Origin of the sequence: Moritella sp. F3 (assembly GCF_015082335.1) — a bacterium.
In the GTDB taxonomy this organism is placed as follows: Bacteria; Pseudomonadota; Gammaproteobacteria; order Enterobacterales; family Moritellaceae; genus Moritella.
This window is the reverse complement of record NZ_BLRL01000002.1, coordinates 634,386-692,056: the sequence shown is the minus strand read 5'-3', so window position 1 is coordinate 692,056 and position 57,671 is coordinate 634,386. Positions and strand designations below refer to the sequence as shown.

General features: G+C 41.0%; 53 protein-coding genes and 1 pseudogene (2 of these 54 cut by a window edge). 39 read left to right on the top strand and 15 right to left on the bottom strand.

The window, feature by feature from the left end; genetic code table 11:
• Both JFU56_RS06205 and JFU56_RS06200 read right to left on the bottom strand, forming a co-directional pair.
• On the bottom strand, positions 1-792 hold the 5' portion of the coding sequence (locus JFU56_RS06205; protein ID WP_198436388.1) for an FMN-binding glutamate synthase family protein. The gene continues 708 nt to the left of window position 1, outside the view; the window shows 792 of its 1,500 coding nt (coding positions 1-792); it begins with the start codon at positions 790-792; its stop codon lies off the left edge, out of view.
• A 122-nt stretch (positions 793-914) separates the two neighbouring features.
• Complete coding sequence (locus JFU56_RS06200) at positions 915-1,445, bottom strand: NUDIX domain-containing protein (RefSeq protein ID WP_242065883.1); 531 nt, start codon at positions 1,443-1,445, stop codon at positions 915-917.
• Positions 1,446-1,864: 419 nt separating this feature from the next.
• Here JFU56_RS06200 and JFU56_RS06195 point away from each other — a divergent pair, with 419 nt between their 5' ends.
• Positions 1,865-3,151: an OmpP1/FadL family transporter gene (locus JFU56_RS06195; RefSeq protein WP_198436387.1), complete on the top strand. Its 1,287-nt coding sequence runs from the start codon at positions 1,865-1,867 to the stop codon at positions 3,149-3,151.
• Between the two features lie 108 nt (positions 3,152-3,259).
• Here JFU56_RS06195 and JFU56_RS06190 read toward each other — a convergent pair whose 3' ends face one another.
• A complete protein-coding gene (locus JFU56_RS06190) occupies positions 3,260-4,018 on the bottom strand; it encodes a helix-turn-helix transcriptional regulator (RefSeq protein ID WP_198436386.1) in 759 nt (252 codons plus the stop codon).
• A gap of 331 nt (positions 4,019-4,349) precedes the next feature.
• Between JFU56_RS06190 and JFU56_RS06185 the strand changes: the two genes are divergently transcribed.
• From JFU56_RS06185 to JFU56_RS06170, 4 genes are all read left to right on the top strand, one after another.
• Positions 4,350-4,616 (top strand): Trp family transcriptional regulator, encoded by a 267-nt coding sequence (locus tag JFU56_RS06185; RefSeq protein ID WP_242065882.1) that lies wholly within the window; start codon positions 4,350-4,352, stop codon positions 4,614-4,616.
• Positions 4,617-4,620: 4 nt separating this feature from the next.
• The gene (locus tag JFU56_RS06180) at positions 4,621-5,862 is read left to right on the top strand and encodes an aromatic amino acid transport family protein (protein ID WP_198436385.1); all 1,242 of its coding nucleotides are present in this window, start codon (positions 4,621-4,623) and stop codon (positions 5,860-5,862) included.
• Between the two features lie 169 nt (positions 5,863-6,031).
• On the top strand, positions 6,032-6,919 hold the full coding sequence (locus tag JFU56_RS06175) for an endonuclease/exonuclease/phosphatase family protein (RefSeq protein ID WP_198436384.1): 888 nt from the start codon (positions 6,032-6,034) through the stop codon (positions 6,917-6,919).
• A gap of 49 nt (positions 6,920-6,968) precedes the next feature.
• Positions 6,969-7,412 carry a thioesterase family protein gene (locus tag JFU56_RS06170; RefSeq protein ID WP_198436383.1) on the top strand — a complete coding sequence of 148 codons (444 nt, stop codon included), beginning with the start codon at positions 6,969-6,971 and terminating at the stop codon, positions 7,410-7,412.
• 126 nt (positions 7,413-7,538) lie between these two features.
• Here the strand turns inward: JFU56_RS06170 and JFU56_RS06165 are convergent, their stop codons facing one another.
• Positions 7,539-7,982, bottom strand: coding sequence for a DUF3010 family protein (locus JFU56_RS06165; protein ID WP_242065881.1), 444 nt, complete (start codon positions 7,980-7,982; stop codon positions 7,539-7,541).
• Between the two features lie 136 nt (positions 7,983-8,118).
• On the opposite strand from JFU56_RS06165, the gene JFU56_RS06160 reads away from it, so the two are divergent.
• Complete coding sequence (locus tag JFU56_RS06160) at positions 8,119-8,793, top strand: alpha/beta hydrolase (RefSeq protein ID WP_198436381.1); 675 nt, start codon at positions 8,119-8,121, stop codon at positions 8,791-8,793.
• Positions 8,794-8,965: 172 nt separating this feature from the next.
• Complete coding sequence (locus tag JFU56_RS06155; RefSeq protein WP_198436380.1) at positions 8,966-9,430, top strand: phasin family protein; 465 nt, start codon at positions 8,966-8,968, stop codon at positions 9,428-9,430.
• Positions 9,431-9,480: 50 nt separating this feature from the next.
• Here JFU56_RS06155 and JFU56_RS06150 read toward each other — a convergent pair whose 3' ends face one another.
• Together JFU56_RS06150 and nfo are read right to left on the bottom strand one after the other, a co-directional pair.
• Positions 9,481-10,224, bottom strand: coding sequence for a methylenetetrahydrofolate reductase (locus tag JFU56_RS06150; protein ID WP_198436379.1), 744 nt, complete (start codon positions 10,222-10,224; stop codon positions 9,481-9,483).
• A 110-nt stretch (positions 10,225-10,334) separates the two neighbouring features.
• Complete coding sequence (gene nfo, locus JFU56_RS06145) at positions 10,335-11,186, bottom strand: deoxyribonuclease IV (protein WP_198436378.1); 852 nt, start codon at positions 11,184-11,186, stop codon at positions 10,335-10,337.
• A 115-nt stretch (positions 11,187-11,301) separates the two neighbouring features.
• Between nfo and ung the strand changes: the two are divergent.
• A pseudogene (gene ung / locus JFU56_RS06140) lies at positions 11,302-11,988 on the top strand (uracil-DNA glycosylase); the annotation flags it as partial.
• A 103-nt stretch (positions 11,989-12,091) separates the two neighbouring features.
• Positions 12,092-12,673 (top strand): hemerythrin domain-containing protein, encoded by a 582-nt coding sequence (locus JFU56_RS06135; RefSeq protein WP_198436376.1) that lies wholly within the window; start codon positions 12,092-12,094, stop codon positions 12,671-12,673.
• Between the two features lie 81 nt (positions 12,674-12,754).
• On the opposite strand, the gene JFU56_RS06130 is transcribed toward JFU56_RS06135, so the two are convergent.
• A complete protein-coding gene (locus JFU56_RS06130) occupies positions 12,755-12,922 on the bottom strand; it encodes a DUF3545 family protein (RefSeq protein WP_198436375.1) in 168 nt (55 codons plus the stop codon).
• Positions 12,923-13,240: 318 nt separating this feature from the next.
• Here JFU56_RS06130 and JFU56_RS06125 point away from each other — a divergent pair, with 318 nt between their 5' ends.
• Positions 13,241-14,656: a sodium:alanine symporter family protein gene (locus JFU56_RS06125; RefSeq protein WP_198436374.1), complete on the top strand. Its 1,416-nt coding sequence runs from the start codon at positions 13,241-13,243 to the stop codon at positions 14,654-14,656.
• Between the two features lie 229 nt (positions 14,657-14,885).
• The gene (locus tag JFU56_RS06120; RefSeq protein WP_198436373.1) at positions 14,886-15,437 is read left to right on the top strand and encodes a chalcone isomerase family protein; all 552 of its coding nucleotides are present in this window, start codon (positions 14,886-14,888) and stop codon (positions 15,435-15,437) included.
• Between the two features lie 197 nt (positions 15,438-15,634).
• Here JFU56_RS06120 and JFU56_RS06115 read toward each other — a convergent pair whose 3' ends face one another.
• Both JFU56_RS06115 and gloB read right to left on the bottom strand, forming a co-directional pair.
• The gene (locus JFU56_RS06115; protein WP_198436372.1) at positions 15,635-17,239 is read right to left on the bottom strand and encodes a LysM peptidoglycan-binding domain-containing protein; all 1,605 of its coding nucleotides are present in this window, start codon (positions 17,237-17,239) and stop codon (positions 15,635-15,637) included.
• A 94-nt stretch (positions 17,240-17,333) separates the two neighbouring features.
• The gene (gene gloB / locus JFU56_RS06110; RefSeq protein WP_198436371.1) at positions 17,334-18,110 is read right to left on the bottom strand and encodes a hydroxyacylglutathione hydrolase; all 777 of its coding nucleotides are present in this window, start codon (positions 18,108-18,110) and stop codon (positions 17,334-17,336) included.
• Between the two features lie 65 nt (positions 18,111-18,175).
• Between gloB and JFU56_RS06105 the strand changes: the two genes are divergently transcribed.
• The 13 genes from JFU56_RS06105 to JFU56_RS06045 all read left to right on the top strand — a co-directional run bounded on the left by JFU56_RS06105 (position 18,176) and on the right by JFU56_RS06045 (position 31,838).
• Entirely contained in the window at positions 18,176-18,925 is a 750-nt protein-coding gene (locus tag JFU56_RS06105; RefSeq protein WP_242065880.1) for a class I SAM-dependent methyltransferase, read from the top strand.
• A gap of 123 nt (positions 18,926-19,048) precedes the next feature.
• The gene (dnaQ, locus tag JFU56_RS06100; protein WP_198436370.1) at positions 19,049-19,786 is read left to right on the top strand and encodes a DNA polymerase III subunit epsilon; all 738 of its coding nucleotides are present in this window, start codon (positions 19,049-19,051) and stop codon (positions 19,784-19,786) included.
• Between the two features lie 13 nt (positions 19,787-19,799).
• Positions 19,800-21,137, top strand: coding sequence for a TIGR03503 family protein (locus JFU56_RS06095; RefSeq protein ID WP_198436369.1), 1,338 nt, complete (start codon positions 19,800-19,802; stop codon positions 21,135-21,137).
• Between the two features lie 223 nt (positions 21,138-21,360).
• Entirely contained in the window at positions 21,361-21,786 is a 426-nt protein-coding gene (gene ndk / locus JFU56_RS06090) for a nucleoside-diphosphate kinase (protein ID WP_198436368.1), read from the top strand.
• A gap of 377 nt (positions 21,787-22,163) precedes the next feature.
• A complete protein-coding gene (locus tag JFU56_RS06085) occupies positions 22,164-23,279 on the top strand; it encodes a bifunctional tRNA (adenosine(37)-C2)-methyltransferase TrmG/ribosomal RNA large subunit methyltransferase RlmN (RefSeq protein WP_198436367.1) in 1,116 nt (371 codons plus the stop codon).
• A gap of 25 nt (positions 23,280-23,304) precedes the next feature.
• On the top strand, positions 23,305-24,075 hold the full coding sequence (gene pilW / locus JFU56_RS06080) for a type IV pilus biogenesis/stability protein PilW (RefSeq protein WP_198436366.1): 771 nt from the start codon (positions 23,305-23,307) through the stop codon (positions 24,073-24,075).
• Positions 24,065-25,033, top strand: coding sequence for a RodZ domain-containing protein (locus tag JFU56_RS06075; protein ID WP_198436365.1), 969 nt, complete (start codon positions 24,065-24,067; stop codon positions 25,031-25,033). Before pilW ends, JFU56_RS06075 begins: the two co-directional genes overlap by 11 nt.
• A gap of 16 nt (positions 25,034-25,049) precedes the next feature.
• Complete coding sequence (gene ispG / locus JFU56_RS06070; RefSeq protein WP_198436364.1) at positions 25,050-26,162, top strand: flavodoxin-dependent (E)-4-hydroxy-3-methylbut-2-enyl-diphosphate synthase; 1,113 nt, start codon at positions 25,050-25,052, stop codon at positions 26,160-26,162.
• A 129-nt stretch (positions 26,163-26,291) separates the two neighbouring features.
• On the top strand, positions 26,292-27,572 hold the full coding sequence (hisS, locus tag JFU56_RS06065) for a histidine--tRNA ligase (RefSeq protein ID WP_198436363.1): 1,281 nt from the start codon (positions 26,292-26,294) through the stop codon (positions 27,570-27,572).
• 54 nt (positions 27,573-27,626) lie between these two features.
• On the top strand, positions 27,627-28,298 hold the full coding sequence (locus JFU56_RS06060; RefSeq protein ID WP_198436362.1) for a tetratricopeptide repeat protein: 672 nt from the start codon (positions 27,627-27,629) through the stop codon (positions 28,296-28,298).
• Positions 28,288-29,478, top strand: a complete 1,191-nt coding sequence (gene bamB, locus JFU56_RS06055; protein ID WP_198436361.1) for an outer membrane protein assembly factor BamB — start codon at positions 28,288-28,290, stop codon at positions 29,476-29,478. Before JFU56_RS06060 ends, bamB begins: the two co-directional genes overlap by 11 nt.
• 110 nt (positions 29,479-29,588) lie before the next feature.
• The gene (gene der, locus JFU56_RS06050) at positions 29,589-31,058 is read left to right on the top strand and encodes a ribosome biogenesis GTPase Der (protein WP_198436360.1); all 1,470 of its coding nucleotides are present in this window, start codon (positions 29,589-29,591) and stop codon (positions 31,056-31,058) included.
• Between the two features lie 201 nt (positions 31,059-31,259).
• Complete coding sequence (locus JFU56_RS06045) at positions 31,260-31,838, top strand: flavodoxin family protein (RefSeq protein WP_198436359.1); 579 nt, start codon at positions 31,260-31,262, stop codon at positions 31,836-31,838.
• A gap of 42 nt (positions 31,839-31,880) precedes the next feature.
• Here JFU56_RS06045 and JFU56_RS06040 read toward each other — a convergent pair whose 3' ends face one another.
• Positions 31,881-32,342: a GAF domain-containing protein gene (locus JFU56_RS06040; RefSeq protein ID WP_198436358.1), complete on the bottom strand. Its 462-nt coding sequence runs from the start codon at positions 32,340-32,342 to the stop codon at positions 31,881-31,883.
• 305 nt (positions 32,343-32,647) lie between these two features.
• Between JFU56_RS06040 and JFU56_RS06035 the strand changes: the two genes are divergently transcribed.
• Positions 32,648-33,109 (top strand): tRNA-uridine aminocarboxypropyltransferase, encoded by a 462-nt coding sequence (locus tag JFU56_RS06035; protein ID WP_198436357.1) that lies wholly within the window; start codon positions 32,648-32,650, stop codon positions 33,107-33,109.
• On the opposite strand, the gene JFU56_RS06030 is transcribed toward JFU56_RS06035, so the two are convergent.
• Entirely contained in the window at positions 33,090-34,169 is a 1,080-nt protein-coding gene (locus JFU56_RS06030; RefSeq protein ID WP_198436356.1) for an AraC family transcriptional regulator, read from the bottom strand. The two genes, JFU56_RS06035 and JFU56_RS06030, sit on opposite strands and share 20 nt — an antisense overlap.
• A 177-nt stretch (positions 34,170-34,346) precedes the next feature.
• Here JFU56_RS06030 and JFU56_RS06025 point away from each other — a divergent pair, with 177 nt between their 5' ends.
• The 3 genes from JFU56_RS06025 to JFU56_RS06015 all read left to right on the top strand — a co-directional run bounded on the left by JFU56_RS06025 (position 34,347) and on the right by JFU56_RS06015 (position 37,293).
• Positions 34,347-36,383 (top strand): NADPH-dependent 2,4-dienoyl-CoA reductase, encoded by a 2,037-nt coding sequence (locus tag JFU56_RS06025; protein WP_198436355.1) that lies wholly within the window; start codon positions 34,347-34,349, stop codon positions 36,381-36,383.
• Between the two features lie 211 nt (positions 36,384-36,594).
• Entirely contained in the window at positions 36,595-36,936 is a 342-nt protein-coding gene (locus JFU56_RS06020) for a hypothetical protein (RefSeq protein ID WP_198436354.1), read from the top strand.
• A gap of 90 nt (positions 36,937-37,026) precedes the next feature.
• Entirely contained in the window at positions 37,027-37,293 is a 267-nt protein-coding gene (locus JFU56_RS06015; protein ID WP_374221037.1) for a DUF5062 family protein, read from the top strand.
• Between the two features lie 115 nt (positions 37,294-37,408).
• Here the strand turns inward: JFU56_RS06015 and JFU56_RS06010 are convergent, their stop codons facing one another.
• The 3 genes from JFU56_RS06010 to JFU56_RS06000 all read right to left on the bottom strand — a co-directional run bounded on the left by JFU56_RS06010 (position 37,409) and on the right by JFU56_RS06000 (position 41,477).
• Positions 37,409-38,245, bottom strand: a complete 837-nt coding sequence (locus JFU56_RS06010) for a patatin family protein (protein WP_198436353.1) — start codon at positions 38,243-38,245, stop codon at positions 37,409-37,411.
• A 334-nt stretch (positions 38,246-38,579) separates the two neighbouring features.
• Positions 38,580-39,584, bottom strand: a complete 1,005-nt coding sequence (locus JFU56_RS06005) for an alpha/beta fold hydrolase (RefSeq protein ID WP_198436444.1) — start codon at positions 39,582-39,584, stop codon at positions 38,580-38,582.
• A gap of 93 nt (positions 39,585-39,677) precedes the next feature.
• On the bottom strand, positions 39,678-41,477 hold the full coding sequence (locus JFU56_RS06000) for an IucA/IucC family siderophore biosynthesis protein (RefSeq protein ID WP_198436352.1): 1,800 nt from the start codon (positions 41,475-41,477) through the stop codon (positions 39,678-39,680).
• Between the two features lie 118 nt (positions 41,478-41,595).
• On the opposite strand from JFU56_RS06000, the gene JFU56_RS05995 reads away from it, so the two are divergent.
• From JFU56_RS05995 to JFU56_RS05960, 8 genes are read left to right on the top strand one after another with little or no spacing between them, the layout of a single operon-like run.
• Complete coding sequence (locus JFU56_RS05995) at positions 41,596-42,888, top strand: MFS transporter (protein ID WP_198436351.1); 1,293 nt, start codon at positions 41,596-41,598, stop codon at positions 42,886-42,888.
• Positions 42,889-42,927: 39 nt separating this feature from the next.
• Positions 42,928-45,168, top strand: coding sequence for a TonB-dependent receptor (locus JFU56_RS05990; RefSeq protein WP_198436350.1), 2,241 nt, complete (start codon positions 42,928-42,930; stop codon positions 45,166-45,168).
• A gap of 20 nt (positions 45,169-45,188) precedes the next feature.
• Entirely contained in the window at positions 45,189-45,986 is a 798-nt protein-coding gene (locus tag JFU56_RS05985) for an ABC transporter ATP-binding protein (protein ID WP_242065879.1), read from the top strand.
• A complete protein-coding gene (locus tag JFU56_RS05980) occupies positions 45,986-46,984 on the top strand; it encodes an iron-siderophore ABC transporter substrate-binding protein (RefSeq protein WP_198436349.1) in 999 nt (332 codons plus the stop codon). The genes JFU56_RS05985 and JFU56_RS05980 overlap by 1 nt, the downstream gene beginning before the upstream one ends.
• Positions 46,974-48,995 (top strand): iron ABC transporter permease, encoded by a 2,022-nt coding sequence (locus JFU56_RS05975; protein WP_198436348.1) that lies wholly within the window; start codon positions 46,974-46,976, stop codon positions 48,993-48,995. Before JFU56_RS05980 ends, JFU56_RS05975 begins: the two co-directional genes overlap by 11 nt.
• 4 nt (positions 48,996-48,999) lie before the next feature.
• Positions 49,000-49,614 carry a nitroreductase gene (locus JFU56_RS05970; RefSeq protein WP_198436347.1) on the top strand — a complete coding sequence of 205 codons (615 nt, stop codon included), beginning with the start codon at positions 49,000-49,002 and terminating at the stop codon, positions 49,612-49,614.
• Entirely contained in the window at positions 49,604-52,405 is a 2,802-nt protein-coding gene (locus JFU56_RS05965; protein ID WP_198436346.1) for a GNAT family N-acetyltransferase, read from the top strand. The genes JFU56_RS05970 and JFU56_RS05965 overlap by 11 nt, the downstream gene beginning before the upstream one ends.
• An 8-nt stretch (positions 52,406-52,413) precedes the next feature.
• Positions 52,414-53,841 carry a lysine N(6)-hydroxylase/L-ornithine N(5)-oxygenase family protein gene (locus JFU56_RS05960; protein ID WP_242065878.1) on the top strand — a complete coding sequence of 476 codons (1,428 nt, stop codon included), beginning with the start codon at positions 52,414-52,416 and terminating at the stop codon, positions 53,839-53,841.
• Positions 53,842-54,009: 168 nt separating this feature from the next.
• Here the strand turns inward: JFU56_RS05960 and suhB are convergent, their stop codons facing one another.
• Positions 54,010-54,813: an inositol-1-monophosphatase gene (suhB, locus tag JFU56_RS05955; protein ID WP_198436345.1), complete on the bottom strand. Its 804-nt coding sequence runs from the start codon at positions 54,811-54,813 to the stop codon at positions 54,010-54,012.
• 278 nt (positions 54,814-55,091) lie between these two features.
• Here suhB and trmJ point away from each other — a divergent pair, with 278 nt between their 5' ends.
• From trmJ to JFU56_RS05940, 3 genes are all read left to right on the top strand, one after another.
• Positions 55,092-55,808, top strand: a complete 717-nt coding sequence (gene trmJ, locus JFU56_RS05950) for a tRNA (cytosine(32)/uridine(32)-2'-O)-methyltransferase TrmJ (RefSeq protein WP_198436344.1) — start codon at positions 55,092-55,094, stop codon at positions 55,806-55,808.
• A gap of 122 nt (positions 55,809-55,930) precedes the next feature.
• Positions 55,931-56,404 carry a Fe-S cluster assembly transcription factor gene (locus JFU56_RS05945; protein ID WP_026032150.1) on the top strand — a complete coding sequence of 158 codons (474 nt, stop codon included), beginning with the start codon at positions 55,931-55,933 and terminating at the stop codon, positions 56,402-56,404.
• 95 nt (positions 56,405-56,499) lie between these two features.
• Positions 56,500-57,671, top strand: the 5' portion of a protein-coding gene (locus tag JFU56_RS05940) for an IscS subfamily cysteine desulfurase (RefSeq protein ID WP_198436343.1). Its footprint extends 43 nt past the window's final position; only the first 1,172 of its 1,215 coding nucleotides appear in the window; the start codon lies at positions 56,500-56,502; its stop codon lies off the right edge, out of view.

Genomic DNA, 57,671 nt, shown 5'->3' with positions numbered 1-57,671 from the left:
ACGGATCTTGGCGATTTCAGGCGTGACTTTTTTCCCAGGTAAAATGCCGCCCTTACCTGGTTTAGCACCTTGGCTGAGTTTTATTTCGAACATCTTAATTTGTTCTATTGCTGCAATGGATTTTAATTTTTCATCACTTAGTTGGCCATTGTCATCACGAACCCCATATTTGGCTGTGCCTATTTGATAAACAAGATCGGCACCACCTGCAAGATGATGGGGAGATAAACCACCTTCACCGGTATTCAACCAGCAACCAGCCTGTTTAGCGCCATGGGATAATGCTAATACAGCGGGCTTTGAAATAGCGCCATAGCTCATTCCTGAAATATTGAAGAGAGAATTTGTTGCATATGGGGTAGTGCAATTGGCGCCAATCGTAACCTCCTTCGGCGGGATCGCATCTTCAGTAAGTGTTGGAAAGGCACAATTCATGAACATGATCGTGCCGACTTGATCGAGGTTACGGGTGGAGCCAAACGCGATGGTTCTATCGACATTTTTTGCAGCACGGTAAACCCAAGAGCGTTCAGCACGGTTGAAGGGCATTTCTTCACGATCTTGTGCGAAGAAATATTGGCGGAAGAATTCGCCTTGTTTTTCAAATAAGTATCGGAACCGACCGATGACAGGGTAGTTATGTCGGATGGCTTGTTTAGTTTGCCCCTTATCTACAATGTACATGTAGATAATACTGATGATCCCACCAATGAGGGCTAGAATGAAGAGGCCTGTCATAATGTCTAGGCCGAGCAGTAGCATATTAATTTGAGATTTAAATTCTGATTGCATGGGTGATACCTTTATTGAATTCTATCCTTAAGTTAAGAATACAATAAAGGTAGTTGCACAACTAATAACAACCAGTAGTAAATTTACAATATATTTGTGGCTATCTTATTTAAGATAAATGATTATGCCGCTACAAGCTCTTTCGCTATTTTTTGTAATAGATAGGTTTCACGTTCAATGGATAAACCCGCTTTTGGATAGCTTTTGATTACTTCAAGATTATGTGCAATAGCTTCATGGATGTTGATCCACATTGCGCTCACCCCATTTTTGATTTCGTTTTCTTCTAATCTTGGCGAGCCTAACTGTTTGTTGGCATCGCAAGTAAAGCAGTAGGAAAGCATTTGAATACTGTCAAAGCCACCTTTATACCAAGGGCGCATTTCTTCATAACAACCGTAAGGGACGACGTTATGAATGTTTTCAGCGCCAGTCTCTTCTTCTACTTCACGAATTAGCGCGCTAACAATGTCTTCACCTTCATGCATGCCGCCACCGGGTAAGCTGTAATCATGGTAGCGGGCGGTGAAGATAAGTAAGATCTCTTCACCTTGAGTAATGATGCCACGTGCAGCAATTCGTTGATCTGTATTTTTAGGTGCTGTGACATCTGGGTGAACTGTAGAACGAAGGACGGACATTTGGTTGATCATTATGAATAGCTCTTGTCGTTATTTAATTTGATGACTTCATTTACGTCGTGGTAATTGTAACTGGTTGTTTTTTCGTATGGACAACTAAGACTGTTGGCCATTAATTGTCGAACTGGATTTCAAACAGGACGTTATAATAACACATTCGTGCGTTGCTACTGAAATATGTAATTTCCCTCCTGTTATTAGCGTCATTAGTAGGATTTTTCTTATTATTTAAACTTCAAATCTCAGTTTAGAGTTTATGCACTAGGTTATTTGTCGTGAACGTGTCGATAAAATACGTTAACTTTAACTAAAGTACCCTCTTTATGGGTAAATATGTCGTTTAGGTAAAATTTATCCTAAACGATATATTACAACCTGTCACAACGCTTTAACATCCTCGGCATACCCAATAAAAACAACAGGATTTTGTAATGAAACGCAATTTGAGAGTGACTTCATACCTTGGTTCAGCAATCGCGCTGGCATTAGCAACTACGTCAGTATCTGCACTAGCAGCTGGTTTCCAAGTTGGTGAACATTCAGCAACAGGTTTAGGCCGTGCAAACGCAGGTGAAGGCGCAATCGCCGATACTGCTTTAGTACTCACTAAAAACCCGGCTGCAATGATGATGTTTGATGAAATAACGGTATCAAGTCAACTTGCTTTCATTGCCCCTGATGTTAATACCGATTATACCGATGGCGCAGAAAAGAAAACTGAAGAAGATTACGCTCCAAACCAATTCGTGCCAAGTTTTGCCGCTATTATGCCTATCAACGATAAAGTAGCCGTTGGTTTTGCTATGTTCTCAAATTACGGTACAGGCACTGAAATAAGTGATGAATTTGCTTATGGTGATATTGGTGGTACAACAGGTATCATTACCATTGATAGCAGCTTCAACATTGCTTATAAAGTAAATGATTTATTAAGCATTGGTGCTGGTTATGACCTAGTAGTTGGTCAAGCTGAAATGAAGAGAGGTTTTAGCCTTGGTAAATTTGATATGGCGGGTAATGCTATAGGTCATGGTTGGAATGTGGGTACTCTACTTACGTTTAATGAAAATAACCGTTTAGCATTAACGTATCGCTCTTCAGTAGATATGGGTTTTGAAGGTGACTTTTCGGGGAGTGGTGCTTTTTCTCCTGGAGAGTCAGGAATATTTAAACCTGCAGATCCTGAAACAGTCACTGGTACTGTAGATATAACTTTACCTGCTATTGCTGAATTAGCTGGTTATCATAAGTTGACCGATATTTTTGCTGTGCATTATAGTGCTATGTGGACACAATGGAGCTCATTAGAAGAATTAAAAGCAACCAGTAATGATTGTGGGAGTAATCCTAATTCACCATTTGACCCATTTGAGAATGGCGTATGTTTCCAGAAAGATTTACATTATTCAGATAGCATGCGCTATGCGGTAGGTGCAACGGCTTATGTTTCTGAGTCTGTAACATTGCGTGCTGGTTATGCATATGATCAGCAAGCTGGTGAAGCGATTGTTTCAATGCCTGATACTAACCGCCATCAAATCTCTGCGGGTATGAGCTATGCGGCAAGTGAAACAATGAGTTTTGATCTTGGCGCCGCTTATATCTTAGGTGAAGAGGTTACTTTTGAAGAAGAAGAAGGACCGACTGCGAACCTTGAAGAATTCACTTCAACAGCAACAGCAATTATTGTTTCAGCACAAATGAACATGGTATTCTAATCTGAGTTAATTTTAGATAGATGCAAAAAGGCCCAGCTAATTTATTAGCTGGGCCTTTTTCGTTATAACGTATGTTAATAAGTCATCAGAAGCATGAGTCTTATTCGTTTAGCCCTTCTGCGCTTTACTAAAACGCACTAGATCCGCGTTATTGTTTAGCAGGTCTTTGAAGAAAGGGTTCTTGTAAAGGTCTTTTAAGCAGCCTTTATAAAACTTAACGCGTGATGCCGTAGGGTAAGGTTCAAAGTGCAGATCTTGAAAGAATGACGCAATTGCTGGTGTGCGGGTTGGTAGTACCACAGTCGTGAACTTACCATCTAAATCCAACACCATCTTAATCGCCACACTGTTATCAATGAAACAGAAAGAAACGATCATACCGCTATTACTGGCAATGTAATGCCCGACGATTGCATTCTCATTCATCAATAAGCTAACAGTGTAGTGAGCTGGTGGAAAAGCAGCCATTGTTTCTGTTAGCGCTTCATTATAAAAATGCTCATGCCCTTTATGCACAACGTCCGCTTGTTTCTCGCTCAAGCTAGCAAAGTCTACAGCAACAATATCTGTAATATTAACCGGATAAAATGCGGGTCTGCCGCCGACTTCGGTGGCTTTGGTTTTACTAACGAATTTTTTTTCTTGCTCACTCATCTCATAACCTTCCGCAAAAAAGCGAGCTATAGCGATACGGCGTAAAAAAGAGGGTTCACGTTTGCCATTTTCCCAGAGAGATAATGTGGTCTGTGACAGACCTGTAAATTCTTTATGTGAATTAGCTAGCTGTGATACAAAGTCAAACTGAGACAGTTTATTGTCTTTACGAGTCTGACGTAGCTTAGTGCCAAAACCTTCTTTTTTAAACATTTATTGTCCTTGGTACTAAAGCGTTAGGTGTTATATTTCTGCTCAATTTTATGTTTAGCTAAAAGAGATAATACAATCAGAAGTTTAATTGCTTGTAGTGATAACCAAATCATCCAGGCACCTAGAGTAATCTATTTATGTAAGAATTATTTATATAAGAATAAAATATTATTGAATATTGTATCTCCAGGTGTAAATTTGTGCAATTTATTTCATATATTGTTGATTATATAATGTAACGCGGATCTTTGTGATATTCACATTAAACTTGATCGTCAAGTGTGTAATGCTGTACCATTACGTCATTACAGTTTAACAGCAAGGTTTATTGATGATGATTAATGAATTATTCCGTACGATCTCTAGTGAGGAAGACATATCTCTAATTTTACCTTTACTGCTTTCACCAGAAGAATTAAACGCTATTAATGCACGTACTTTGGTTTATAAAGAACTATTACTTGCACAGCGATCACAGCGTGAAATAGCTAAAATACACGGTATCAGCATTGCTACTATTACTCGTGGTTCTAATAACTTGAAATCAATGAGTGAAAAAGAAAAGAAATTATTACAAACATTATTAATTGGGAAGTAAGACTATGTCGGAAGTAATGACAGCAAATCAGGACGCACAACCATCGGCATTCGGTGGTGTATTTATTATTACAGGTACCAGCATTGGTGCTGGGATGTTCTCTCTGCCAGTATTAACCTCAAACATGTGGTTTGGTTGGGCGGTATTGTTCTTATGTGTGTCTTGGTATTGTATGTACAGTTCTGCATTGTACTTACTAGAAGCAAATCAAAAATTTAAGCATGGTGTGAATTTCGATTCGATGACCAAAGCATTATTACCTACGTCATTGCGCATGCTAAATGGTTTGTCTGTATTGTTCGTTAGCTACATCTTGGTTTATGCGTATATTTCTGGCGGTGGCTCAATGCTTGGACACAGTTTACAGTCAGGCTTAGGTATCAATATCGATCAGTCTGTAGCTAGCTTTGTATTTGCTGTGTTGCTTGGTCTGATCGTGAGCTTTAGTACTAAGGCTGTTGACCGTTTTACGTCTGCAATGTTAGGTGGCATGGTGATCACGTTTAGTATTGCTATTTACAGCTTACTGAGCGGTGCTGACTTTTCATTATTACAGCCGCTTGCTGAAATGACTGAGCGTCTACCTTATAGTTGGGCTGCAATCCCGTCGCTAATGGTGTGCTTTGGTTTTCATTCTAATATCCCAAGCTTGGTTAAATACTACAACAAAGACAGCTCGAAAGTTGTTAGCTCAATTCGCTATGGTAGTTTGCTAGCGCTTACTATTTATTTAATTTGGTTGTTAGCCAGCTTTACTGTTATAGGCCGTGATGGCTTTGCTAGTGTGATTGCTGCTGGCGGTAACATGGGCGCGTTAGTATCGGCATTAGAGTCTGCTGGTTCAGGTGCAACGCTGGCAGTGACGTTACAGTTGTTTGCTAACTTTGCTGTTGCGACATCATTTTTGGGTGTGGCGTTAGGCTTGTTTGATTTCTTAACCGACCTGCTTAAATTGGATGACACTTTATCTGGACGTAGTAAAACGGCATTAGTTACTTTTGTACCACCGATGATTGGTGGAGTATTATTTCCTAATGGCTTTATTTATGCGATTGGTTATGCGGGTTTTGCTGCTGCGGTATTCGCTTTATTTACGCCTGTCGCGTTAGCATTTCAGGCTCGTAAACATTTACCGACTACTGACTTCCTAGTACCCGGTGGCCATGCTCGTATGGTGGCAGTATTGGCATTTGCTGTATGTGTGGTTAGTTTTCAGGTTCTTTCTATGATGGGTTTATTGGCTTAATTGACCACTAGGTCGTTAGCGTATTGCCGTTAGTGAGTATTCATTAACGGCGAACTCGCTAATTAATCGGCTTAAATTTAGATAATAATGTTTATTTTCCCGATTAGCTTTGAGTTAATCCTATTTTATTACGTATAATAAAGTATATTTTTGATTACGTGACTTTAACATGAATTATTCCTTTTCTCGTATTGCTGCTATCTCTACGCTAGTCTTTTCCCTGTCGGGCTGTTTTGATATTGCCGACATCCCCAAATTACATTCTTCCTGGAAAGTTGCTGGCGCGACATCTGAAAATAGCGAACAAGCTGGTTTTATCACAGATACGGTCGTGACGTGTCCGGCATTTATAGATAATTCGATGGTGACAAGTGATGAGCTACCTGCTGAATTTAGTATTGCTGATTGGAATATTTATAAGCAAGAAGATGATAATTGGCGTCGTGAATTGACAGCGTTAATTGAAGAGAATGATTTGATTATTTTACAAGAAGCAAAGTTAAGCTTTTTGTTAGCACAGCTGATGGAACAGCATCAATTAAGCTGGACTCAAGTTGAAGCATTTAGCGTTTATAATCAATCGATGGGTGTATTAACGGCAAGTCGTGTCGCGCCTATCTCTGTTTGCAAGCAAGCGATAACGGAGCCATGGTTACGCTTCCCTAAATCGTCATTAATTAGTTATTACCCTTGGGCTGGTAGTGATGAACCATTGCTTGTTGCCAACATGCACATGATTAATTTCACCTTAGGTGTAGATGAGTTTACGCAACAACTTGAAGGTGTCATTGCGGTGATCCGCCAGCATGATGGCCCTGTGATCATGGCTGGTGACTTTAATACTTGGACCAATAAACGCTTAGATCAATTGCATTTAATGACAACCAGCGTTGAATTGCAAAAATCAGTTTATCAACAAGATGTACGTAGAACGGCATTTGGTAATCCGCTCGATGATATTTACTATAGAGGTATGCAGCAGTTGAATGCATCGTCTTATGAAACTGAGGCATCTGATCATAATCCAATTGTAGCGCGCTTTGGTCCGTTGTTTTAGCATCTTGAAATAACTGAGTCGATAGAGTAGGTAGAGGGAATTAAGCATAATGGATAAATTTAAACAGCAGTACCCAATTATTGTCGATGATATTGTGCGTTGGGGTGACATGGATGCGTTTGGACATGTTAATAATACCGTGTATTTTCGTTATTTTGAGCAAGCGCGTATAGGTTACTTTGAACAAATCGAAGCAATGAAGTATATGCAAGAACACGGTATTGGACCTATTTTGGCTGCGACAAATTGCCGTTTTAAAGCACCATTAAAGTCACCTGATACCATTCAAATCGGTGCGACAGTGTCTGAATTTGCAGCGCATAAGTTAATCATGAAATATGCCGTGTGGAGTAATACTTTGCAACGGGTCGTTGCTGAAGGGGAAGGCGTGATTGTATTTGTAGATTACCAGGCCCATAAAAAAATGCCGGTACCTACAGATATAGTGGATAAGATTAAGGTGTTACAGCCAGACTTATTTACTGAACTTTAATTTTCAGAGCTTTAATTAACACGACTTTAATAAACGTCAGTAGACGGATAATTAAAAATAAGGTAAAAAAAAGCAGACTAAAAGCATAGTCTGCTTGCAACCTTGTGCTTTTACAACGAGTTGTAATTAAAGGCTGTTTTTTGCTGCGTTTTCGTTTAAGAATAGGCAACCAAGTGTGAATGCATTCTGTTGGAATTTTTTCAGACCTGTTTCAGCAAAATCAACAAAGATTGGGTGATCTTGTACTAATTGCTTGTAGAACGTTTGTGAAACCATGCTCACTTCAACACCAGTTACAAGTTGGATTGCCGCTTCAGCTTTAAAGCTTGTTGAGCTACCACTAAACTTGCCTTTTGTTAGACGTTCTTTGATCACAACATTTTCAATTTTATAATCTGTCATTAACTGGGCAAATTCTTTATGAAACTGACGTATTTGATACGCTTCAGTTGAACTTGCTAAGGTAATTTTTCTTTTACGACATTCAATAAGTTCAAACATTCCGTCTTTTAAAGATAGGAAACATAGATTTACTTCATTGCCTGCTAGTTCAACACTACAAATTCTCATTAAATAACTCACCATAAATAAAGATAACTTCGCTATTATAACCACTTTGTTGTCAGTTAACATGGTTATCGTTGTTTCGTTGTGAATTTATACGATAGCATATCCTCTTAAAATGACTTAATTGTAAGGAAACAGAATGACATATTTACCTTGTGTGGAAATTGAACCTAAGCAGGCTGCAAACGCGAGTGTTATTTGGCTACATGGATTGGGTGCTAATGGCCATGACTTTGCGGGTGTAGTGCCGATGATTGCATTGTCGAGTGAACATCAAGTGCGTTATGTTTTTCCGCATGCGCCAGAAATCAATGTAACGATTAATAATGGTTACAGAATGCCAGCTTGGTATGACATCTTGGCGATGACGCTGGAGCGTAAAATTGATATGTCAGGTTTAATGAGCAGTGTTGAACAAGTACAACACTTGATCCAGCGTGAGATTGACCGTGGTATTGATAGTAAACGGATAATTGTTGCAGGTTTTTCTCAAGGTGGCGCGGTTGCTTATCAAAGTGCGTTAACCTTTACTAAACCGCTCGCGGGATTGATGGTGATGTCGAGTTATTTTGCCACCGCTAAAACGATTAAATTAGATAAAAATAATCTGACATTACCTATCCACATCTACCATGGTAGTGCGGATCCTGTGGTTGCTGAATCGCTGGGATTGGATGCAATGAAACATTTAGCATCATTTGGCTTTCAACCTCAGTATCATAGCTACCTTGCAGAGCATACGGTTACGCCGCAACAGATAAATGATATATCACAACATATACAGCAGTTTTTATCGATTAAAGCGGCAAGCTAGCTTTAATTATGACTATTTTTAACTGTTCAAGCGACATTAAGCTCGTTGAGCTATAGCATCATTATTTTGTTATCAAAGTCACAATCCAAGTTGTTTTTAAGGTCATTTAGCTCTCATTTGTGACGATTACATCTATGCTTAAGGTTCCTAGTATTATTGATAAGATTGAACAATGCGTCAGAATAAAAACTGTAATTCAAGTGATGTTAATCATGTGATAATCGATAACTTTGTGGCGATTAATGACACTGATAATCCAGACATTGAGCTCCAGAATGAGGACGACTCAACTCAAGTTCGTGATAATACGGAAGTCACGCTAGCGACAAAGATGAACTTTGTCAGACAAGTTTGGTTGGCTGGATTAGGCGCTTATAGTCATAGTATCGATGAGCTTAATAATGCCGGTGAAAAATCATCAATGGTTTTTGAAGAGTTGCTGGAACAGGGGGAAAAAGTTGATCGTGCATTTAAGTTACATACTTCAGGCGAATATATTTCGTTACATGGTTTAGATAAATTGATCCAACGAACTTATGCAAAGTTAACGGGGGTTGAATGTGAAAAAATTGACCAATTGAACGATAAGCTCGATGCGTTATTAGTTGCGTTGGCAGATATAAAAAAAACCACTTAGTTTCCGCCAAGTGGTTTTTTTCTTATTATGATTCGATAGCCTTAATAAGATTAATCTTCGGCAAGTAATTGACCAAGATATTCATTGGCATTGGCTCTGATTGGCATGAAGTAGACATTATCATCTCTGGCTTGTACTTTTTTTATCATCGCACGGCCAAACTCAATATTCCATTCTTTCGTAGCTTCAAAATCGCTTGGAAAAACCACATCATTTTTGTTTTCCCAGTATGACTTACTGGTTTCACTATGAATTGGGCTCATGCCCCAAAATACTTCAGTACCCTGCAACATATCCATGTATACATCGAGGAACTTCAAATCAAAAAAGGGTTGCGTGAAGAAACCATCGACACCTGCATCCATTTTATCGTGAATATAATCGAGCTCTTTACGCATGCTGGTGCGATATTGATCGATCGCTGCGTAAACCTTCATATAAGGCAGTTCTTTTTTGATAATACGGATGAGCTCACATGAGGTATTACGGTAAGTCCGGTGTGAGATATCTTGCGGTGGATCGCCTTCAACAACGAGCACTGAGTTAATCTTACTGTGACGGAAAAAGTCCGTTAATGGAAAGCCATTTCGTAGGTCAAAGTCGATAGCGCGTAGGTGAGGGATCACTTCATCGAATTTGTCTTGCAGGCGATCACATGCATCCCAGCTGCGTACATCAAAGCGTAATAAGTCAGGAATATTAAGCGTATTTATTTGACCAAACTTGCTAACTTCTTCGACTTCAGTATTTAAGGTTTCCCATGAACGGGGCACAAGCTCTATTGAGTATTTCAAATTACATCCCTTTTTTATCAACAGTCCTCGTTGATAATCCTTTTAATACCCAAACTCGACTCCGCGTGTCTGGGCTTTTTCCAATTATTGATATAACGTGGGTATATCTCTTATTTATTTGCGGCTAACTGCTGTAACCAAGCGATTTCAGCAGCCCAAATAGTATCATCTATTGTTTCCAATACTATAGGTATACCATTAAAGCGCGCATCCTGCATGATAAATTTGAAAGCTTCTTCACCAATAAAACCTTGGCCTAAGCTGTGATGGCGATCAACTTTTGTGCCGAGCTCGACTTTACTGTCATTTATGTGCATACCAGCGAGGTATTCAAAGCCGACAATACGTTCAAAATCGTTAAAAGTTTGTTCACAAGCGGCAAAGGTACGCAAGTCATATCCTGCAACAAATGTATGGCAAGTATCAATACACACGCCAACACGGCTCTTGTCTTCAACTTGATCGATGATCTCGGCGAGATGCTCAAAAGTGTAACCTAAGTTAGTGCCTTGACCTGCAGTGTTTTCAATAACGGCTTTGACTGACGTTGATTTTTCTAGCGCTAAGTTAATTGATTCAGCAACACGCTTTAAACTTTCTGATTCCGATATCTTTTTTAAGTGACTACCTGGGTGGAAGTTAAGCAACGTTAAGCCGAGCTGTTCACAGCGGTGCATTTCATCATAAAAAGCATTGCGTGATTTTTCTAAGGCCTCTGCGTCTGGGTGACCTAAATTAATCAAGTATGAATCATGAGGTAAAATTTGTGCTGCGGTAAAGTTGTAACGTTTACAGTTGGCTTTAAATTTACGAATATCATCTGGGCTTAGATCTTTGGCATCCCAGCGACGTTGGTTCTTAGTAAATAGAGCAAATGCAGTAGCCCCTAAATCGTGGGCATTTTTAGGGGCGTTCCACACGCCTCCGGCTGCAGAGACGTGCGCGCCAATAAATTTAGTCATTTTTTGCTCCATTGTTTTCGGGATTTATCATTTTTAGTCAATTTGGTGACAAAACAGTTTTAAAGAAGGCTTTTTACGATAAAATTAGTTTTTTGGCAATGCTAATCTTTGGGAGTTATTAATGAAAACGTGGGCAGAATTTTTGTTGCATGAACAGCAGCAGCCGTACTACTTAGCGCTAGACAATTTTATTGCAGCAGAAAGAGCGGCTGGGAAAGTGGTGTATCCTAAACAAGATGATGTATTTCAAGCATTTTCATTAACACCGTTAAAAGATGTCAAAGTGGTCATTTTGGGGCAAGACCCGTACCACGGCCCTGATCAAGCTCACGGATTATGTTTTTCGGTATTGCCTGGCATTAAGATCCCGCCTTCACTGCGTAATATGTATAAAGAACTAACAACGGATATTGCTGGTTTTGCCACCCCTGACCATGGTTATTTAATCGAGTGGGCACAACAAGGTATTTTGATGCTTAATACGGTATTAACTGTAGAGCAAGCGAAAGCGCATTCTCATGCTAAGTCGGGCTGGGAGACGTTCACTGATCATGCCGTAGAACTGTTAAATCAACAACATGAAGAAATTATCTTTGTGTTGTGGGGAAACCACGCGAAGAAAAAAGGCCGCCACATTGATCGTAGCCGTCATCATGTCTTAGAGGGCGTTCACCCGTCGCCATTATCTGCAAGCCGTGGGTTCTTCGGGAGTCAGCATTTTTCTGCTATTAATCATCGCTTACAAGCTCGAGAGCAAACACTGATTAATTGGCAAGTGAGTGCGGTTGAGACACTAGTCTAAATTTACTTTTACACTCCTATATAGGTAAATGGTGAGTTCGATCAAAGAAACTAATACTATATAGGTATATGATGGTGAGAGATAATTTCAAATTGGAGTTTATATGTTATCTCTCATTACTAAAGATCATGAACAAGTAGAGTTACTGTTAAATGTATTAACTGAGCAGTTAGCGGAACTCGAATCTGAGCAGCAGGGTGTTAATTTTAAATTGATGGATGATATTGTCCATTATTTGCGTAATTATATTGACCGTTACCATCACCCTAAAGAAGATTTAATCTATTCATACTACCTCGAAAATTATGTTGAAGATGCGGGTATGCCAAATCGTTTAGCGTCGGAACATCAGAGTCTGAACTTCCTGAGTCGTGAGCTTTCAAGTGCTTTGAATATGATCCAACTTGATTCAGTGATGCCATTCGATCAACTCGCGGGGCAGTTAAGAAATTTTGTTGATAAACAACGCAGCCATATTCAATATGAAAACAATGTTGTTATGCCGCTAATGGCTGAGAAGTTTACTGCCGATGATTGGTGTCAGATAGAGCATTTGTGGAAGAATGGTGATGTGCAGGATATAAAAACATTGGCTGTGTTTAATGAGGTCTATGATCGCCTTAAACTGCGTATTGTTGATGCCGGGTTTATGCATGGAATTGACGAAGAGTTATGCTTAGTCTAGGAATGGTTTAAGTATAAAGTCTAGTACAGACGCTATTATGAATGAATAAAAAAAGCCGCATGATGACATGCGGCTTTTTTATTAGGCAATAAGATCAGAGTAATAACTTAAAGGATCGTCATAACCGTCCATTTCCTTCTCCAAATTAAGCTTATCTTTAATTGCTTCGATCTCACGCCATTTACGTTTTGATGCTGATTTTGTTTCTTTTTTTGTATTTTCTATCGACACTTGATTTATTCCTTCCATGGGATCACCTTTGTAATGATAGTTACCCCTTCTCTATACCATTCTTTTAATGTTCATTGTCATACTTTGCTATGTATTTGAGTGTCAGATCACGAAAATAGACCTAGAATGGAAGGGGTATAAAATACTTTATCTAAAATGCGGTTTAAATTTGATATGTATATATCCCCTAAGGGTAGCGATTGCGACTTCGGTAATTTTAACGCCTGTTTATTAACAATATATTGGTTTTTTATGTTATATTCCGCGCCATGTTTAGTTAGTGGTGTTATTTACACTACTATCTATAGATTTTAATAACAGTTTGGAAGGGAAAATATGACGGAAGTTATCGACTTTATAAATGGCTTGTTGTGGGGCTCTGTACTGGTTTACCTACTTATCGGCACAGGTTTGTATTTTACCATAAAATTAGGTTTTATCCAGTTCCGCCACTTTACTCATATGTTCTCTGTTATTGCTGGTAGCCGTAAAAGCAGTAACGAAGGTGTTTCATCATTTCAAGCGCTATGCACAAGTTTAGCTGCGCGTGTTGGTACGGGTAACCTTGCAGGTGTTGCTGTTGCAATTACCGCTGGTGGCCCTGGTGCTGTATTCTGGATGTGGCTAATTGCTGTTATCGGTATGGCGACGAGCTTTGCTGAAAGTTCATTAGCACAATTATTTAAAACCAAAGATACTGATGGCAACTTCCGTGGTGGCCCAGCTTACTACATGGAAAAAGGCTTAGGCCGTCGTTGGATGGGTGTTGTATTTTCAATCTGTCTAATCGTTGCATTTGGTTTAGTATTTAATGCCGTGCAGTCTGATGCGATTGCTAACTCTATGCATAACGCGTTTGGCTTTGATAAAACGATCGTTGGTATTGTATTAGTGGTATTCACGAGTGTGATCATCTTCGGTGGTCTACGTGTGATTGGTGCATTTGCTGAGATCGTGGTGCCATTTATGGCATTAGCTTATATCTTGATTGCGTTTGTTGTTGTTGCAATGAACATTTCTGAATTGCCTGCGGTATTTGAATTAATCATTAAATCTGCATTCGGCTTAGATGAAGCTGCGGGTGGCGCACTTGGTGTTGCTATGATGCAAGGTATTAAACGTGGTTTATTCTCGAATGAAGCGGGTATGGGTAGTGCACCAAATGCAGCTGCAAGCGCGGCTCCATTCCCTAATCACCCTGCATCACAAGGTTATGTGCAAATGCTAGGTGTGTTCATTGATACTATCGTTATCTGTACAGCAACGGCATCGATTATCTTACTGTCTGATCTTGGTGATACATCGGGTGTTGGTGGTATTGAATTAACACAACATGCATTGTCATCTCATGTTGGCGATTGGGGTGGTACTTTTGTTGCTATTGCTATTTTGTTCTTCGCATTTACGTCAATCGTAGCGAACTACTCATATGCAGAAACCAGTATCTTATTTTTAAACCGTGATTCAAAAGTAATGGTGTGGATCTTCCGTGCTGCGGTATTAGGTATGGTTATGTTTGGTGCGGTGGCGAAATCGGATCTGATTTGGAACATGGCAGATGCGTCAATGGGTCTTATGGCTCTGGTTAATATCATTGCGATCTTGATGCTATCGAAATATGTCATTATCGTTGCTAAAGATTACAACAAACAATTAGCTGCAGGTAAAACGCCTACATTTGATAGTGCTGAATTCCCTGAAATCGATAAAAAGATTAACAGTGAAATTTGGAACTCTAAGTTTAAAAAATAGCATTCAGCTATTAAAAAAACCGACATAAATACAGTTTAAAAGCACTTAAATTAGTCTTTTAAAATTAGAAAAAGCCACTCATTTTCGTAATGAGTGGCTTTTTTATTAGGTATTAATTACGTCGTAATGAAATTGTATTAAATTCGCTTAATCCCTAGGGTTAGAGTTTTAGCTCTACACTCTTTGTGGTTAAATTACCTTTCATACCGACTCATACTAGGATCAAGTCATGAATAAATTAGCAACTCTCGCTTCTGCAATGCTATTAAGTTTCTCTGTTAATGCGGCACAGGAAGTGTCTGGCGTTTCAATTCCAGATAATGTATCTGTAGAAGGCACATCACTTAATTATCAAGGCGCAGGTGTTCGTAGTAAATTCTTCATTGATCTGTATGTTGGTTCGCTATTTACACAAGCGGCAGATAAGAATGTAATCGCAAGCCAAGATGTAAGCGCTATCCGCCTTAACATCATTTCAGGTCTTATCACTTCAGAGAAAATGGTAACGGCGATTAACGAAGGTTTTGACGGTGCGACTGCAGGTAATACAGCGGCTATCTCTGCTGAAATCGCAGAGTTTATTGGTGTGTTTAGTGCTGAAATTGCTAAGGGCGATCAATTTACGCTAGTGAGTACACCAGGTAAAGGTCTGGTAACGTATAAGAATAATGAAAAGTTATCGACGATTGATAACGATGTTTTCCGTCAGGCTGTACTGTCTATTTGGTTAGGTGACAATCCTGCTGATGACGATCTAAAAGATGACATGCTGGGTTTATAATACCTGTTTTAATTGCTGCTATTAGGCTGCATTAAACTATCCATATTAAATAATAGATGTTAAACATAAAAAATTAAGCATAAAAAAATGGCTTACAGTTAAGGGGTAAACCTTAGTGTAAGCCATTTTTATGTCATCTTATTATACCGCTATTCGTGTTGTATGTAGGACGAGTACATAGCTTATCAGCGAGTCGACTATGTATTCACCTTCGTTACATCGACATAAAGACGTAGTGCTTGTCCTGGTTGAATATACTTCTGATTAGCCAGTCCATTCCATCTTATAACGTCTTTTACCTTTACGTTAAATTTATCGGCAATACGTGCCAATGAATCACCTTGGCGAACTTTGTAGGTAATATTACGCATAATGCCTTTACCGTTAGCACTACCTTGTTTCTTACCTTGCCAAACGACCAGCTTCTGATTGATTTTTAAGGCGTCCTTAGGCGCGATATTGTTCCATTTCGCGAGATTTTTGTAGTTAACTTTGTAAGATCTTGAAAGATCCCATAAGTTATCACCGGACTGTACTTTATGTACTATTTTAAAACGGCCGGCAGGTTTATCTTGGCGGCGGCTGATACGTGATGATTCGCTAAACTTATAATAATCGAGGTCTTTAGCGGCCATTGGGATCAATAACGCTTGGCCAATTTTGATCATGCTGCTGTCTAGGTTGTTCACCGAGGCAATGATCTTACTGGAAGTATTATAGTTCTGAGCAATTTCACCTAGGCTATCACCAGATTTAACTTTATAACGCACCCAATTTAAACGCCCTCTCGCATCCGTTTTTGCTAATGCCGTTTCGAATTTATCAACATTCTCGTTCGGGATTAATAATGTATGCGGCCCATCAGGCGCTGTTGCCCACTGGTTAAACCCCGGATTAAGACGTTGTAGTTCAGCAACATCCATCCCCGCTAAGTCTGCGGCAAGGGCTAAATCAATTTGGCTATCAACGTCAACTTGCTGGATTGCTGGTTCGTTCTCAATCATAGGTAGCGTTAAATTATACTTTTCAGCATTTTGTAAAATATCAGCAAGGGCTAATAACTTCGGCACGTATGCTTCTGTTTCTTTTGGTAGTGATAACGACCAGAAATCTGTCGCTAAGCCAGCTTGTTTGTTACGTTTAATCGAACGACCAACGCGACCTTGCCCAGAGTTATATGAAGCAAGGGCGTGTAGCCAATCACCATCGAAACGACGGTTGAGGTATTCCATATAGGTGAGCGCAGCACTTGTCGATGCGAGTACGTCACGACGACCATCGTACCACCAGTTTTGTTCTAGACCGTATTGGGTTGCTGTACCTGGCACAAACTGCCACATACCCGATGCACTGCCATGTGAGTAAGCAAAGGGGTCAAAGGCACTTTCTACTACGGGCAGTAGCGCGAGTTCTAATGGTAAGTTACGGCGTTCGAGTTCTTCAACAATAAGATATAAAAAGGGTTCGGCGCGTTTAGATACCGTGATTAAATGCTGCGGATGCTCCAAAAACCACTTACGGTGCTTGGCAATACGGGCATTATCAGGGATCGGGATCGTCATTTGTTCTGCAATGCGTACCCAAACATTGTCAATTGGCTCGACTGTAACGTCTTCGGTAACAATGAGTTTGGCGATCTTTTCTTCTGTAGCACTATCTAAACCGCTGTCTTTATTGCTGGCTTTTGCAGAAGGGGCCACGACAGGCGTTATAGTAGTTTGCACATCGTTACTGCGATCTTCTGGCGTCATTTGACACCCGGTCAGTAATATTAATACCGGAATGGATAATTTAAATTTCATATACATCTTATATTAGTGAAAAATAGGGCTATGCTAATCGGCAATAACAGACAAAGCAAGTTTATCATTGATGCCGTTTAGCGTATTTGTTGTATTAAAAATGGTCTTTCCAGGCTCTTAATGCAGTGAATACGGCTTGTTCGCTGGTTAGAATATCAAGTAGCTTATGTTCCATCGCCATACTGACTGTGGCTTCGTTAGTACGTAAGAAAACATTGATTTCCTTTTCGTTTTTCAGGCTGTTAGGCACTGTTGGTAGACCGCGTTGACGGCGTTTTGCGGTATGCTCGATATGCTTTTTAAGGGCGCTGTTCTGTGGTTCTACGGCATAGCAAAACATTAAGTTTGCTTGGGTATATTCGTGAGCAGGATAGACTAAAGTATTTTCATCTAAGGCTTTAATGCGCTGTAATGACGAAAACAGTTCTGTCGCGCTACCATCAAGGATACGACCACAACCACCGGAGAATAGCGTATCGCCAGAGAACAGCATGGTTTGATTGTAGTACACAACGTGTTCACGCTTATGACCGGGGCTTGCCATGACGGTCAATACAAGGTTGTTATCGAGTAGGTTAAGTTGAGTCTTTTCTGTTACTAAGGTGACTGGTGCAGCAACATCTAATGTAATTGAAGAATAAATCTGTACTGGATTTGCACATGCGCTAAGAATGTCACTAATACCATCAATATGGTCATAGTGATGATGGGTAATTAAAATTGCGTCGAGAATTAAACCTTGCTGTTCAATGACTTGTAGTACGGGTTTGGCTTGACCTGGATCAACGATACAGCAGTGATTATTTTCAGTATTTTTGATCAACCAAACATAATTGTCGTTAAATGTAGGGATAGAAATGACTTCAATCATTGCATAGCTCTCTTTATGGGATTATCTTTAATTACATATAAAACAAAATTTTAGCGGATATCGTCGTGTTAATAAAACCTGCACACCATAAGCATGAAATCAAAATCCCCCATTCTTGGGATGACCTTCCAATGGGTGAATGGCTAGCGAGCCAAATTCAGGCGCGTCTTGATGTCTGGAGTCCAAAGATTTTTGGTTATCATTTACTAAAATTAGGTTCGTTAAGTGGTGAGCTTAATTGTTTTGGTAGCAGTATACAACATCAGGTAACCGCGACCTCTGAGTTAGGGATGGGGGGGGTATTCATTGATCCCGCTCATTTACCTTTTCAGGAAAATTGTATTGATGCGTGCATATTGACGCAGTCATTGGATTTCTCTGCAGATCCTCATCAAGTATTGCGTGAGGTAGAGCGCGTGCTAACCGGAGATGGTTACTTAATATTGAGTGGCTATAATCCATTGTCATTGTGTGGTTTGGTTAAATTATTTGGGGTGAAACGTAACCACCCACCTTGGTCGGGAAGAATGTTTACGCCTGCACGGATTAAGGATTGGCTTGAGCTGCTTGGTTTTGAAATAATTCAAGATGACCGTTTTGCTTTTACTTCTTTTCTAGGCAAGAAACCATTGACCTGGTGGTCTGAAAGCATAGGTCAGATGCACTTCCCTTCATTTTTATCAGTCTATTTTATTGTTGCTCGTAAACGTCGAGCGCCGATCTCTCCCGTTAAAAATTGGTGGCAGGTCAGTCGTGCTAACCGTCGTTTCATCCCCGCTGGGGCGACTCAGAAGTTACCGCATAAGTCATCTTAGTTTTGGTCATGCGGTGTTTTGCCGACCATTCACCTTTCTCAGCCTAATTTACGACTGTTATCAGGTGAATCGAATAGCAATTCATATTAGAATAGCCACAGTTTAATTGAAGTGGTGAAATTTATGTCGTTGGATAATGCAGAGTTAATACAGGGCGCAGGTCGTGTAATCGTTTTTGATACCGAAACAACGGGTATGAATATGGGCGCAGGTGGTGTACACATTGGCCATCGCGTGATTGAAATTGGTTGTATTGAGTTGATCAATCGCCGTCCTACTGGCCGTACTTATCATGTCTATATCAAGCCTGACCGCTTGGTTGACCCTGAAGCGATCGCGGTACACGGTATTACCGATGAATATCTACAAGACAAGCCTAGCTTTTCAGCTATCGCAGATGAATTTATCGCGTTTATTGATGGTGCTGAGTTGGTGGCACACAACGCCTCGTTCGATATTAACTTCCTTGATCACGAATTTAGATTGTTAAATAAAGGCCTACCTGAAACTAAAGAAATTTGTAAGATTACCGATACATTAGCTATCGCGAAGAAACTTTTCCCAGGAAAACGAAACAACTTAGACGTGTTATGTACCCGTTATGGTATTGATAACTCGCACCGTACTCTCCATGGAGCATTACTGGATGCGGAGATTTTAGCGGACGTTTATCTGTTTATGACAGGTGGCCAAACTAAGTTGAATTTATCGCAAGATAGCGCGGGCGCACAAGGTAGTGGTATTCGCCGTTTAGCGGCAACCCGAGTACCATTGAAAGTGGTGCAGGCGACAGACGATGAGTTGAAAGCACATGATGAAAGACTTGGCATCGTCGGTGATGCGTTATGGACAATACATTAAAGTAAGGAAAAATATGCGTAATATTTGGTTGTTGATGGCGTTACTTACCGCCGTTAGCCTTAGTACCTTTGCATCCGAAAAAAGCGTTTATCAGGAAAACGTTTATCAGACCAGTGATATTAAGTTGCTGGATAATCGTTTTCGGGTTGACTATGGTGTTAAGAAAATCACCTTTATTATTGCGCGCGAACGTTTTTCTAAAGCCGTTATTCTAGTACGTCCAGATGGCAAAAAAGTGTATATTTGGGATAAATCCGATCACGTTCATTGGATTGAGGGCGAAGAAAATGACATTATTACGATTGAAAATCCGATGGCGGGACCTTGGCAAGCATTAGGTAAGATCCAAGGTAATAATCGTATCCAGCTGTTGTCAAATGTACAGTTACAAGTCAAACGCTTACCTATCCAACTTTACAGTGGCGAGCGTTTAAAAATTACCGGTGAGCTCTTCCATTTGCAAAAACGCCTCAACGAAACGTACCTACGGGATACGGAACTGATGGTGACCGCCTATGGCTATAACCGCGTTGAAGATGAAAATTTTAATTTTACGTCGCAAGAACTCGCTAAGTTTAATGACAAAGGTGTGTTCTACGATGAGGTACCTGAAGATGGTATTTTCACTGCATTTTTACAGCTCGACCTTGCCACTGGTAAATATCGATTTGAAGTCGCGGTAAAAAATAATGCATTTACTCGCAGTTTTAATCAAGATGTGATCCTGTTTCCAAAACCAATCAAGACCCAAATGTTGCCTTTGCTGGTGGATGCAGACCCACAGTTGAAGTTGATTTATGATATTGATGAATTAAAGCCTGAAAGCATTGTGATTAAAGGACGTATAACGTCTGTTAATCGTGGTCAGAGTGAGGACTTTATTATCTATGCTGAAGCGGACATGACAGAGCAAATCCATACATTCGCACGACCTGAGCAAGTGGGGAGTTACAGTATCGATTTAGTCTTGTACGCCACAACGAAAACGGGGCGTGAAATCACCGTTAATATGCCTTCTGAAGCTTTTGTTATACCTAAGCCGATTGTAATTGATAGTGCATTGTTAGTCGCGCTAACGGCGTCTCAGGCTGAACCGACTGAAGTATTGGTTGATTTGGTTGAAGACACGGAGAGTGATTGGAATTTATTGTTGTGGGTCGTTGGTGGTTTAGTTTTCTTATTAGTTTTAGCTGTAGCGGTATTGTTCGGTATTAAGTTTTGGCAGAAACGCAAATTTGAAAAGGTAATTGCGAATAAAATGGATGCTGATCTTGGTATTGGAGAGCCGATAGATGTCAGTGATGGCCTAGATAATATGATAGATTTAGACCTTAATTCTTTGGATAAATAGTTTGATATTTAATCAATTAGATTATGTGCTGGGTTTGGGGCGGATAGGGCTCGCATTACGCAGTATTTAATAGTTGTTTCGCGATTAACACTTGTTTAAAAATTGTAATGCAATTAAAGTCGATGTTAATAGGATAACCTTTATTTTTGAAGGTTATCCGACTGACTTTCAGAGCTGAACGTCAGATTTAAATAGTCAACTTCTCAAATTAAGGTTAAAAATTATGGCGATTCAACGCACTTTTTCTATTGTTAAGCCTGATGCAGTAAGAAAAAATTTAATTGGTGCTATTTACTCACGTATTGAAGCTTGTGGTTTAAGCGTTGTAGGTGCAAAAATGTTACACCTAACTCGCGAACAAGCTGAAGGTTTTTATGCTGAACATGAAGGCAAAGTATTTTTCGAACCTTTGATGGAATTCATGACCTCTGGCCCTATCATGGTACAAGTATTAGAAGGTGAAAATGCAATCACTTACTATCGTGAATTAATGGGTACTACGAACCCAGAAAATGCAGCTGCGGGCACACTACGTTGTGATTATGCTGAAAGCATGCGTTTTAATGCGGTACACGGTTCTGATAGTGAAGAATCAGCTGCACGTGAAATCGCTTACTTCTTTACTGAAAATGAAGTATGTGCTCGTTAATCAACTAGCTAAACGGGTTGTAAAGCAATTGCATAGTGATATGTGACTGATTTATTGCCCGGTTTTATGACCTTATTTCAACTTCAATTCCCACGTATCCAACCTTTCTGATTATCCCTATCGCCTTTATAGCTGATTTTTAGCCTTAATTATTTGTTATCTATTCCTATTCTTGGTTATTTAAACTAACAGTGAATAAATTATTTTGTTTAATTCGGCCAATGCGCTAGCGTCTAGGCGTTAAACTTTGTACAATCCCGCGCCCTGAAACCTCAATTTTAGCATCGTCTTTTTTATCCCAGTATTCTTAAATATTGTTTAAAATTGAGTCTTAAATTGTTTCAAACCGAATAAAATACATTATAGAGGCTCACTTCATGAGTAATAAAAAAATAAATCTATTAGACTTTGATCGCAACGCTATGCGCCAATATTTTTCTGACATTGGTGAAAAACCATTCCGTGCTGATCAAGTAATGAAATGGATTTATCATGAAGGTTGTGACGACATTAATGAAATGACTAACTTGAATAAAAAGTTACGTGAAAAATTATTACGCGACACTGTTATTGAAGCGCCTGAAATTAGCCAAGAACAGCGTAGTGAAGATGGCACCATTAAATGGGCATTAAAAGTTGATGGCCAAGAATATGAAACAGTTTATATTCCTGATGGTGATCGTGCGACACTGTGTGTATCGTCACAAGTAGGCTGTGCACTAGAATGTACTTTCTGCTCAACTGCTCAGCAAGGTTTTAACCGTAACTTACGTGTTTCTGAAATCATTGGTCAAGTATGGCGTGCTACGCAAGTGATTGGCTTTAACAATAAGAAACGTGCAATCACGAACGTGGTGATGATGGGTATGGGCGAACCACTACTTAACATGACCAACCTAGTACCTGCATTGAACTTGATGTTAGATGATTATGGTTTTGGCTTATCAAAACGTCGTGTAACGGTATCTACTTCTGGTGTTGTTCCTGCACTAGATAAATTAGGCGATGTAATTGATGTTGCGTTAGCTGTATCACTGCACGCGCCAAATGATGAATTACGTAACGAACTAGTACCAATCAATAAAAAGTATAACATTGAAACGTTACTTGCTTCTGTTAAGAGCTACATCAGTAAATCAAATGCCAATCGTCAGAAAGTAACAATTGAGTATGTACTACTTGATCATGTGAATGATTCGACAGACCAAGCACACGAATTAGCTGAATTATTGAAAGATACACCGTGTAAAATTAACCTGATCCCATTCAACCCATTTCCGGGTAGTGACTATGGTAAGCCAAGTAATAGCCGTATCGATCGCTTTAATAAAGTGTTGATGACGTACTCAAATACAGTGACGATTCGTAAGACTCGTGGTGATGATATTGATGCTGCTTGCGGTCAATTAGCGGGTGATGTAATCGACAGAACGAAGAGAACATTAAAAAAACGGATGCAAGGTGAAGAGATTTCAGTCAAAATGGCTGATTAATACTTTTGACTAGATGGATTTAGGCATGAAACGTTTCGCTGTAGTTGGATTGATGATAGCTGCACTGGCAGGATGTAGCTCACAGAGTTACATCGAAACCAGTACTGGTTTGAGTGACAATTCCGTCGATAAAAATGCAGCGGCCCGAAGTCGTCTGACCTTAGCGCTCAAGTATATTGAAATTGAAAACTATCAAGAGGCGAAAATTAATCTTGATAAAGCCGTTCATTATACACCGGATGATGCGGATATTTATTTAGCCTATGCATATTACTATCAGAAGGTAAAAGAACATAAGCAAGCAGAGACCGCTTATTTATATGCGCTCGACCTTGCGCCGAATGATGGTAATATACATAATAACTTTGGTGTATTCCTGTGTGGAAGAGCACGGTTTGATGAGGCTGAAACAGAATTTTTAGCTGCCATCGCTACCCCAAGTTATAATCAAATTGCGAATAGTTATGAAAATGCCGGTCGATGCGCGCTTGAAAATGGTGACCGTGTACAAGCGCTAACCTATTTACAATCATCTCTCGCGTATGCACCGCAAAACTTAGACGTACGGTTATCTATTGCTGAATTAAACTATATTTTGGCCGATTTCGCAGTGGCTAAACAGCAATTAACGAAATATGAATCTGCCAGTAAGGCAACCGCACGCAGTCTTTGGTTGGGTTTTAAAATTGCCGATAAACAGAATAGTTCAGCTGTCGCTGAAGTATACAGTCGTCAATTATTAGCTCAATTTCCGTTAGCGATCCAAACACAAAAATATATTACAAATGACTATTGATTTAGAAACTTCAAAAGAAGCTGAGAAGCAAGATGATATTGATGTGATAACTGCTGGTCAGATATTGCGAGATGCGCGTATTGCGTTAGATATCAGCGTGCAGCAAGTCAGTGACAATATTAATTTAAAAAAATCTGTTATTAACAACATTGAAGAAAGTGTTATTGATAAAGATATTTCCCAAACCTTCATGCGTGGTTACATCCGCTGTTATGCCCGCTATTTAAATATTGCTGAAGATGATGTGCTTTGTGCTTACGATAGCCAAAACGCCGCATGTGAAGATAAAGCTGAACTACAAAGCTTTTCTCGTCGAACTAAATTAGAAGCGAATGATAATCGTCTAATGCTGGTCAGCTACGGTATTATTGGTTTTATGCTGATTGTCTTTTTAATTTGGGGATTACGTGGTAATGACATTGAGATTGTCGTGCCAGAATCTAACGCAACGCCTGTTGTTGAACTTGCCGTAGTACCTGAAATCGTTGTCACTGCACCTGAAATTGCACTCGAAAATGACGAGGTGACGAATGAAGATATGGCGAATGACGAAGTGATCCCTGCTATTACGGCGCCTGAGCAAACAGCGACTACGACTATAGCAAGCCCGTCAGCAGTCCAAGCACAAACGATTGCTGTAAAGCAACCAGCAGTAGCTCCTGTTGCTAGCAATACAGTGACTAAGGTGGTAGATACTAAGTCCGTGGTGATTGAACCTTCGCTGGTACTGACATTTGCGGGTGATTGTTGGATCCAAATAAAAGACAGTAACGGTAAAACATTATCGACAGGTGTAAGAAAAGCCGGTCAGACAATTGAATTACAAGGTTTAGCACCACTATCAATCAAACTCGGCGCACCAGAGCAAGTAACATTGAGTTATGCCGGTGATCCCGTGGATTTATCAACCTTTAAACAAGGTCGTCTTGCTAAATTTAAATTACCTTTTAAAGCTTAATTAACGAGTTATAAATATGCATCAGGAAAGTCCAATTATTCGCCGCCAATCAAAACAGATCATGGTTGGTAATGTACCTGTCGGTGGCAATGCCCCGATTGCAGTACAGTCGATGACAAATACCTTGACGACGGATGTTGCAGCAACCGTTGCACAGATTAAAGCATTAGAAGCTGTAGGTGCTGATATTGTCCGTGTCTCTGTACCGACAATGGATGCGGCAGAAGCATTCAAACTAATTAAACAGCAAGTCGATGTCCCCCTGGTTGCTGATATCCATTTTGATTACCGTATCGCCCTTAAAGTGGCAGAGTACGGTGTGGACTGCTTACGTATCAACCCTGGTAATATCGGTAATGAAAGCCGTATTCGTTCAGTGGTTGATTGCGCAAAAGACATGAATATTCCGATCCGTATCGGTGTGAACGGTGGTTCATTAGAGCGTGAAATCCAAGAGAAATACGGTGAACCAACACCGGCAGCACTTGTCGAATCGGCAATGCGTCATGTTGATATTTTACAGCGTCTGAACTTCGACCAATTCAAAGTCAGCGTAAAAGCATCGGATGTATTTCTAGCGGTTGAATCGTATCGTCAATTAGCTAAGCAGATTGAACAGCCGTTGCATTTAGGTATTACGGAAGCGGGTGGTTTCAGAAGTGGTGCCGTTAAATCATCTGTTGGTTTAGGTATGTTACTTGCTGAAGGTATCGGTGACACATTGCGTATTTCATTGGCGGCAGATCCCGTTGAAGAAGTGCGTGTTGGTTTTGATATTTTAAAATCATTACGTATTCGTAGCCGTGGTATTAACTTTATTGCTTGCCCAACATGCTCACGTCAAGAATTTGATGTGATCAGTACAGTCAACGCGTTAGAAGAGCGTTTAGAAGACATTATTATACCAATGGATGTGTCTATCATCGGTTGTGTTGTAAATGGTCCAGGCGAAGCGGAAGCTGCGCAAATTGGCGTGACGGGCGGTAGTAATAAGAGTGGCTATTACCTGGATGGCAAACGTCAGAAAGAACGTTTTGATAATAATGACATGATAGATCAGTTAGAGGCTAAAATTCGTGCAAAAGCAGCGATGATGGACCCTGAAAATATCATCGTAACTGACGCTTAAGCGTAATTTTACCGTAAAGGTGTTGAAATGAGGATAAATATCCGACTAACACCTTTGAATATTTTACCTCGACGTAGAAACTCCTTATAATCTGGGGTTATATGTCTTTTTTAATTTTCGAGAGTGACCGTGGCTAAACCAATCCAAGCAATTCGTGGCATGAATGATTGCTTACCAGAACAAACGCCGGTATGGCAAAAAGTAGAATCAGTATTACGTGATACTGTTGCAGCCTATGGCTACTCTGAAATCCGTATGCCAATCGTTGAATCTACGCATTTATTTAAGCGCGCGATCGGTGAAGTAACAGACGTTGTTGAAAAAGAAATGTACACGTTTGATGACCGTAACGGTGACAGCCTGACATTACGCCCTGAAGGCACTGCATCAACAGTACGTGCTGGTATTCAAAATGGTTTGTTGTATAACCAAGAGCGTCGTATGTGGTACATAGGTCCTATGTTCCGTCACGAACGCCCACAAAAAGGTCGTTACCGTCAATTCCACCAATTCGGTGTGGAAATCTTTGGTTTGAAAGGTGCCGATACCGACGCTGAAGTTATTTTATTAACAGCGCGTCTGTGGAGACTACTTGGTATTGAGCAGCACGTGACATTACAGCTGAACTCACTGGGTTCTTCAGAAGAACGTATTGCCCATAAAGAAGCGTTAATTGCGTTTTTAGAAGGCTTTAAAGAAGATCTTGATGAAGAAAGTCAACGTCGTATGTACACAAATCCATTACGTGTACTAGATAGCAAGAATCCAAACGTACAGGCACTACTTACAGATGCACCAAGCTTAGCTGATTACTACGGTGAAGAAACTAAAGCGCATTTTGATGGTCTATGTAAGATGTTAGATAGCGCTGGCGTTAAATATCAGATTAATGATCGTTTAGTACGTGGTCTTGATTATTATAACTACACTGTATTTGAGTGGGTTACTGAAAGCCTCGGCGCACAAGGTACTGTGTGTGGTGGTGGGCGTTATGACGGTTTAGTAGAACAATTGGGTGGCAAAGCGACACCTGCTGTTGGTTTTGCACTGGGCATCGAACGTTTAGTATTATTATTAGAAACATTAGAGCTAACAGCAGATATCGCTGGCGCTGTTGATGTTTATATCGCAGCACTAGGCGAAGGCGCTGATGTACACGGTATGTTATTAGCTGAACAGTTACGCGATCAAATGCCATCTGCGAAAGTGATGATGCATAACGGCGGCGGTAACTTTAAGAAACAACTAAAACGAGCTGATCAAAATGGCGCTAAAGTAGCACTTATTTTGGGTGGTGACGAAATTGAGAATAAACAAGTAACGGTGAAAGATCTGACTGGTAAAACAGATCAGCAAACTATCGCAGTCACAGAGTTAGTCAACAAATTAACAACGCTTTTAAGCAAGTAAATGCCAAGAATGAGCAATACTGTTTAATCGAGTTTAAACAATTAAGGGTGAGACGTGGAAGGTTACGCTACTGAAGAACAACAAGTTGAAGCGCTGAAATCATGGTGGAAATCCAATGGTAATGCGGTTATTTTTGGCACTGTATTAGGCCTAGCAGGCTTAGTTGGTTTCCGTTATTACAACGCAAGCCAGTTAACATCGCAAGAAGAGCTATCTGCAGCTTACGATACTGTTGTTACTGAATTATCTGAAAATGGACTTGCAGCGAAAGCGACAACTCAAACATTCATCGATGCCAATAGTGGTAATGCTTATGCAACATTAACAGCATTACAACTAGCCGCTGAAGCGGTGAAAAAACAAGACTTTGCAGAGGCTGAAACACAACTTAGCTGGGTAGCGACAAACAGTAATCAAGCAAGTATCTTGCCGATTGCTAAATTGCGTTTAGCACGTGTTCAAGCACAGTTAGCTAACTTTGATGATGCACTTGCAACACTAGAAAAAATAACACTAGATACATTTGCGAGTAAAAAAGCAGAAGTTCAAGGTGATATTTATGTGCAGCAAGGTGATTTAAATGCGGCGCGTAGTGCGTATGAAACTGCGTTAGCGGGTATTGGTGCAAATACACAACTACTACAATTAAAACTTGATGACCTTGCTGTTGTTGATGTTGCTGATGATCTGGATGCTGCAATCGCGGGAGAGTTGAATGAGCAATAAACTGAGAACACTGACTGCTGCAGCTGTTCTTTCAGTTTTTTTACAAGGTTGCTCTTTATTTAGTGATGATGAGGATGTGTATTCACCCTTACCTGAAATCCAAGCTGAATTTACGCCTGAAGTTGAATGGCGTAAAAGCATAGGTTCTGGTGTCGGTGAATATTATTCACAGACTCGAACTTTACTTGCAAATGATCAACTTTTTGCTGCTAGTCGCTCTGGTGTTGTTAAAGCCTTAGACCCTATTTCTGGTGATGTTATTTGGAAACAAGATTTAGCGGATCAAGCCGTCTTTAACCGTTTTGATGACAGTGATGGTGCATTACTGTCAGGCGGCATTGCTGCTGGTTATGGCATGGTATTTGTTGGTAGTGAAAATGCAGTATTATTTGCATTGAACGACAATACTGGCGAGGTTATCTGGCAGGTTGATACTGATGGTGAAGTGATTGCTAGCCCTGTGGTGGATGAAGGCTTAGTTATCATCCAAACGAGTAGCGGTAGCTTAGTGGGTTTTGATGTTCAGACGGGTGAACAGCGCTGGATCCAAAGCTCAGAATTACCAGCTTTGACCTTACGTGGTAATAATTCGCCAATCACCACCAATGGAGCAGCGATTTATGGTCGCAGTGATGGTAAACTAGCCGCAGTATTTCTTGCTAATGGTCGATTGATCTGGGAAGTGAATGTTGCGAAGCCAAAAGGCGCAAATGATATTGACCGTTTGGTTGATGTGAATGGTCAAGCAGTCGCACGTGGCACAGAGGTATACACTTCTGCGTTTAACGGTGAACTGATGGCTGTTGAATTGCGCTCTGGTAAAGTTCTTTGGAAACGCGCTTACGCGTCAGTAAAAGATCTTACCGTCGCTGGATTCGAACTATTTTTAACCGATACTGAAGGTCGTATTCACGCAATAGACCGTCGTAATGGTTTGACCTTGTGGTCACAGAATCGTTTAGCATTACGCGGTGTAACAGCACCGGTTGTCTCGGGCGACAATATTGTTGTCGGCGACAAGGAAGGCTACTTACACTGGTTAGATCGTAAGACTGGCAAGTTAGTAGCACAACAGTTAATTGATAGTGATGGACTATTTTCTAAAGCATTGAACGCAGATGAATATCTCTATGTTCAAAGCCGTAGCGGTGATTTGGTAGCTATAAAGAAACCAATTTAACTTACTAGATAGAATACCATCAACCTAATTTATTGCGCCGAGAGGCGCATTTTGTCCTTTTAAATAAGTGACTTTATTTTACTAGAGCCGTATTGAGGCTGAGGTTAACTATGACCCCTGTAATTGCATTGGTTGGACGCCCAAATGTTGGTAAATCAACATTGTTCAACCGCTTAACTCGTACCCGGGACGCACTTGTTGCCGATTTCCCTGGGTTAACTCGTGACCGAAAATATGGACAAGCTAACTTAGCTGGTCGTGAGTTCATTGTGGTTGATACTGGCGGTATCAATGGTGATGAAGAAGGGATTGATGCAAAAATGGCTGATCAGTCGTTACTTGCGATTGAAGAAGCTGATGCCGTATTATTTTTAGTAGATGCTCGTGCAGGCTTAACTGTTGCTGACCAAGCAATTGCGCAACATTTACGTAAACAACAGAAGAAAGTATTCCTTGTTGCGAATAAAACAGATGGCCTAGATGGCGATGTTGCTGTTGCTGAATTCTATGCGCTTGCACTTGGTGATATTTACCAAATTGCTGCATCGCAAGGACGTGGTACTAACATCCTTATTGAAGAAGCGTTAGCACACGTTGAAGTTGCTAACCCTGAAGAAGAGGAAGAATTCTCTGACGCAGACCCTTTCCTTGATGGTGAATTATTACCTGAAGAGGAAGAAGAGAAACGCGACGAAGATTATGCAAGCTTGCCAATTAAACTGGCGATGATTGGTTGCCCTAACGTGGGTAAATCAACGCTAGTTAACCGTATTTTAGGTGAAGAGCGTGTTGTTGTTTATGACATGCCTGGTACGACGCGTGACAGTATCTACATTCCGATGGAGCGTGATGGTCGTAACTACATGCTTATCGATACTGCTGGTGTACGTCGCCGTAAAAACATTAATGAAGCTGTTGAGAAATTCTCAATCGTTAAAGCATTACAAGCAATCGATGATGCTAACGTAGTATTAATGGTATTTGATGCACGCGTTGGTGTGACAGCACAAGATCTAACATTATTAGGTTTTGCGATTAACTCTGGCCGTTCAATTGTCATTGCAGTGAACAAGTGGGATGGTTTAGATACAGATGTGAAAGATCGCATCAAATCTGAATTAGACCGTCGCTTAGGCTTTATTGACTTCGCACGTATTCACTTTATCTCTGCATTACACGGTACTGGTGTTGGTAACCTATTTGAATCAATTACAGAAGCATTTGATTCATCTACTAAGCGTGTATCAACGTCTATGCTAACGCGTATCGTTCGTATGGCTGTTGACGATCATCAACCGCCAATGCATGCTGGCCGTCGTGTTAAGCTACGTTACGCGCATGCGGGTGGCTACAATCCACCGCTTATCGTTGTGCATGGTAATCAAGTATCTAAATTATCGGATTCGTACCGTCGTTACTTGATCAACTATTTCCGTCGTTCATTGAAAATCATGGGTACGCCGATTAAAGTTGAATTCCGTGACGGTGAAAACCCGTTTGCAGATAAGAAAAATAACTTGTCATTATCGCAACAGAAAAAACGTCGTCGTATGATGTCGCATTATAAGAGCAAAAAATAATAGTTTCGATTATTATTGATAAAAAGGTCTGTTTTAACAGGCCTTTTTTTATGCCTACAAATCAAGGAATGTATAGTTTCAGTGATGATTAAGGCATATTCTTTACGTTAAGGTATCTACTTTTATGTAAAGACTGCTACTATTTGAGTCTTATGAATAGGGATGTGAATGAACCAATATGGATAGTGTGAGAGGTTTTAGTTGACCATAGTTGCAGTTGTGTATTTTTCGGAGTCGGGGTCAACTCAAGCGCTGGCGCGTGAAGTGATCTCAGGTATCAGTACGGTTGAAGATGTGAAGGTTATAGAATGCCAAATACAGCCTTGGGACATGTTTGAAGGCCGTTTTGATAATGATGAATTCATGTGCTTGCTGGATAATACCGACGCAATCGTTTTTGGATCTCCAACCTATATGGGCGGCGTTTCTGGCCAGTTTAAAGCATTTGCGGATGCGACAAGTGAGCGTTGGGATAGGCAACAATGGCGCAATAAATTTTCAGCTGGCTTTACTGTTGGCAGTTGTCTCAATGGTGATCAAGCCAATACCATTCAATATATGGCAACGCTAGCCAGTCAGCAAGGCATGTTATGGGTCGGTCTTGATATTGCAGGTGGTTATAATAGCGTCGGCTTAAATCGTCTGGGCTGTCAGTTAGGTGTGGTTGGGCATAATCCGGAAGGGGAAGTTCACCGCAGTGATTTGGATACCGCTAAATACTTAGGGCGTCGAGTCGCCATGATCACAAAGGCCTGCGCTTTGCAGCTACAGGCCTTATAGTTATTAAGAGGTGCTATAACAGCTTGCTCAATAACTAAATGCTTAGGCTGTTAAACGCTGCACGAGTTGGCTTACCAATAATTCAGCGCCGTCTAAATCATCTTGTTTGAAACGGCCAATGCTCGGGCTGTCGATATCCAATACCCCGATTAATTTATTGTTCACCACGATTGGTATGACGATCTCTGAATTACTCGCGGCATCGCAAGCAATGTGACCAGGGAAGTCATGTACATCGGTGACCAGTTGCGACTGTAATGTGCTCGCAGCGGTACCACAAACGCCTCTACCGATAGGAATGCGAATACAAGCAGGTAGGCCTTGGAAAGGGCCTAATACCAATTCGTCATTCTCGCAGAGATAAAAACCAGCCCAGTTAATATCTTCTAGTTCCATGAATAATAAAGCACTGAGGTTAGCTAGATTGGCAATTAAATTGTTTTCTTCAGCCATTAAAGCGTCTGCTTGTTGGGCAAGACGCTGGTAAAGTTGGATTGTAGACATGTATTCCCTTGATACGAGATAAGATGAAAGAGTAAGACCCATCTTATCGATGATAATGATTACCTTTATCTTATCTGATGATTATATCGTCATAAAGACCATATTCGTTTTAGCAGGTTCGTTAGGGCGAAAGAACAGTGATAAGATATAGTTTAATTTACTGAAAATGTGTTTACTAAATGCGAACATAGTAGATCCTCGTCATACTTACAGCTTAGTTAGTACCACTGTAAGGCATAATGGTAGCGGTTACTTTACCTCTTATTTAATATTTATCCTGTTTCATCGACTGAAGTTATAAATTCATGCATATATATCTTGTTACCCACGAGAGAGAGTTCTCACGCCGCAGTAATACAGGCAAATTAGTACAACAGTTCCTACCTGATGAAACCAGTATTGTTGCTTGGCGTCGGAAAGAACCTGATAGTCAATTATTAGCGGCGATCAAAACTGGCCGTGTGGCTATTTTAGCCCCTGGTGCGGAAGGCGAGCATGATATAAGTGATTTTGATAGCTTAGTGTTGCTCGATAGTACCTGGCAAGAAGCGCGTAAGATGTATAGTCGCAGTGACTATTTAAAAGACTTACCTAAGGTAACGCTAACTGCGCCACAAGCATCCGAGTTTATTTTACGCGCCAACCAACTTGAAGGTGGGCTAAGCACTGTCGAGTGTGTGATTGAGTTACTGCGGTTACAGCAGCGTGATGCGGAAGCCGAGCGGTTGAAAGTCGAATTTAAGGCATTTATCCGCGCTTGTTTATAAATGTTTGACGATAATTTTTCGGCGTACTTTGGGTCCAACGGCGAAAGGCCTTATAGAATGCCGCTGGAGTCGCAAAGCCTAGCAAATACGAGATCTCACTAAAGCTTAGCTGGGTATCACGAACATAACTCAAGGCTAGCCCCTGCCTTGTCGTATCCATGATACGTTGATAGTTGGTATTTTCTTTGTATAGCCGTCTTCTTAGTGTCCATGGTGATGTGCCCAGTAGTGCTGCAACTTGGTTAATGTCAGGCATATTTCCTACTAAGTTATGGCTTACTTTTTCAATAACTTTACTCTGCCAATCTTGATTTTGTTGCAGCAGGTTTAGCTCATGTTGGCACAATTGTTGTGCTTGTAAATAACTACTCATACAAGCATCTGGCAGCGGCGTGTCGATATGCTGACTATTTAATACTAACCCATTGAATGTAGAATTAAAGATAACCGGACATTGAAAAAATACATGATAGCGCTCGCTGTTGTGCGGTTCGGGATATTCAATATGCACAGCTTTGACCGGATACACTGCCTGAGCTAAATGCATTGTTCGCGTAGTGAGTAAAGTAAACCAACTTGCCAATACTGAATCGACCACAAAACAATTGTAGAGATTGTATGGTGCTATCGAATAGAAACTTAGCGTCGGATCTGATGCTGTTCCACTGGTATCTTCTACAGGAGAGAAGGTGGAGTGCCCACGTACATTTTGACTTAATAAACTCTCATATTGCGCTAGGACTTGTGCCATCGTACCAATGTCAGGTGCTGACATAGCTGCAAACCCTAGCATGCCGTAATGTTGAAAACAGACATTTTCCCCCATGAGTAAGCCCAGATCATCACGCTGAGTTTGTTGGATAAGATCAAAGCCGATACGCATATATTTGGGTATGGATAAACGTCCATTATGGGCACTTAGTTGGGAGATTGAGACGTTATATTTGGCTAAAATAGACGTCATATTGCCATTGATCTTATGACTTGTTAAGTCCATTTGTTGTAGAAAATTAACCGAAATATCCCCTAAACTTACTTTCGACTCTTTCACTTTCGTCATACTCATCATATCCGTCATCACAAATGCGAGTTAACAATGTTTGTTAATCCTGCAGGAAAGTACGATTGCTAACTAAAGATAATTAATTGTATATCATGAGCATTGTATCCGCCGTGCTTTAGCGCTACTTTTCATAACATAATAATAAAATAAATACTCAACGCAATGGAGTGAATCATGTCTGTAAACAATAATTATCCGAACTTATTAGCACCACTAGATCTGGGCTTTACCCAACTAAAAAACCGCGTACTAATGGGCTCGATGCACACAGGGCTAGAAGAAGTCAGTAATGGCTTTACCCGCATGGCTGCTTATTTTGCTGAACGTGCCGCCGGTGGTGTCGGACTTATTGTCACTGGAGGCATAGGCCCCAATCCTGAAGGGGCGGTTTTTCAAGGTGGCTCGAAGATGGATACCCCTGAAGAGGCCGAAAAGCATAAAGAAGTCACGGCCGCAGTTCATGGTGCTGGAGGTAAGATCTGCATGCAGATCTTACACGCTGGACGTTATGCCTATAGTAAGCAACCTGTTGCTCCTTCTGCGATCCAAGCACCGATCAATCCAGCTCGTCCACGGGCGTTAACAACGGAAGAAGTCTATCAACAAGTCGCAGCCTTTGTTCGGTGTGCGGGATTGGCACAATCGGCGAATTATGATGGTGTTGAGATCATGGGTTCGGAAGGTTATTTGATTAACCAATTTATTGTTGAACACACCAATCAGCGTGATGATGAATGGGGTGGAAGTTTTGAAAATCGTATTCGTTTCCCTGTTGAGATCGTAAGACAGGTACGCGAAAAAGTTGGATCTGACTTTATTATTATCTACCGTTTGTCGATGTTAGATCTCATTGAAAAAGGCAGTTCGTGGCAAGAAGTGGTGGCGCTAGCTAAAGCAATTGAGAAAGCTGGTGCAACTATTATCAATACTGGTATTGGTTGGCATGAAGCACGCGTACCGACGATTGTGACAAAAGTGCCGAGAGCAGCATTTACTAAGATCACCGCAAAATTAAAAGGTGAAGTATCGATCCCTTTGATCACGACAAACCGTATTAATACCCCTGAGATCGCAGAGTCTGTACTCGAGCAAGGTCATGCTGATATGGTGTCGATGGCACGTCCATTCTTGGCCGATCCTGAATTTGTTAATAAGGCCATTGCGGGTAAAAGTGACGAGATCAATACCTGTATTGGCTGTAATCAAGCATGCTTGGATCATACGTTTAGTATGAAGCTAACTTCTTGTTTAGTGAACCCGCGCGCGTGTCATGAAACTGAACTTATTTACGTTAAATCACCAGTAAGCAAGCGTATTGCCGTGGTTGGCGCTGGGCCTGCTGGTTTAGCGTTTGCGACAGTGGCTGCGCAGCGTGGACATAAGGTGACGATCTTTGATGATAAAGCTGAGGTGGGTGGACAGTTTAACGTTGCTAAGCAAGTACCCGGTAAAGAAGAATTTTTTGAAACCTTACGTTATTATTCAACAATGACGGCAAAATTGGACGTTGAAATTATACTAAATAAACGCGTTTCTGCAGATGAACTTATCGCTAATGGCTTTGATGATGTGGTATTAGCAACCGGGATCGCACCTCGTACACCTGCGATTGAGGGCATTGGCCACAGTAAGGTGCTTTCTTATTTAGATGTATTACGTGATAAAAAACCGGTTGGTCAGAAAGTGGCTATCATTGGCGCTGGTGGTATTGGTTTTGATGTCGCAGAGTATCTTGCACATGATCATCATTCAACTGCAGCAAGCCAAGATATAGATACTTTTATGCGTGAGTGGGGGGTTGATCTTACGGTGCAAAATAGAGGCGGGTTAACAACGGCTCAAAAGACAGCTTCCGTACGTGATATTTATTTATTGCAGCGTAAAGCCACTAAGGTGGGAGCTGGTTTAGGTAAAACGTCAGGTTGGGTACATAGAGCAGGCTTAGCAAGTAAAAAGGTCGCCATGCTGAATAGCGTAGAGTATGTGAAAGTGGATGATCAAGGCTTACATATTTTGGTTGCTGGTGAAGCACAGGTATTGGATGTGGATAATATTATTGTTTGTGCGGGTCAAGATCCATTACGTGAATTACAAGCTAAGCTGGTAGCAGCAGATCAACAGGTACATCTTATTGGTGGTGCTGATGTTGCAGCGGAGCTGGATGCCAAACGCGCGATTAAGCAAGGATCGGAATTAGCCGCGGCTATTTAGTATTAACGACTTTAATATTAGCGAATTTAGTATTAGGTAGCATGTTTAAGCAAGTGGACTTGCTGATTTTATCCTGTGAGTCCACGTTAAGCAGTAAGGGTACTTAATGTAATGAGTAATAAAAAATTATTAATTCATCGAATATCAGTGCCATCGTTCAAATTTGTTCTAATCTTTGAGTCTGAATTAAACTTTTATGATAAGTGTGCCAATGCTTAAAAAACTCTGTTATTTATTAGAACTGCCGGATTCTAAAGTGACATTTAGTGTATTACTCATTGCTGATAAAGCCTGCTTATCAGTGGCAGGTATTGATGAATGTTATGCTATCGATCAGCTTATCATTGTTGAAAATCCAACAGCACAATTACAAGGTTATTATATTTGTGATTATGCAACGCCAGTCTGGTCACTTGAAGAATTGTCATTGCAAGATATCGGATCGCTTTCTGCTCACTTTGGTTTACTCATTGAGCATGAATATAATGACATCTATGCAATGGAAGCGCATAGCCCTATAGACGCCGAAAAATATCAGTCCATTAAAACCTAATTTATAATTTAAATGTCACATATATTTTCTTTAAATCGTGTTATAACAGTGTGTACTCGCAAGATCAACTGTCTGTTATGTAAAGAGGAAATGATGGCGAAACTGAAAAATGAAAAAAAATTATTTAAAGCGGCGATTGCACTAGGTACTCAGTATCTACAGCAACGCGGTAGTACATTTACAGCAACAGATCCAGAAGACGTAAAAGCTCAATACATTTATAAAGCGTTAGTGTTTGATAAACTCATGCAGCCTCTTGCTAAAGATCAAGAAACAACCTTGAATATTAAACATAAATTAGCAATTTGGATCTCTCGAAAATTACCAGCTGATCATCCTTTACTGAAAGATGAGTAGGCGCCAAGCTTAATCACTAACACTATTTACTAAAACCATTAATGGGCTCGGCATGTTAGATACGTGTTTAGCCCATTTTTATGACTGCTATTTAATATCGAATGCTCTATAAGGCCTAGTGACGTTGCAGAAATAAATTTGCTGCTTTTATCCCCGCACTATAATCATCTTCTAGGGTAGAAACTTCACGGGTCAATGTTGGCGTTTGTAATTCTTCGTCTGGCGCTATCTCGATAATGTTAATGCCTGCTGGTGGATTACGCATAAACTCACACGTGTTGTTATATTCATTACTGTAATTATCAAGTAATTTGGTGAGTACTGTGTCGTGTCGAACCCAGTACGTGAGTACGCGTTCCAGTAGTGATAACTTCTCTTTCCATTCTCTCGTTCTAGTCCTGATCACAATAATATGATTAGCGCCTAAATCCACCGCTTTCTTTACTGGGATAGGGTCGACGAGTCCGCCATCTATATGCACATCATCACCAAGCTTGATGCCAGGGCGAAAGACAATCGGTAAAGCACATGACGCTATTATTTGTTGAAACCAACGACTCGGATCTGCGTGTTGGTAACTGGCTTGGCCTTTTAATTTGTTACAACAGGTGATCACAAAAGGTCGGGAGTTTAAACGTCGTTTTGCTTGAATGAGATCAATTGGATCATGTAAGGATAATACATCATGTAATTCACTCAGCTCCAGTGCGTTACCACCCTTGATAAAGCGACTCCAATCGACAAAGGTGTCTGACTTAGCCAAGCGGTTAATAAGGCGAACTGAATATTTCTTTTGTCCTGCGATAAAGGCAGATAAGTTTAACGTGCCAGCAGAACTGCCAATAAACAGATCAAAAGGATCATAACCATGGTCTAAAAAAGTATCTAAAACTCCAGCTGTAAATACGCTACGCATACCACCGCCTTCTACAACAAGTGCTATTTTCGTCATAGTAACCTCAATATATTCACTTGCCTCAACCGCCAAGGACTTATTACAAGGGGTATAACAAGCCTAGAGTAAATTACAGTATTTGGTAGTACGAATAAGCTATGCTCGTTATTTACAGGTTAGAAGGTATAGCTCGTGTTATAAGTATCGGGCAGGGCTATTACAGGCCTCTTACAGATTTATTATAGAACGATGACAAGTACAGAACTATGACGGGAAGGTTAAGCAAGGTTGGCGTTGTGATGGCAAAAATGGCCGTGACCTGACCACCTTATCAGATAGATAGAAATAGTGGAGGTTGAAAGGTTATCTCCACTATTTCTGTTCAGGGGCGTTACTTTAGATTAATAAAAGTAAGTGCGTCCTGTAGAGTTTGCTGTGGGATCTCTTCCATCGGTACATGACCTGCATCGGGGTAGGTGATCAAGGTTGACCCTGAAATGTTTGTTAGCCACTGTTCGCTTAATGCTGCAGGAACCCAAATATCTTTCTCGCCCCACATCAGTAATGTCGGTGCTGTGATCGAGGCAAAATTTAGCGGTTCTTGCTTACTATTTTTTTCATCTAACATGGCAATGGTATTAGCATAAGCTTGCTTCGCGCCAGGGCGTAATGACAGATGGATATAACGATCCATGTTGGCTTTGGTGATCCGTTCTTGATCGCCATAAACGTCTTTAACACCCATCGCGACAATGAAAGGCGGGAACACATTAGCAGCAAGGCTGTTGATCCCTGGCATACTGGCTAAGCTCAAAATAAAAGGTAAATCTTGCGGTGCACCAGCGGGATCAATTAAGATCAACTTTTTCACTTTATCGGGATTATTCGCCGCATAGTGAGCGGAAATATAACCGCCTAATGAATTACCGGCTAAAATGAAATCATCAAGTTGTAGTTGGCTAATAAATTGGGAAAATGAATCATGTAACAAATCTTCAGAAAAATCACCTGGATTTTTAGGGCCGCCAGTTAAACCAAACCCCGGTACATCAAGACTAATGATCCGGTATTCATTTGCAAGACCAGTGTTCCACTCTTCCCAAGTATGCAGTGAGGATAAAATACCGTGTATTAATACAATCGGCTGGCCATTTGGATCACCTTCATCACGATAATGAATACGCATGCCATTAACATCCATCCATTGCGATTCTTCATTGGCATACAAACGATTTAGATCTTCAATTGGCATCTCGCCAACGCCCCATACGCTACTGACTGTAGGACTTGCTGCTACAGCGTCTTGCATACTCGAACATCCTGTTAAATTGAGGCTAGCTGTCACGGTTAGGGCGACTGCTAAAGGTAATATTTTCGCTCGTCTAAAGGTCATCATCACTGTTTCATCCTTGAAATCTGGCAGGCTCTGCATTGAGAGTAATGGCGTAGCATAAATCAGTTAATTTTAAACTGATGCCTAATTTATTGGCTAAATGTGATTAAGTGGTGCTTGATCACTAAATAAAGGATTATCGATCGCAGTACCGAGTTCTGGTAATAAACGTTCGCTGGTATCTTGATAACCGACTTTAAAGCGCACTCGGTTAATGCAAATTCTTTCCATTGTTGGTGCCAGTAAATCAAATAATTTAAAGCGAGACTTTAAGTGTGGGAATTGTGCTTGATAGTGTCTGATTCTCGTGTTGAGAAGTTGGTAGAAATCACGCTCGCTATAGTCCATTTCAGCTTGTAAATAAGGTGAAACAAAACGTAAAACAGTCACGAAGTGGCCGGTATATAAGTCGTGAAGTAGATAATTAGCAGGTAACCGAGTGAGCGCTTGTTTTATATGTGTTGGAAAAACAGCTAACTCGTCAAACTCTTGATCAATAAGCCGTAAATCACCATGGAAATCTTTAATCGCTAGACCGGTTGGAATATTATTTTCAAATATTATCGTTAGATTCTGGCCATGAGATACTAACGCGATTCCGTATTGACACATGAGGTGATAGAGCGGAATAACAGTGCAATCAAACAGTTTCGTCAACCACGTTTGTACATCGAGTTGACTGTCTTTGATGTAAGTGGCAATGAGGCTCTTACCTTGATTGTCAGTTTGCATTAACGCTGCAGCGAGTTTGTCTTGTTGGCCTGGTTGTAATAACGCCGCAGGGCTTTGACGAAAGATAACACCGAGCATTTCGTTATAACGATAAGGGGAATTCGTAACGTCTTCTTGTAGTGGCTGCGGTACATGGATACCAGCCCATTCTTGTAGCACATGTAAGTTAGATTGAGTTAAAAAAGTATCCTCTTGGCATAGCTGATTAATTGTTTTTGATAACAGAGCGCCTGAGGTGATGTATTTACCCGGAATACCACGATAGCAGGAGGTATTTAAAATGGTGATCGGTAATTTAATGTCATTTTTAGTCGGAGATGTGAGGTTTGATAGTGTTCTAATTGATTGTTGTGCTTGATAAATATCGCCTGTCACACCTAAATCAATAATGTCTTTTCTCGCAAACAAAGCAGTGAATTGTGGCACAATAAATTGACTAAATTGCCAAGGGTGAACTGGAATAAGCCAATATTCTTCTGGGTTAATGCCTTGCTGAGTTAAATCGGCTAGAAGTTGATTTTTATCTTCAATCGGCATCAATTGCGCCAATAATAATGCTTGTGTATTCACTTGAACCGGGGACATGGCTGCATTACCTGATATGGGTAATTCTATACCTGTTTGAGTCATAGATTTGCTAATGGCCACATAATGTAATTGAAATGATTTAGCGGCTTCAGGTGCATAGCGGGCGAGTTCATTAACCCCCCATCCGAGTCTTCCTTTGTTTGCGATTGCTTTTGGATGGCCTTTCAATACAGCTTGCAAAGCAATGCCTGATAATGCCGTTAATTGGCTAAGGGAATAGCTGTTTCGATGCTGGTGGGAGATAAGGTCTGCGTATAATGTTTGCTGTATTTCCTCAATTAAATTACCCACAATTATGCCGTCCAGTTTAATGGCGTTGGCAATATCTTTGATTAACATTGCACTCGGTATGTTCGCTATACCATTACGAGTCATGGTGCTTGGGTCGACAATAATGTTCTGCCAAATATGCTGTTGTGCGACAAATATCCAAGTGATGCCATCCACTTCCCACATCCAATTATTCGTGCCTAGCTGTTCGGGAAAGATCACTTCTTCATAATGTAATTCACTGATGATTTTGGCATTCAATTCATTGTTTATATTCGTCCATTGTTTACTGCATATGTTGGTCATTTGTAAATCCATTGTTTTTAATTATGAGTGAATTGTATAATAATCTTAGTGACAATGATTCTCATTTGCAATAGTATGTTTGCGAAATGTGAAAGTTTGAACTAAGGGATTAAGTGAGATGAAAGTCATTGTCGGTTTATCATGTTGGGTATTAGGGGCATTGCAAGGCGCAATTCTTATCCTTGTACCTGTGATGATGGAACAAGGTGAAGTGACCGCATGGATGATCGCAATCCCTTTGGCGTTAGGTACATTTATCTTTGTTGTTGGTTCGGGTTATTGGGGGCGATGGCTAGATCGCTGTGTTGCCAATCAACGCCCACTGAGCTTGATTCTAACGCTGATATTATTTGGTTTTACACTATCTCAATTAAGCTTTTTATCTTTACTCGAAAGTAACCAATTAACTGGGACAAACTTAATCATAGGTTTGTGTTTGAGTCGCGTTTTACACGGTATGTTTTGCAGTGGCGTTATACCGACCGCGCAATTATGGTTAGCACAAAAAGATAAGCAGGGTGAGAAACTTATTTGGGTAACGATATCAACGAATATGGGGAGGATTACTGCGCCATTACTGACATTTGTACCGCTTGATGTCACTTATTTTAGTTTGTGGTTTGTATTGTTCATCACATTATTAGCTTGTATATCTTGTTGTTTTCTTATGTGTTACCAGCGTAATAATAAACAATTTAACTTCTTATCTTCTCCTAAATATCGATTAGAAGATGATAATGAGGCCGCTGCATATCCTACAACAGCTCCGACAATAGCTCCTACACCTAATACGGCTGCGGTAACAACGAATAAGATCGCTCGACTTGGTTATACGGTTATTATGACTGCTTTTTTAATCACGCTATTCTCATCTCAATTACAATTTAGCTTAGGCCCAATACTCAGTACTAATGGCGTCTTGACCGCTCTTCAAGCCAGTGCAATGACGGCGCAACTACTCTTATCTGCCAGTATCAGTGCACTATTTTCATTATTCGTTTTATATAAATTACTGATCCGTTCAACACCTCTTTTTTTGAGCTTTATTACGCTGTCTTTTGCTCTTGGCACTGTGTTGTTGGTATTGGATATACAGCTCATGTTGAGTGTCATTTTGATCAGTTCAGCACTTGCAATGGCGCCTGTTTGGTACACGGCGACGGCAATGGGCAGTACTGAGACGCGAAAAGCGCGAGTATCCGCCTCTATTTCACAGGCCCATACATTGGGTAATGCGTTTGGTGCCTTGCTCGCGGGATTATTACTGACTTGGAATAGTGGTTACTTATTCCTTGGTTTTGCCATTCTGACGGTGCTGATTGTGTTGGGGTGGTTACGCCTCTATCGACAATCAACACCGCTTAATAATGCTGTCGTGAACTTGCCTCGACAGTCTGTCATCGAAAAATAAAAATAAAAATAAAACAACTCTTAATAAATGGAATTAATAATGAAACTTGCTAAGTCAACGACAACCAAATTTGTACTTAACCCTATTCTCACGGCAATGCTAGGGTTATCTGTTTCCCTCAGTGCTCAGGCTGCGGTGAGTAGTGCAGATCAAGATGAAAGTATGACGGTGGTAACAGCAAACCGTAGTACTCAGAGTATCAGTGATATTGCGGCTACTGTCATGGTTATTGAAGGAGAACAAATTGCTGAACAGGCTAAATCGGGTGTGGATTTTAAAGCGCTATTGGCGAATCTGATCCCCAGCCTAGATGTTGGCAGTCAATCGCGTACTAATGCCGGTCAAAATATGCGTGGCCGTAGCACATTGGTGATGATTGATGGTATCTCATTAAACTCGTCTCGTGGCATTAGTCGTCAATTTGACTCAATTAACCCGTTTAATATTGCCCGTATTGAAGTGATTTCTGGCGCCTCGGCTATGTATGGCGGTGGTAGTACTGGTGGTATTATTAATATCATCACTAAAAAAGGCCGCGATGCGTACGGCGTTAGTGAAACATGGATAAGCGCTAAATCAGGGCTTAACAGTAGTGAAGACTTAGAATATCAAATAGCACAAGCCATTTCGATGGATAATGGCACTACAGATGCTCGTTTAGCTATCTCTTATAACCAGACCGGTGGCAGCTATGATGCTAATGGTGACATGGTATTGCAAGATGTGGCACAAACTGGTTCTCAGTATGTTACCCAAATCGATATTATGGGTAATGTAGGTTATAACCTTTCTGATACCAAGCGTATTGAGCTGATGGCGCAGTATTACGATAGTGGTCAAGACAGTGATTACGGTATTGATTATGGAGCTAATTATTCTAATTATTATGGTACTGATGAGGTTGCAATGGTTGAAGGTTATGACCTTGACGACCAAGCACAAACAGTAAGGTATTTGTTAACTGCTGATTACCTAGATAGTAATTTTTACAATCAAACTATGAATTTACAGCTTTTCTACCGTGCTGAATCAATGCGGTTTAACGCATTTCCTACTGTTCAAAAAGCCCCATATTTTGCTTATTCTACAATAAGTGCTTCTGAGCAAAATACACAAATTATCGGCTCAAAATTAGTGTTCACTGCTCAGCCTACCGATGCATTTAATTTAGTGTATGGTGTTGATGCTGAATTTGAGCAGTTCGAGGCAACACAGACCTATTATGATTTTGCCACGGCTGCTGGTTCTAATGGCTTGATAATGACATCTGTCGGTGAAACGGGCCGTTACCCTGATATTGAAAGTACTTATATTTCTGCATTCTTACAAGGTGATTATAATGCTACTGCATCATTAAACCTGCATGCAGGTATCCGTCATCAATATGCGCATATTAAAGTCGGTGACTTTGTTGGGGCAACACAGCAGGGTTACGAGTTACTTGGTTTTGGGACGGGCTATGAGACCATTGAAGGAGGTAGTAGTGATTACAGTAACACCTTGTTTAATACAGGCGCGCTTTATAAATTAAATGAAGATCAACAAGTATGGCTTAATCTATCTCAAGGCTTTGAAATTCCTGATGCGTCTAAATATTATGGTAAAGGCAATTACGCTTCCCTTGGTCTAGGTACAACATTAGAAAGTAGCGTTAATGTTTCTGATAGTCCACTAGAAGGTATTAAAACAAATTCAGTCGAATTAGGTTGGCGCTTAAATTCCGAGTCAGTGTCTACGCAATTCGCTGCTTATTATTCGCTGTCGGATAAATCCATATTCCTTGATAAGACAGATTACTCAATTGATGTGATTGATAGCGATGTACGTATTTATGGTTTAGAAGCGAAATTGGATTATTACCTTAGCCAAGGCTTTAGCCTAGGTGGTAACTTCAATTATATTATCAGCGAAACAAAAGTTGATGGGGAATGGAAAAATGTATCGATTCAGAGTGCCAGCCCATCAAAAGCAGGCGCCTATATCAATTGGCAGACAGACAAGTTCAGCACTCGTCTACAAAGTACGCAAATGTTTGATTACACAGATGCTGCTGATTATAAACTAGAAGGTTATAACACAGTTGATCTATTGATGGGTATTCGTGTACCAGTGGGTAAGCTGCAATTTGGTATCACTAACTTACTCAACACTGAATACGATACGTTATGGGGACAACGAGCAACTAATCTTTATACTGCATCTTCTGGTGCAAATGAAAACCTGTTTAAGTTCCAAGGTCAAGGCCGTACTTATTCTGCTAACTACAGTGTTGAGTTCTAACATTGGCCCCATTGTTAACTGTGAATAAATTAACTTGCCGTTTAGGCGGCAAGTTAATCCTCAAGGATATTAGCTGCGAATTTTTAAAAGGTAAAATTACCGCCTTAGTTGGTCCCAATGGCTCAGGTAAAAGTACCTTATTAAACATTATCGCAGGGCTCACTTCAGCCGAAGAGGGTGAAGTATTACTTGAAGGAAAGGGAATAAAGCAGTATTCCCGTGCTGATATAGCGTTGCGTATCGCAATGCTCCCGCAACGTCATGCCGTGCCTGTCGGCTTGACGGTGGCTGATCTAGTTGAGTTTGGTCGTCATCCACACCGTCGTTGGTTCGCGCCACTCTCAGCAGAAGATAAAGAAAGAATGCACTGGGCGATGGTTGAAGCTGGTGTACTTGAGTTTGCTGATCTTGCTATTGAAACCTTATCGGGTGGTGAGGCGCAGCGTTGTTGGTTAGCGATGGTGCTGGCACAAGATACTGACATTGTGTTATTGGATGAACCTACCTCTTGGCTTGATATCGCGCATCAAATCGAACTCTTACACATAGTACAACGCTTAAACCAAGATTACGGTAAAACCATTATTTGGGTATTACACGATCTTAATCATGCGCAGCAATTTAGCCATCAAGCCATCATGCTACAACAAGGCGAAGTTGTTGCGAGTGGATGCGTTGATGATGTCTTCACTGCAGAGCGTATCAGTGATGTTTACCAAACGCCAATCACGCGTGTGCAAGTGAATGATCAGACCTTGCTGTGGCCCTGCATTAAAACGGTTAATGATGAACCGTTACTTAAGCAGCAGGTCGTGTAATGAAAAGCACAATGAAAAGTACATTGAGACGGCTGCAAGTAACAAAAGAGCTTATGTTCGTTGCTATGACACTATTACCAATGACAGCGTTGGCTAATGATATTAATGCGCAGGTGTTCACTGCATTAGCTCAACCCTTACCATTGACTGGATTAACGCAGACTTACCAACAGCAGCCTAAAGTGGTTGCACTTAATTGGAGTGCGGCTGAAATGCTACTGTCGTTAGGGATACAACCGCAAGCGGTGACATCTCGTAACGGCTATCGTAAGTGGCAGTCTAACTCTCCAGCCTTACCTGCTGATGTTGTTGATGTCGGTAATCGCGCGTTTCCGAGCTTCCCCTTATTGATGCAACTACAGCCGGATTTGATCGTCGGTTACCCGTTTCGCCATGCGCGTATAAGTGATGATCTTAACCGCATTGCACCGACGTTGTTGCTACAGCAGTTTGGGCGTGTAGAGCAACCGCAATACCGCTATATGCAGCAAATGCGAAGTAATTATTTAACCTTGGCAAAGCAGCTCGGCAAGGTTGAGTTAGCTCAAACGCAACTTGATGATATGGATGTTGAGTTAGCACGGCTTAAACAACAAGTTATCGAGGCTGGATTAGCGGGTAAAAAAGTCGCATATGGCAAGTTTGTCGGTATGGGGTATGGATTACGGGTATTTTCGACTCAGAGTTTAGCAGCTTCGGTTGTTAATGACCTCGGCTTGAATTATGCGTGGGACACGCACCTACCGGGTAAAGACTTCACCCATTTACAGCTTGAACAAATTCAATTGCTTGAAGATACAGCACTGATCTTGGTGAAAGAAACACAATCAAAAGGTGAACGTATGACGTTATCACCTTTGTGGGATCAGCACGCGTTTGTTCAAAATAATGATATTTATTATGTGCCTGCGCTATGGAGCTTTGGCGGTCCTGTTTCTGTGATCCGTATGGCTAGAGCGTTCACTGCAGCGTTATTGGAGGGATCGAATGTTAGTTAATACAAATAATAAAACGCAAAGTAGCTCGGTTGCAGACCCCTTACAACCAAAGACAGCATCAAAAGTATTTTCAACATTACTATTAACGACTCTGTTGGTATTCGTTCTACTGTCGGTTGGTGCTTATGTACTTGGTACCTACGCGGTTGGTAGTTACATGCTTGCTCCGAGTATGGATTTGTTTGATAGCTATCAACAAACGTATGTATTTCAACTCTTATTACCGACATTATTAATTGCGGTATTAAGTGGTGCCTTATTGGCGCAATCTGGCACGGTAGTACAAGTGACCTTAGGTAATGACTTTGCATCACCTTCAACGATTGGTATCAGCTCTGGTGCATTATTAGGTGCAATGTTAGTTAACTTATTTATTCCTGACCCGAGTATTTGGATGGTATGGATCGCTGCGTTTGTGGCAGCAGTGATGATAGCTGGACTTATCCTGACCTTATCGCAAGTGATTGGTGGTGGTAAGTTACAGCTTATTTTAATCGGTATGGCGATGAGCTTGGCTGTTGGCGCGGTATCGTCTGCCATTATGCTTTATGCAGAACAGCGCATGGACGGTTTATTCCTTTGGGGCAGTGGCAACATTAGCCAAAGTGATGGTGATTTAGCGGGTATTATTTTAACGCCTGCATTGCTGTTATTACTCTTACCTTTATTGTGTCATCGCCATCTCGATATGTTGAGTATGGGTGATGAAATGGCCAATATGGCGGGTTTAAAAGTAAATCGTTGGCGAGTAGGGCTATTAATGTTGGCGGTATTACAAGCCTCTTTAGTCACCGCGATGGTGGGGGTATTAGGCTTTATTGGTTTAATGGCTCCGCATATGGCGAAGTTACTTGGCCATTATCGACATCGTGAAAAACTGCTATTCGCGAGCCTGATTGGCGCATTGTTGGTTATCTTTGCTGAATTATTCTCTCGGTCTATGCCATTAGCGGGTTATCGCTTACCCACTGGTGTGCTAACGGTGTTACTTGGTACACCTTTCTTCTTATACCTGTTGATGCGTAAGCAAGGCCTAGCTGGCATGGTGATGCAAGAAGCAGGCTTTGGCTTAGCATCGCTTATTCAGTTACCTAAATGGCTAGCACTGTCTTTACCTGCGATCGCGCTGACACTGACTATTGCTTATTTCTGGCCGAGTGCTGATGGTGAGTACTTTACTCAATGGCGCATTGTCGTTGCGGTATTTTCTGGTTTTGGCTTGGGCGTTGCGGGTTGTACATTACAAGCACTGTTTCGTAATCCAATGGCGAGTCCTGACATTTCAGGTGCGACATCAGCGTCGGTTCTCTGCATTATTTTAGCCCTGCAAGTCTGGCCTGATGCATCCCGTTTGTTGCTGTTTGTCTGTGCGTTAGTCGGTGCTGCAATCGTGGTCACTATTTTATTCATTGCGATGCGCTATCAATTCACCGTATCTCAACTCGCGCTCTTAGGTATTGCGATATCAGCTTGGTGCGGCACTGTTGCATCGATGGTCTTAACCTTTGGAGCGGGCGCAGCATCGGTCACGGTATTATGGTTGACGGGAACGACTTATGGCGCAGATAGCCAAATAGGCGTGCTGCTACTTGCCATTACAATTCCTTGTTGTTTATTACTGTTTACGTTTTCGCGCCATCTTGATTTATTCACGCTCGGTGAAACGTGGGGGCATAACTTAGGCCAGCCGTTATTAAAACTTCGCATGCTGATCTTACTGCTGGTGGTATTAATTACTGCCGCAGCCGTAGCCTCTGTTGGTGCTATTGCGTTTGTTGGATTGCTCTCTCCACATTTATTACGGTTATGTGGGCAAACTCGCCATTGGGTATTACTGCTGGGTAGTGGGGCGATTGGTGCTTGGCTGTTAGTGCTTGCTGACGGGCTGGGTCGAACTCTGATTGCTCCCTTTGAAATCGCCAGTGGCATCTTAGTGTCAATTATTGGCGGCCTCTATTTTATTTGTTTGATTTTACTTGGTTATAAAAGGCCTCGGTTTAAAAGGAGTTAGTATCATGCCTGTTTTAGATTTTATTTATCAACGTAGTTCTTGTCATGTTCATGAAATGTGCCAGCCTGCGCCTGATAATGTGCAGTTGAAACGTATCTTTCAAGCGGTGATGAGTGCACCTGACCACGGTAATCTAAGGCCTTGGCATTTAGTTGTTGTGGCTAATGAACAGGTGCCGAGTATGTGCGAATTGATGTGTGAAGCTTGGTTAGAAGATGGCGGTGATATCGACCCGGCTAAGGTGCGTCGACTGACTAATTACCTTGGCGATGCGCCTATGGTGGTTGTGGTGTCGGCGAATATAACGAGTCCGCATGCGGTCTCACGTCGTGATCAAGTTTTATCCGCAGCGGCGGCCTGTCAAAATATTTTATTAGCGGCTGAACAACAAGACATTGCGGCCGTTTGGTATAGCACTGATGCCGCAGAGTTACCGCGTGTGCAACAATTATTTGGCTTAACTCAACAGCAAGAACCGGTGGCGTTTATTATGCTGGGCACTAAAAAATCAGCGCGTGTTAAGCCTCGTGGGGAAGTGGATAAACATTGTTATCAATGGCAGGGCGATGGCAAATTAACACCGCTATTTACGACAGAGGAGAATGACGATGCAGTATAGTTATAGCCAGAGGTTATCATTAGATGCCTTTCTAAATGCGTTATTGAATGAGTGGACTGATTACGACATTACCGATCATGAAATATGTATAGCGATGACCGCAGGCAAACTGGTGTTGCCGTTATTACAGCGCTCCGCGGTGCAACGTTTTCAATTTAATTACCCGGCTAAGTTTCGTGATTTACAAGGTCATGTCGATACCGATATCGCTTATGCGGACGTGATTGAATTGATTTGTCAGCATCACGAAATTACCGGTGACTTTAGCCAAACGCAATTATTGGGATTTAAACAGGAAGTGTTTACTAGCCAAAGTCATATTGAAAATGTATTGGCGGCACGAACCACACCGGTCGGTATTGATGGGTTTATTCAAGCGGAGCAGAGTTTACTTGGCGGGCATAATTTACATCCTGCAGGTAAGAGTCACGCAGGATGGACGGCTGAAGAATCTAAACTGTATAGCCCTGATTACGCCAATAGTTTTGCGTTGCAGTGGTACTTTGTTGCGCCGAGTTTATTAACCGGTAATAGCCATGGCGAATCGTTCTCAGAATTACTCTTACAAACCTACCAAGATACATTTAATAGCAAGGTATTCCCGAGTGCTATCCCTGATGGTTACTTGGCTTTTCCAATGCATCCCCATCAAGTGAAAGTGCTGCGTGATAATACCAGTATGCAGCAATATTTTGCTGATGGATTAATTATTGAATGTGCCGATAGTGGGCAAGGTAAAACATGGCACCCAACGTCATCAACGCGGGCGTTATGGCAACAAGATAGCCGTTGGATGCTGAAGTTTTCACTTGCGGTGAAGTTAACAAACTCTGTGCGTCACTTGTCGGTAAAAGAATTAGAGCGTGGCGTATTGTTCAGTCAGGTTAGTGAAGAACTGGCTGGGGCTGAGTTATGGCAACGTTTCCCAACGTTCTCGGTACTGCAAGAACCAGCCTGGAGTGGGCTAAAAGATCTTAACGGAGAGGTGATAGTCGATAGCTTATTCTGCTGGCGTGAAAATTGTTTCCCGACAGGCAAAGAGTCGAGTATGGTGTTGGCTACATTGACTCAAACGAAGGAGGATGGCGGTAATTTTATTCAAGACTTAATCGCCGAGTTTGCGACGCATCAGTCATTGTCGTATCGCGATGCTAGCTTGATTTGGTTCGAACAATTTTTAGAACAAGTCATAAAACCCATCTGTGTCGCGCGTAGTGATTATGGACTGATATTACTTGCCCACCAACAAAACATCTTAGTTGATTTTGATAATGGTCTGCCTTGCGGTGTCAAATTCAGAGATTGCCAGGGAACAGGCTTTACTGAAACGGCGATTACTCGTTTTCCGTTGTTACAAGAAAATGCCCCAGAATATTTCATGAAAAATGCAGATGTGAATTCGTATTTTAGCTATTACCTTATTGTTAACTCGCTGAATAGTGTGATTGCCGCATTACAATCAAAAGTGCCGTCAGTTGAGAACCAGCATATAGATAGCACAGCATCACTTGAGCAACTTGTGCAGATGTCACAACACCTTTGGCGTAAGCTAGCGCAGCATAGTTTTTATGATCGCTCATTCTATGATTACCTGTTAAGCAGTGACAGTTTGACGATAAAAAGTAACTTTTTTTGTTTCTTGTCTGCGCAAAATGAAACTGAAATTTCGGACCCAAGTAAAATTTATGTTCGCTACCCAAATCTATTTAAATTTGCAGCGAAGGAAGGCGTTAACAGCGTTTTCAAACCTTTATTCAAGCCACAATCCGATAGTGGGCATATCAGTAAAACCGGTAGCCAGCTGGTATTTGAAACCATCGGAGCTCATTTCACGGTAAAAAGCTGTTTAAGCCAATGGGCATTTACCTATGATGATGGTTTTAATGCAGATTTAAGAACTGAAGTCAGAGCTGAGGTCGAAACAGAAGTGAGGGGATCGCTGAGTACTTTAGATCAGACGCAGTGGTTTAATATTCTTGAGCATGCTTTTGCTGGCATGGACGTTAACCGTAAAACCATTATTATCAAGCAGCAATTATGGTTAGCAATGACAACAGCGCAAATACCCTCGTGGGCTGAAACCGTTTGTGATGATGTGCATATTCAGCGTGCTGCGTTTTATCAATACGCCAATATGTGGTCAAAAATACAGGCTTGCGATAAAGCCGACGCGCCATTACTGATATCAGCTGAAGGTGTTGAATACCCAGAGCGTCAACCGCAACCAGAAGGCATTTGGTATCAACAATACGTTTATGATCTTGGTCGTGTGATTAGTTTTAAATGTGCAGACCTGCAATTAGATTTAACCACATTTAGTCACTGGCATAATCGTCCTGAAGTAAGTCGTATGTGGGAACTCGCAGGCAGTAAACACTCGCATTTACAGTACCTCGAAAAGCAAACCGCAGATCCTCATAGCATGGCGGTCATCGGCTATGTTGATGGCGTGGCATTCGGGTATTTAGAGGTGTATTGGACACCTGAAGATCGTCTCGGTATTTATTATGATTGCCAGCATTATGATCGTGGTGTGCATATGCTGGTGGGTAATCCATTGTTCTTAGGCGGACGTTATTTTGTGAATTGGGCGCGTTGTTTACAGCACGCGATTTATACCGATGAACAGCGTACCGGGCATGTATTGGGTGAACCTCGTGCTGATAATAAACATGTCGCGAAGATCGCCAGTAAAGTCGGGTTAGAAAAGTTAAAAGAGTTCGATTTCCCGCATAAAAGAGCAGCGCTACTGTGTAGTGCACGGAATGATTTTTTTGAGCGTATTATTTAAGGATGAACATGATGGAAAAGTTAACAGATATTATCGGTATAGGTGTTGGTCCTTTCAATTTAAGTATCGCTGCGCTATTAGAGCAGACACCCAGTTTAACAAGTTGCTTTTTAGAGCATAAAAAATCATTTATTTGGCATGAAGGTTTGATGTTGCCAAGTACGTATATGCAAACGTCTTATTTAAAAGATCTTGTTACGGCTGTTGCACCTGAAAGTCCATACAGTTTTATTGCTTATTTGGTGCGAAACAAAAAGTTTTACCGTTTCTTAAATACAGAGCAAAAAACCATTACTCGCGCAGAGTTCTCTGATTATTTATCTTGGGTATCCAAACAGTTAAATAATGTGAATTTTTCGCAGACGGTAGAGGATATAAATTTTGTTGGTGATCGATTTGTGATCACAACCAATCAAGCCCAATATCAAGCGAAACATATTTGCTTAGGGACAGGGAAGACGCCTTACATCCCTGAAGAGATAAAGCCTTACTTGGGCGATAACTGTTTCCATGCCAGTGAAATAGGTTTACGTAATATAGATTTAACCGGCAAACGCGTGGTGCTTGTTGGCGGCGGACAAACGGGTGCAGATGTATTCTTAAATGCATTACGTGGAAATTGGGGACAGCCTGCCCAGTTAGATTGGGTGTCGAGACGCGCCAATTTCCAAGCATTAGATGAGGCGGCATTTAGCAATGAATACTTTATGCCACGCTATGTCGAACAATTTTACCATTTAAATGAAACGGTTAAACAACAAGAAATTAGAGCGCAGAAATTAACGAGTGACGGTATCACCAGCGAAGCATTGTTGGCTATTTATCAGGAATTATATGATAAGTTTGAAGTGCAAAAACAACGTAAGTGGGTTCGTCTATTACCGCATCGAACTGTACATTCTATGACGACATCGACAGTTTGTGGGGGTAGTAGCTTTAACTTGAGAGCGGATAATAACTTAACAGGTCAGCAGGAAGATTATTCTGCAACTGTGGTTATCCTGGCAACGGGGTTTGAATCAAAAATACCTGATTGCATTAAATCATTGAGCCCTTTGCTTGAGCTATCTGAGGATGGTTTGTTACAACTAGACCCTAACTTTAGAGTTAAATGGACTGGTGGTGAAGATAATCACATTTATGCGGTTAATGCTGGGCTAGATAGTCACGGTATTGCGGATCCCCAGTTGAGCTTAATGGCGTGGCGCTCAGCTAAAATAATTAATGATTTATTACCGGAACCTGCATTTGACCTAGCTGAAAATGAACATGTGATCCAATGGACAAATGATGTTGAAGAGGAGGGGGGAGCTGTAAATCGCTTAGCGGTCGATAGTTTAAAAGTGAATAGTTTAAATGTTGATAACTCCAAGGAATATAGTGCAGAGCAATATGATAAAGAAGAAACAAAAGACCAAGTATTATCCATGGTTTAACTTAGATTATAATCATGATAGCGAGAATTAAAATCAAGATAAAATAAAAATTAAGCTAAATAAAAAGGCCCAGTACTTATAATAAGTACTGGGCCTTTTTTATTTCATGCTACTTAATCTCATCTTAATAACCTAGCGTATTCACGCTACGATTTAATTAAAGTTAAGTTATTTAGCTAAAGATTCAGTCAGGTTAGGACGGATCTTAGCAAGCATTTCTTTAAGTACACGTGGAGATGCAGCTACTGAGTTACCAGATTTGAAGAAATCATGGCCGCCAGCGAAATCAGTTACGATAGCGCCTGACTCAGTTGCGATTAAGTTACCCGCTGCAGTTTCCCAAGGTTTTTGACCCATGCTCCAGAAACCGTCGATACGACCAGCTGCTAGGTAAGCAAGGTTAAGTGCAGGACAACCAGCAGCACGTACATCAGCACATTCAGTAAATAATGAACTAAAGATGTTCATGTAAGTATCTTGTTGATGCTTCATGTTGTGTGGGAAGCCTGTTGCTAAAACAGTACCAGATAAATCTTTAGCTGAGCCAGTACGTAAACGGAAACCGTTTAATTGAGCGCCTTTACCACGACAAGCAGAGAAGATTTCATCACCGATAGCATCAAAGATAACTGCAACTTCAGATTTACCTTTAACGTGTAAAGCAACTGAGATTGCGAAGTGTGGAATACCTTTAATAAAGTTAGTGTGACCGTTTAGTGGGTCAATAATCCACTGGTAGTCAGTATCTGTACCAGAAATAGCACCGCTGTCTTTAGCGATGATAGTATGCTCTGGGTAAGCTTTTTTAATTGTAGCGATAATAGCTGCTTCAGCTTCTTTTTCTACGTTAGTCACAAAATCATTTGTGCCTTTTTGCTCAATCTTAGTTTTACTAGGATCGCCATAAGCTTTTACGATTACATTGCCTGCGTCACGCGCAGCACGGATCGCTATTGTTAGCATCGGATGCATACTATTACCACCAAATTTTTGAAAGAACGGGAATTAGGGCGCGGAGTATACCCAACTTAACGTAAAGATCCAAAGTAATTTTCATAACTTTTTACACCTTATTTTAATTCTTAGTATATTTTTACGTTTTCACTGCTGCTTATTGCATCTGCACTGGGTTAATTGTGGTAGAATCCGCGACCAGTAAATTAACAATTCCAATAATAGTCTAACCCTTGCCTTAAACGACCTGTTTAATTAGCTTGTTTGACTGTTATGCATCTTTTTAGGTATTTATTATGTTAGCAAACGTAAAAGTTGTATTAGTCGGTACATCTCACCCTGGTAATATTGGTTCAGCAGCTCGCGCAATGAAAACTATGGGATTAACACAGTTGGTGTTAGTTGCACCGTTATGTGAAATTGATGAAAAATCAGTGGCACTGGCTGCCGGTGCAGCAGATGTATTAGAAAATGCAACGATTGTCGATACCTTAGAAGAGGCCGTGGAAAACTGTGGTTTAGTGATTGGTACTAGCGCGCGTTCACGTACGTTACAGTGGCCAATGCTTGATTCACGTGAAGCGGGCTTAAAGCTCATCGAAGAAGTACCTAACTACCCTGTAGCATTGGTATTTGGTCGTGAACGTATTGGTTTAACCAATGATGAACTACAAAAATGTACTTATCATGTATGCGTATCTGCAAATCCAGAATACAGCTCATTAAACCTCGCAATGGCAGTGCAGATTTTAACATACGAAACACGCATGGCTTACCTCGCGACAAATACGTTCCCTGAACAAGATAATCCGTATCCAAAGCAAGCGGAGCTAGAAATGTTCCATACGCATCTTGAAGAGACGTTATGGGATTCTGGTTTTATCAATAAAGCCCATCCGGGTGTGGTGATGAATCGTTTACGTCGATTATTCACTCGTGCACGTCCAGAAACTGTAGAGTTGAATATTCTCCGTGGTGCCTTGGTTTCTATCCAGCGTAACCTTAAAAAATAAAGTCATCAGCCCCGTCTCTTTAATGGCTAAAACGTAATACCTGAGTAAATTAGTCAGGTATATACTTGACCATTTAAGTCGGGTATGTAACCATAACCTTAAATAACAGTTTAGAGGTTGCTATGCGATTGACATCGAAGGGACGTTACGCCGTTACAGCTATGATTGATCTTGCATTGCACGCAGAAATTAAACCTGTGCCATTAGCTGAAATATCAGAGCGACAAAGTATTTCATTGTCGTATCTGGAGCAGTTATTCTCTCGATTACGTCGAAAGAACTTGGTTGCAAGTGCACGAGGACCTGGTGGTGGCTATAAGTTAGGCATGTTACCTGGACTTATTTCTGTCGGTATGATCATTGATGCTGTTGATGAGAATGTAAAAGCGACCAAATGTGATTCTTCAGGCGGTTGTAATGATGGGAAACGCTGTTTAACGCATTCACTTTGGGATGATTTAAGTGAGCGAATCAGTGATTTTCTTGATAATATATCGCTGGCTGATCTGATGGCAAATAATGAAATAAAGCAGATCGTCAATGAGCAAGATAACGACCGTCAAATGTTAAATAAGATTGATGTAAACATTATCTGATTATAACGGTCTAAAAACATAATCGAATCAAAATTATAATTATAAGATATAAACACCGTTAGTTGCCTAACCGTGTTGTATGGAGCAATGACTAGATGAAAAAACCTATTTATTTGGATTATTCTGCGACTACGCCTGTAGACCCTCGTGTAGCAGAAAAAATGATGCAGTGTTTAACGATGGACGGCATTTTTGGTAACCCTGCGTCTCGTTCACACCGTTTCGGTTGGCAGGCAGAAGAAGCTGTAGACATTGCTCGTAATCAAATTGCAGATTTAGTAAATGCAGACCCACGTGAAGTTGTTATTACGTCGGGTGCAACAGAATCAAACAACCTTGCGATTAAAGGTGCCGCGCACTTTTATAACAAGAAAGGCAAACACATTATTACAAGTAAAATTGAGCATAAAGCTGTGCTTGATACTTGTCGCCAACTTGAGCGTGAAGGTTATGAGGTAACTTATTTAGACCCAACTTCGGAAGGTCTAATTACAGTTGAAATCCTTGAAGCTGCAATCCGTGAAGATACAATTATTGTTAGTATCATGCACGTGAACAATGAAATTGGTGCGATTAATGATATCGCTGCATTGGGTGAACTTTGTCGTTCGAAGAAAGTTTTATTCCATGTAGATGCTGCGCAAAGTGCGGGCAAACTACCAATCGATTTTTCTGAACTAAAAGTAGATATGTTATCAGTATCGGCACATAAAATTTATGGCCCTAAAGGTATTGGTGCATTATATGTTCAACGTAAGCCACGTATCCGCTTAGAAGCGCAGATGCATGGTGGCGGTCATGAACGTGGTATGCGTAGTGGTACACTTCCAACTCACCAAATTGTGGGTATGGGTGAAGCATTCCGTATTGCTAAAGAAGAAATGCAACAAGATACAGACCATGCTGAAGCATTACGTCAACGTTTCTGGGCTGGCATTGCTGATATCGAAGAAGTATATCTAAATGGTCACGCAGAACAGCGCATCGTAAGCAACTTAAACGTAAGCTTCAACTTTGTTGAAGGTGAGTCATTAATGATGGCACTGAAAGACCTTGCGGTTTCTTCTGGCTCAGCTTGTACATCTGCAAGTTTAGAACCATCTTATGTACTACGTGCATTAGGTCTAAACGATGAAATGGCGCATAGCTCAATTCGTTTCTCATTCGGTCGTTTTACGACTGTAGAAGAAGTTGATTATGCAACAAGCATCATTAAAGAGAACATCAGTAAGCTACGTGAAATGTCGCCTTTATGGGAGATGTTTAA

Coding starts and splice junctions, on each gene's coding strand:
- JFU56_RS06200 (WP_242065883.1), bottom strand. CDS start 1,445: ATGATCAACCAAATGTCCGTCCTTCGTTCTACAGTTCACCCAGATGTC.
- JFU56_RS06195 (WP_198436387.1), top strand. CDS start 1,865: ATGAAACGCAATTTGAGAGTGACTTCATACCTTGGTTCAGCAATCGCG.
- JFU56_RS06190 (WP_198436386.1), bottom strand. CDS start 4,018: ATGTTTAAAAAAGAAGGTTTTGGCACTAAGCTACGTCAGACTCGTAAA.
- JFU56_RS06185 (WP_242065882.1), top strand. CDS start 4,350: ATGATGATTAATGAATTATTCCGTACGATCTCTAGTGAGGAAGACATA.
- JFU56_RS06180 (WP_198436385.1), top strand. CDS start 4,621: ATGTCGGAAGTAATGACAGCAAATCAGGACGCACAACCATCGGCATTC.
- JFU56_RS06175 (WP_198436384.1), top strand. CDS start 6,032: ATGAATTATTCCTTTTCTCGTATTGCTGCTATCTCTACGCTAGTCTTT.
- JFU56_RS06170 (WP_198436383.1), top strand. CDS start 6,969: ATGGATAAATTTAAACAGCAGTACCCAATTATTGTCGATGATATTGTG.
- JFU56_RS06165 (WP_242065881.1), bottom strand. CDS start 7,982: ATGAGAATTTGTAGTGTTGAACTAGCAGGCAATGAAGTAAATCTATGT.
- JFU56_RS06160 (WP_198436381.1), top strand. CDS start 8,119: ATGACATATTTACCTTGTGTGGAAATTGAACCTAAGCAGGCTGCAAAC.
- JFU56_RS06155 (WP_198436380.1), top strand. CDS start 8,966: ATGCGTCAGAATAAAAACTGTAATTCAAGTGATGTTAATCATGTGATA.
- nfo (WP_198436378.1), bottom strand. CDS start 11,186: ATGACTAAATTTATTGGCGCGCACGTCTCTGCAGCCGGAGGCGTGTGG.
- JFU56_RS06135 (WP_198436376.1), top strand. CDS start 12,092: ATGTTATCTCTCATTACTAAAGATCATGAACAAGTAGAGTTACTGTTA.
- JFU56_RS06130 (WP_198436375.1), bottom strand. CDS start 12,922: ATGGAAGGAATAAATCAAGTGTCGATAGAAAATACAAAAAAAGAAACA.
- JFU56_RS06125 (WP_198436374.1), top strand. CDS start 13,241: ATGACGGAAGTTATCGACTTTATAAATGGCTTGTTGTGGGGCTCTGTA.
- JFU56_RS06120 (WP_198436373.1), top strand. CDS start 14,886: ATGAATAAATTAGCAACTCTCGCTTCTGCAATGCTATTAAGTTTCTCT.
- JFU56_RS06115 (WP_198436372.1), bottom strand. CDS start 17,239: ATGAAATTTAAATTATCCATTCCGGTATTAATATTACTGACCGGGTGT.
- gloB (WP_198436371.1), bottom strand. CDS start 18,110: ATGATTGAAGTCATTTCTATCCCTACATTTAACGACAATTATGTTTGG.
- dnaQ (WP_198436370.1), top strand. CDS start 19,049: ATGTCGTTGGATAATGCAGAGTTAATACAGGGCGCAGGTCGTGTAATC.
- JFU56_RS06095 (WP_198436369.1), top strand. CDS start 19,800: ATGCGTAATATTTGGTTGTTGATGGCGTTACTTACCGCCGTTAGCCTT.
- ndk (WP_198436368.1), top strand. CDS start 21,361: ATGGCGATTCAACGCACTTTTTCTATTGTTAAGCCTGATGCAGTAAGA.
- JFU56_RS06085 (WP_198436367.1), top strand. CDS start 22,164: ATGAGTAATAAAAAAATAAATCTATTAGACTTTGATCGCAACGCTATG.
- pilW (WP_198436366.1), top strand. CDS start 23,305: ATGAAACGTTTCGCTGTAGTTGGATTGATGATAGCTGCACTGGCAGGA.
- JFU56_RS06075 (WP_198436365.1), top strand. CDS start 24,065: ATGACTATTGATTTAGAAACTTCAAAAGAAGCTGAGAAGCAAGATGAT.
- ispG (WP_198436364.1), top strand. CDS start 25,050: ATGCATCAGGAAAGTCCAATTATTCGCCGCCAATCAAAACAGATCATG.
- bamB (WP_198436361.1), top strand. CDS start 28,288: ATGAGCAATAAACTGAGAACACTGACTGCTGCAGCTGTTCTTTCAGTT.
- der (WP_198436360.1), top strand. CDS start 29,589: ATGACCCCTGTAATTGCATTGGTTGGACGCCCAAATGTTGGTAAATCA.
- JFU56_RS06040 (WP_198436358.1), bottom strand. CDS start 32,342: ATGTCTACAATCCAACTTTACCAGCGTCTTGCCCAACAAGCAGACGCT.
- JFU56_RS06035 (WP_198436357.1), top strand. CDS start 32,648: ATGCATATATATCTTGTTACCCACGAGAGAGAGTTCTCACGCCGCAGT.
- JFU56_RS06030 (WP_198436356.1), bottom strand. CDS start 34,169: ATGACGAAAGTGAAAGAGTCGAAAGTAAGTTTAGGGGATATTTCGGTT.
- JFU56_RS06025 (WP_198436355.1), top strand. CDS start 34,347: ATGTCTGTAAACAATAATTATCCGAACTTATTAGCACCACTAGATCTG.
- JFU56_RS06020 (WP_198436354.1), top strand. CDS start 36,595: ATGCTTAAAAAACTCTGTTATTTATTAGAACTGCCGGATTCTAAAGTG.
- JFU56_RS06015 (WP_374221037.1), top strand. CDS start 37,027: ATGATGGCGAAACTGAAAAATGAAAAAAAATTATTTAAAGCGGCGATT.
- JFU56_RS06010 (WP_198436353.1), bottom strand. CDS start 38,245: ATGACGAAAATAGCACTTGTTGTAGAAGGCGGTGGTATGCGTAGCGTA.
- JFU56_RS06005 (WP_198436444.1), bottom strand. CDS start 39,584: ATGATGACCTTTAGACGAGCGAAAATATTACCTTTAGCAGTCGCCCTA.
- JFU56_RS06000 (WP_198436352.1), bottom strand. CDS start 41,477: ATGACCAACATATGCAGTAAACAATGGACGAATATAAACAATGAATTG.
- JFU56_RS05995 (WP_198436351.1), top strand. CDS start 41,596: ATGAAAGTCATTGTCGGTTTATCATGTTGGGTATTAGGGGCATTGCAA.
- JFU56_RS05990 (WP_198436350.1), top strand. CDS start 42,928: ATGAAACTTGCTAAGTCAACGACAACCAAATTTGTACTTAACCCTATT.
- JFU56_RS05980 (WP_198436349.1), top strand. CDS start 45,986: ATGAAAAGCACAATGAAAAGTACATTGAGACGGCTGCAAGTAACAAAA.
- JFU56_RS05975 (WP_198436348.1), top strand. CDS start 46,974: ATGTTAGTTAATACAAATAATAAAACGCAAAGTAGCTCGGTTGCAGAC.
- JFU56_RS05970 (WP_198436347.1), top strand. CDS start 49,000: ATGCCTGTTTTAGATTTTATTTATCAACGTAGTTCTTGTCATGTTCAT.
- JFU56_RS05965 (WP_198436346.1), top strand. CDS start 49,604: ATGCAGTATAGTTATAGCCAGAGGTTATCATTAGATGCCTTTCTAAAT.
- JFU56_RS05960 (WP_242065878.1), top strand. CDS start 52,414: ATGATGGAAAAGTTAACAGATATTATCGGTATAGGTGTTGGTCCTTTC.
- suhB (WP_198436345.1), bottom strand. CDS start 54,813: ATGCATCCGATGCTAACAATAGCGATCCGTGCTGCGCGTGACGCAGGC.
- trmJ (WP_198436344.1), top strand. CDS start 55,092: ATGTTAGCAAACGTAAAAGTTGTATTAGTCGGTACATCTCACCCTGGT.
- JFU56_RS05945 (WP_026032150.1), top strand. CDS start 55,931: ATGCGATTGACATCGAAGGGACGTTACGCCGTTACAGCTATGATTGAT.